71 protein-coding genes and 1 tRNA gene (2 of these 72 only partly in view) are annotated in these 52805 nt (G+C 65.0%); 23 read left to right on the forward strand and 49 right to left on the reverse strand.

Features of this window, described 5'->3' with window-relative positions; genetic code table 11:
* The 14 genes from AC06E9_RS16285 to AC06E9_RS16350 all read right to left on the reverse strand — a co-directional run.
* Positions 1-108: the start of a hypothetical protein gene (locus AC06E9_RS16285; RefSeq protein ID WP_478056415.1), read on the reverse strand. It extends 114 nt beyond the left edge of the window; 108 of the gene's 222 nt are visible here — the first part of the coding sequence; its start codon is at positions 106-108; its stop codon lies beyond the left edge, outside the window.
* Complete coding sequence (locus tag AC06E9_RS16290; protein ID WP_478056416.1) at positions 105-377, reverse strand: hypothetical protein; 273 nt, start codon at positions 375-377, stop codon at positions 105-107. The genes AC06E9_RS16285 and AC06E9_RS16290 overlap by 4 nt, the downstream gene beginning before the upstream one ends.
* Before the next feature lie 211 nt (positions 378-588).
* A complete protein-coding gene (locus AC06E9_RS16295) occupies positions 589-876 on the reverse strand; it encodes a hypothetical protein (protein ID WP_478056417.1) in 288 nt (95 codons plus the stop codon).
* Positions 869-1087 (reverse strand): hypothetical protein, encoded by a 219-nt coding sequence (locus AC06E9_RS16300; protein WP_478056418.1) that lies wholly within the window; start codon positions 1085-1087, stop codon positions 869-871. The genes AC06E9_RS16295 and AC06E9_RS16300 overlap by 8 nt, the downstream gene beginning before the upstream one ends.
* Complete coding sequence (locus AC06E9_RS16305) at positions 1080-1310, reverse strand: hypothetical protein (protein ID WP_478056419.1); 231 nt, start codon at positions 1308-1310, stop codon at positions 1080-1082. The genes AC06E9_RS16300 and AC06E9_RS16305 overlap by 8 nt, the downstream gene beginning before the upstream one ends.
* Entirely contained in the window at positions 1307-1492 is a 186-nt protein-coding gene (locus AC06E9_RS16310) for a hypothetical protein (protein ID WP_478056420.1), read from the reverse strand. Before AC06E9_RS16310 ends, AC06E9_RS16305 begins: the two co-directional genes overlap by 4 nt.
* Positions 1485-1757, reverse strand: coding sequence for a hypothetical protein (locus AC06E9_RS16315; RefSeq protein WP_478056421.1), 273 nt, complete (start codon positions 1755-1757; stop codon positions 1485-1487). The genes AC06E9_RS16310 and AC06E9_RS16315 overlap by 8 nt, the downstream gene beginning before the upstream one ends.
* Positions 1750-2175 carry a hypothetical protein gene (locus tag AC06E9_RS16320; RefSeq protein WP_478056422.1) on the reverse strand — a complete coding sequence of 142 codons (426 nt, stop codon included), beginning with the start codon at positions 2173-2175 and terminating at the stop codon, positions 1750-1752. Before AC06E9_RS16320 ends, AC06E9_RS16315 begins: the two co-directional genes overlap by 8 nt.
* A gap of 85 nt (positions 2176-2260) precedes the next feature.
* Entirely contained in the window at positions 2261-4963 is a 2703-nt protein-coding gene (locus AC06E9_RS16325; protein WP_478056423.1) for a toprim domain-containing protein, read from the reverse strand.
* Positions 4964-5083: 120 nt separating this feature from the next.
* On the reverse strand, positions 5084-5347 hold the full coding sequence (locus AC06E9_RS16330) for a hypothetical protein (protein WP_478056424.1): 264 nt from the start codon (positions 5345-5347) through the stop codon (positions 5084-5086).
* A complete protein-coding gene (locus tag AC06E9_RS16335) occupies positions 5347-5637 on the reverse strand; it encodes a hypothetical protein (RefSeq protein ID WP_478056425.1) in 291 nt (96 codons plus the stop codon). The genes AC06E9_RS16330 and AC06E9_RS16335 overlap by 1 nt, the downstream gene beginning before the upstream one ends.
* Positions 5637-5879, reverse strand: a complete 243-nt coding sequence (locus AC06E9_RS16340; RefSeq protein WP_478056426.1) for a hypothetical protein — start codon at positions 5877-5879, stop codon at positions 5637-5639. The genes AC06E9_RS16335 and AC06E9_RS16340 overlap by 1 nt, the downstream gene beginning before the upstream one ends.
* Before the next feature lie 615 nt (positions 5880-6494).
* The gene (locus AC06E9_RS16345; protein ID WP_478056427.1) at positions 6495-6836 is read right to left on the reverse strand and encodes an ogr/Delta-like zinc finger family protein; all 342 of its coding nucleotides are present in this window, start codon (positions 6834-6836) and stop codon (positions 6495-6497) included.
* Entirely contained in the window at positions 6833-7117 is a 285-nt protein-coding gene (locus AC06E9_RS16350) for a helix-turn-helix domain-containing protein (RefSeq protein ID WP_478056428.1), read from the reverse strand. Before AC06E9_RS16350 ends, AC06E9_RS16345 begins: the two co-directional genes overlap by 4 nt.
* An 84-nt stretch (positions 7118-7201) precedes the next feature.
* On the opposite strand from AC06E9_RS16350, the gene AC06E9_RS16355 reads away from it, so the two are divergent.
* Positions 7202-7639 (forward strand): helix-turn-helix domain-containing protein, encoded by a 438-nt coding sequence (locus tag AC06E9_RS16355; protein WP_478056429.1) that lies wholly within the window; start codon positions 7202-7204, stop codon positions 7637-7639.
* Positions 7640-7842: 203 nt separating this feature from the next.
* A complete protein-coding gene (locus tag AC06E9_RS16360; RefSeq protein ID WP_478056430.1) occupies positions 7843-8103 on the forward strand; it encodes a hypothetical protein in 261 nt (86 codons plus the stop codon).
* Positions 8104-8117: 14 nt separating this feature from the next.
* On the opposite strand, the gene AC06E9_RS16365 is transcribed toward AC06E9_RS16360, so the two are convergent.
* From AC06E9_RS16365 to AC06E9_RS16490, 26 genes are all read right to left on the reverse strand, one after another.
* Positions 8118-9128 (reverse strand): phage late control D family protein, encoded by a 1011-nt coding sequence (locus AC06E9_RS16365; protein WP_478056484.1) that lies wholly within the window; start codon positions 9126-9128, stop codon positions 8118-8120.
* 5 nt (positions 9129-9133) lie between these two features.
* Positions 9134-9532 (reverse strand): phage tail protein, encoded by a 399-nt coding sequence (locus AC06E9_RS16370; protein ID WP_478056431.1) that lies wholly within the window; start codon positions 9530-9532, stop codon positions 9134-9136.
* 11 nt (positions 9533-9543) lie between these two features.
* Entirely contained in the window at positions 9544-12432 is a 2889-nt protein-coding gene (locus tag AC06E9_RS16375; RefSeq protein WP_478056432.1) for a phage tail tape measure protein, read from the reverse strand.
* Positions 12433-12454: 22 nt separating this feature from the next.
* Positions 12455-12592, reverse strand: a complete 138-nt coding sequence (locus AC06E9_RS16380) for a hypothetical protein (RefSeq protein WP_478056433.1) — start codon at positions 12590-12592, stop codon at positions 12455-12457.
* Positions 12593-12604: 12 nt separating this feature from the next.
* Positions 12605-12721: a GpE family phage tail protein gene (locus tag AC06E9_RS16385; RefSeq protein ID WP_478056434.1), complete on the reverse strand. Its 117-nt coding sequence runs from the start codon at positions 12719-12721 to the stop codon at positions 12605-12607.
* An 8-nt stretch (positions 12722-12729) separates the two neighbouring features.
* The gene (locus AC06E9_RS16390; protein WP_478056435.1) at positions 12730-13062 is read right to left on the reverse strand and encodes a phage tail assembly protein; all 333 of its coding nucleotides are present in this window, start codon (positions 13060-13062) and stop codon (positions 12730-12732) included.
* 54 nt (positions 13063-13116) lie between these two features.
* Positions 13117-13626 carry a phage major tail tube protein gene (locus tag AC06E9_RS16395; protein WP_478056436.1) on the reverse strand — a complete coding sequence of 170 codons (510 nt, stop codon included), beginning with the start codon at positions 13624-13626 and terminating at the stop codon, positions 13117-13119.
* Positions 13627-13651: 25 nt separating this feature from the next.
* A complete protein-coding gene (locus AC06E9_RS16400) occupies positions 13652-14815 on the reverse strand; it encodes a phage tail sheath protein (protein ID WP_478056437.1) in 1164 nt (387 codons plus the stop codon).
* 14 nt (positions 14816-14829) lie between these two features.
* Complete coding sequence (locus AC06E9_RS16405) at positions 14830-15189, reverse strand: GPW/gp25 family protein (protein WP_478056438.1); 360 nt, start codon at positions 15187-15189, stop codon at positions 14830-14832.
* Positions 15189-15599: a hypothetical protein gene (locus AC06E9_RS16410; protein WP_478056439.1), complete on the reverse strand. Its 411-nt coding sequence runs from the start codon at positions 15597-15599 to the stop codon at positions 15189-15191. Before AC06E9_RS16410 ends, AC06E9_RS16405 begins: the two co-directional genes overlap by 1 nt.
* A gap of 26 nt (positions 15600-15625) precedes the next feature.
* Positions 15626-16153, reverse strand: coding sequence for a phage baseplate assembly protein V (locus AC06E9_RS16415; RefSeq protein ID WP_478056440.1), 528 nt, complete (start codon positions 16151-16153; stop codon positions 15626-15628).
* Positions 16154-16229: 76 nt separating this feature from the next.
* Positions 16230-16880, reverse strand: a complete 651-nt coding sequence (locus AC06E9_RS16420; RefSeq protein WP_478056441.1) for a hypothetical protein — start codon at positions 16878-16880, stop codon at positions 16230-16232.
* A 1-nt stretch (position 16881) separates the two neighbouring features.
* Positions 16882-18936, reverse strand: coding sequence for a hypothetical protein (locus tag AC06E9_RS16425; protein ID WP_478056442.1), 2055 nt, complete (start codon positions 18934-18936; stop codon positions 16882-16884).
* Between the two features lie 10 nt (positions 18937-18946).
* Positions 18947-19504 (reverse strand): phage tail protein I, encoded by a 558-nt coding sequence (locus AC06E9_RS16430; RefSeq protein ID WP_478056443.1) that lies wholly within the window; start codon positions 19502-19504, stop codon positions 18947-18949.
* Positions 19497-20387: a baseplate assembly protein gene (locus tag AC06E9_RS16435; RefSeq protein WP_478056444.1), complete on the reverse strand. Its 891-nt coding sequence runs from the start codon at positions 20385-20387 to the stop codon at positions 19497-19499. The genes AC06E9_RS16430 and AC06E9_RS16435 overlap by 8 nt, the downstream gene beginning before the upstream one ends.
* A gap of 85 nt (positions 20388-20472) precedes the next feature.
* On the reverse strand, positions 20473-20934 hold the full coding sequence (locus AC06E9_RS16440; protein WP_478056445.1) for a phage virion morphogenesis protein: 462 nt from the start codon (positions 20932-20934) through the stop codon (positions 20473-20475).
* Positions 20931-21416, reverse strand: coding sequence for a phage tail protein (locus AC06E9_RS16445; protein WP_478056446.1), 486 nt, complete (start codon positions 21414-21416; stop codon positions 20931-20933). The genes AC06E9_RS16440 and AC06E9_RS16445 overlap by 4 nt, the downstream gene beginning before the upstream one ends.
* Positions 21413-21919: a hypothetical protein gene (locus tag AC06E9_RS16450; protein WP_478056485.1), complete on the reverse strand. Its 507-nt coding sequence runs from the start codon at positions 21917-21919 to the stop codon at positions 21413-21415. The genes AC06E9_RS16445 and AC06E9_RS16450 overlap by 4 nt, the downstream gene beginning before the upstream one ends.
* Entirely contained in the window at positions 21916-22554 is a 639-nt protein-coding gene (locus AC06E9_RS16455; protein ID WP_478056447.1) for a glycoside hydrolase family 19 protein, read from the reverse strand. Before AC06E9_RS16455 ends, AC06E9_RS16450 begins: the two co-directional genes overlap by 4 nt.
* Positions 22555-22557: 3 nt before the next feature.
* The gene (locus AC06E9_RS16460; protein WP_478056448.1) at positions 22558-22839 is read right to left on the reverse strand and encodes a phage holin family protein; all 282 of its coding nucleotides are present in this window, start codon (positions 22837-22839) and stop codon (positions 22558-22560) included.
* Positions 22832-23185, reverse strand: coding sequence for a putative holin (locus AC06E9_RS16465; protein ID WP_478056449.1), 354 nt, complete (start codon positions 23183-23185; stop codon positions 22832-22834). Before AC06E9_RS16465 ends, AC06E9_RS16460 begins: the two co-directional genes overlap by 8 nt.
* A gap of 2 nt (positions 23186-23187) precedes the next feature.
* Positions 23188-23403: a tail protein X gene (locus AC06E9_RS16470; RefSeq protein WP_478056450.1), complete on the reverse strand. Its 216-nt coding sequence runs from the start codon at positions 23401-23403 to the stop codon at positions 23188-23190.
* Complete coding sequence (locus AC06E9_RS16475; RefSeq protein ID WP_478056451.1) at positions 23403-23870, reverse strand: head completion/stabilization protein; 468 nt, start codon at positions 23868-23870, stop codon at positions 23403-23405. The genes AC06E9_RS16470 and AC06E9_RS16475 overlap by 1 nt, the downstream gene beginning before the upstream one ends.
* 108 nt (positions 23871-23978) lie before the next feature.
* Positions 23979-24686: a phage terminase small subunit gene (gene gpM, locus AC06E9_RS16480; protein ID WP_478056452.1), complete on the reverse strand. Its 708-nt coding sequence runs from the start codon at positions 24684-24686 to the stop codon at positions 23979-23981.
* A 4-nt stretch (positions 24687-24690) separates the two neighbouring features.
* On the reverse strand, positions 24691-25701 hold the full coding sequence (locus tag AC06E9_RS16485; RefSeq protein WP_478056453.1) for a phage major capsid protein, P2 family: 1011 nt from the start codon (positions 25699-25701) through the stop codon (positions 24691-24693).
* A gap of 36 nt (positions 25702-25737) precedes the next feature.
* Entirely contained in the window at positions 25738-26586 is an 849-nt protein-coding gene (locus tag AC06E9_RS16490) for a GPO family capsid scaffolding protein (protein ID WP_478056486.1), read from the reverse strand.
* A 155-nt stretch (positions 26587-26741) separates the two neighbouring features.
* On the opposite strand from AC06E9_RS16490, the gene AC06E9_RS16495 reads away from it, so the two are divergent.
* From AC06E9_RS16495 to AC06E9_RS16510, 4 genes are read left to right on the forward strand one after another with little or no spacing between them, the layout of a single operon-like run.
* Positions 26742-28499, forward strand: a complete 1758-nt coding sequence (locus AC06E9_RS16495) for a terminase ATPase subunit family protein (protein ID WP_478056454.1) — start codon at positions 26742-26744, stop codon at positions 28497-28499.
* A complete protein-coding gene (locus AC06E9_RS16500) occupies positions 28499-29512 on the forward strand; it encodes a phage portal protein (RefSeq protein WP_478056455.1) in 1014 nt (337 codons plus the stop codon). The genes AC06E9_RS16495 and AC06E9_RS16500 overlap by 1 nt, the downstream gene beginning before the upstream one ends.
* On the forward strand, positions 29452-29766 hold the full coding sequence (locus AC06E9_RS16505; RefSeq protein ID WP_478056456.1) for a Com family DNA-binding transcriptional regulator: 315 nt from the start codon (positions 29452-29454) through the stop codon (positions 29764-29766). The genes AC06E9_RS16500 and AC06E9_RS16505 overlap by 61 nt, the downstream gene beginning before the upstream one ends.
* A complete protein-coding gene (locus AC06E9_RS16510; protein WP_478056457.1) occupies positions 29684-30388 on the forward strand; it encodes a DNA-methyltransferase in 705 nt (234 codons plus the stop codon). Before AC06E9_RS16505 ends, AC06E9_RS16510 begins: the two co-directional genes overlap by 83 nt.
* A gap of 51 nt (positions 30389-30439) precedes the next feature.
* Here AC06E9_RS16510 and AC06E9_RS16515 read toward each other — a convergent pair whose 3' ends face one another.
* The 4 genes from AC06E9_RS16515 to AC06E9_RS16530 all read right to left on the reverse strand — a co-directional run bounded on the left by AC06E9_RS16515 (position 30440) and on the right by AC06E9_RS16530 (position 34540).
* A complete protein-coding gene (locus AC06E9_RS16515; protein ID WP_478056458.1) occupies positions 30440-30940 on the reverse strand; it encodes a hypothetical protein in 501 nt (166 codons plus the stop codon).
* Between the two features lie 1110 nt (positions 30941-32050).
* The gene (locus tag AC06E9_RS16520; RefSeq protein WP_478056459.1) at positions 32051-32716 is read right to left on the reverse strand and encodes an SOS response-associated peptidase; all 666 of its coding nucleotides are present in this window, start codon (positions 32714-32716) and stop codon (positions 32051-32053) included.
* A gap of 136 nt (positions 32717-32852) precedes the next feature.
* Complete coding sequence (locus AC06E9_RS16525) at positions 32853-33392, reverse strand: hypothetical protein (RefSeq protein ID WP_478056460.1); 540 nt, start codon at positions 33390-33392, stop codon at positions 32853-32855.
* Positions 33393-33439: 47 nt separating this feature from the next.
* Positions 33440-34540, reverse strand: a complete 1101-nt coding sequence (locus AC06E9_RS16530; protein ID WP_478056461.1) for a site-specific integrase — start codon at positions 34538-34540, stop codon at positions 33440-33442.
* 123 nt (positions 34541-34663) lie between these two features.
* Here AC06E9_RS16530 and dusA point away from each other — a divergent pair, with 123 nt between their 5' ends.
* The 4 genes from dusA (at position 34664) to AC06E9_RS16550 (ending at position 38449) form a co-directional block, all read left to right on the forward strand.
* On the forward strand, positions 34664-35659 hold the full coding sequence (dusA, locus tag AC06E9_RS16535) for a tRNA dihydrouridine(20/20a) synthase DusA (RefSeq protein ID WP_478056462.1): 996 nt from the start codon (positions 34664-34666) through the stop codon (positions 35657-35659).
* Between the two features lie 212 nt (positions 35660-35871).
* Positions 35872-36243 carry a hypothetical protein gene (locus AC06E9_RS16540; RefSeq protein WP_121044243.1) on the forward strand — a complete coding sequence of 124 codons (372 nt, stop codon included), beginning with the start codon at positions 35872-35874 and terminating at the stop codon, positions 36241-36243.
* Between the two features lie 77 nt (positions 36244-36320).
* A complete protein-coding gene (locus AC06E9_RS16545) occupies positions 36321-37004 on the forward strand; it encodes a response regulator transcription factor (RefSeq protein ID WP_019185514.1) in 684 nt (227 codons plus the stop codon).
* A gap of 20 nt (positions 37005-37024) precedes the next feature.
* Positions 37025-38449 carry an ATP-binding protein gene (locus tag AC06E9_RS16550; RefSeq protein ID WP_121044240.1) on the forward strand — a complete coding sequence of 475 codons (1425 nt, stop codon included), beginning with the start codon at positions 37025-37027 and terminating at the stop codon, positions 38447-38449.
* Positions 38450-38453: 4 nt separating this feature from the next.
* Here AC06E9_RS16550 and AC06E9_RS16555 read toward each other — a convergent pair whose 3' ends face one another.
* Positions 38454-39239: a M90 family metallopeptidase gene (locus AC06E9_RS16555; protein WP_478050218.1), complete on the reverse strand. Its 786-nt coding sequence runs from the start codon at positions 39237-39239 to the stop codon at positions 38454-38456.
* Complete coding sequence (locus AC06E9_RS16560) at positions 39206-39481, reverse strand: hypothetical protein (RefSeq protein WP_121044234.1); 276 nt, start codon at positions 39479-39481, stop codon at positions 39206-39208. Before AC06E9_RS16560 ends, AC06E9_RS16555 begins: the two co-directional genes overlap by 34 nt.
* Before the next feature lie 129 nt (positions 39482-39610).
* Here AC06E9_RS16560 and birA point away from each other — a divergent pair, with 129 nt between their 5' ends.
* From birA to AC06E9_RS16595, 7 genes are all read left to right on the forward strand, one after another.
* Positions 39611-40576 (forward strand): bifunctional biotin--[acetyl-CoA-carboxylase] ligase/biotin operon repressor BirA, encoded by a 966-nt coding sequence (gene birA, locus AC06E9_RS16565; RefSeq protein ID WP_282263008.1) that lies wholly within the window; start codon positions 39611-39613, stop codon positions 40574-40576.
* The gene (locus tag AC06E9_RS16570) at positions 40573-41310 is read left to right on the forward strand and encodes a type III pantothenate kinase (RefSeq protein ID WP_121044231.1); all 738 of its coding nucleotides are present in this window, start codon (positions 40573-40575) and stop codon (positions 41308-41310) included. The genes birA and AC06E9_RS16570 overlap by 4 nt, the downstream gene beginning before the upstream one ends.
* A 9-nt stretch (positions 41311-41319) precedes the next feature.
* Complete coding sequence (locus AC06E9_RS16575; protein WP_478056463.1) at positions 41320-42159, forward strand: SPOR domain-containing protein; 840 nt, start codon at positions 41320-41322, stop codon at positions 42157-42159.
* Between the two features lie 41 nt (positions 42160-42200).
* Positions 42201-42276, forward strand: a tRNA-Thr gene (locus AC06E9_RS16580).
* A gap of 93 nt (positions 42277-42369) precedes the next feature.
* On the forward strand, positions 42370-43290 hold the full coding sequence (rocF, locus tag AC06E9_RS16585) for an arginase (RefSeq protein WP_121044225.1): 921 nt from the start codon (positions 42370-42372) through the stop codon (positions 43288-43290).
* Between the two features lie 191 nt (positions 43291-43481).
* The gene (locus AC06E9_RS16590) at positions 43482-43619 is read left to right on the forward strand and encodes an entericidin A/B family lipoprotein (RefSeq protein ID WP_019185522.1); all 138 of its coding nucleotides are present in this window, start codon (positions 43482-43484) and stop codon (positions 43617-43619) included.
* A gap of 200 nt (positions 43620-43819) precedes the next feature.
* Complete coding sequence (locus AC06E9_RS16595) at positions 43820-44041, forward strand: CsbD family protein (RefSeq protein ID WP_019185523.1); 222 nt, start codon at positions 43820-43822, stop codon at positions 44039-44041.
* A gap of 88 nt (positions 44042-44129) precedes the next feature.
* Here the strand turns inward: AC06E9_RS16595 and AC06E9_RS16600 are convergent, their stop codons facing one another.
* A complete protein-coding gene (locus AC06E9_RS16600; RefSeq protein WP_478056464.1) occupies positions 44130-44933 on the reverse strand; it encodes a hypothetical protein in 804 nt (267 codons plus the stop codon).
* Between the two features lie 108 nt (positions 44934-45041).
* Here AC06E9_RS16600 and AC06E9_RS16605 point away from each other — a divergent pair, with 108 nt between their 5' ends.
* From AC06E9_RS16605 to AC06E9_RS16620, 4 genes are all read left to right on the forward strand, one after another.
* Positions 45042-46331, forward strand: coding sequence for a tryptophan--tRNA ligase (locus AC06E9_RS16605; protein WP_478056465.1), 1290 nt, complete (start codon positions 45042-45044; stop codon positions 46329-46331).
* 81 nt (positions 46332-46412) lie between these two features.
* Positions 46413-46742 (forward strand): hypothetical protein, encoded by a 330-nt coding sequence (locus AC06E9_RS16610; RefSeq protein WP_121044217.1) that lies wholly within the window; start codon positions 46413-46415, stop codon positions 46740-46742.
* A 40-nt stretch (positions 46743-46782) separates the two neighbouring features.
* Complete coding sequence (locus AC06E9_RS16615) at positions 46783-47715, forward strand: MBL fold metallo-hydrolase (protein ID WP_121044214.1); 933 nt, start codon at positions 46783-46785, stop codon at positions 47713-47715.
* Between the two features lie 71 nt (positions 47716-47786).
* Positions 47787-49439: a M28 family metallopeptidase gene (locus AC06E9_RS16620; RefSeq protein ID WP_461770938.1), complete on the forward strand. Its 1653-nt coding sequence runs from the start codon at positions 47787-47789 to the stop codon at positions 49437-49439.
* Positions 49440-49457: 18 nt separating this feature from the next.
* On the opposite strand, the gene AC06E9_RS16625 is transcribed toward AC06E9_RS16620, so the two are convergent.
* Together AC06E9_RS16625 and AC06E9_RS16630 are read right to left on the reverse strand one after the other, a co-directional pair.
* On the reverse strand, positions 49458-49841 hold the full coding sequence (locus AC06E9_RS16625; RefSeq protein WP_478050222.1) for a hypothetical protein: 384 nt from the start codon (positions 49839-49841) through the stop codon (positions 49458-49460).
* Positions 49842-49881: 40 nt separating this feature from the next.
* A complete protein-coding gene (locus tag AC06E9_RS16630; RefSeq protein WP_461770751.1) occupies positions 49882-51216 on the reverse strand; it encodes an MFS transporter in 1335 nt (444 codons plus the stop codon).
* Positions 51217-51394: 178 nt separating this feature from the next.
* Here AC06E9_RS16630 and yedA point away from each other — a divergent pair, with 178 nt between their 5' ends.
* Both yedA and rarD read left to right on the forward strand, forming a co-directional pair.
* Complete coding sequence (yedA, locus tag AC06E9_RS16635) at positions 51395-52297, forward strand: drug/metabolite exporter YedA (protein ID WP_478050223.1); 903 nt, start codon at positions 51395-51397, stop codon at positions 52295-52297.
* A protein-coding gene (gene rarD / locus AC06E9_RS16640) for an EamA family transporter RarD (protein ID WP_121044202.1) crosses the window boundary here: on the forward strand, positions 52294-52805 show its 5' portion. It continues 409 nt past the right edge of the window; the window shows 512 of its 921 coding nt (coding positions 1-512); the start codon lies at positions 52294-52296; its stop codon lies off the right edge, out of view. The genes yedA and rarD overlap by 4 nt, the downstream gene beginning before the upstream one ends.

The raw sequence follows: 52805 nt of genomic DNA on the forward strand, positions 1-52805 counted from the left end.
CTTGAGCTTGCTTCCCGGGAAGTAGGCATCCCGCAGCTGCTCGATGGTCATGGTCGGGCCGAATTGACCGAACAACAGCCAGAAGGTGCCAAACCCATGCGGCGTCATGCGTCACCGCCTGCAAGACGCAAGCCCAGCTGCACCACGTTGGCGCCCGAAATTGGCGGGGCGTCGAACCGGGGCTGCAGGCTGTGCATCTTGTGCCAGTGTGCCCAAGCGAGGTCGAAGCTCGGGTACTTCGTGGTGCGGCTGCATCGGCATTCGAGGAAATGGCCACCGCGTGCCTCCAGCCGGCGACCGTCGAGGATGTAACGCGCGGCATGGCCCGCCGGGCACGCTGGCACAGTGCGCGGGGGTGTCATCTGTTGCTGGGTCATGAGCGCGCCTGTCCCTCGGAGCTGGCGGCTCCGCCTGCGGCGAAAGAAGGGTGCAGCGGGAGTGGGCACCAGTCGGGGATGGGCGTGTTTCTGCCGTTCTCGGCGCGCTGCAGGGGCAACTGCTGGAACTCCATCTTGGAGCATTCATGCCGGCCATAGTGATACTGCCGGTAGGGGCATTGAGCGCAGGAGGGGATTGGAACGTGACGGATCATGGCCGCGCTCCCTTGGCGGCGAGGTGACGTTCGATTGCATCGGCGTGAGGCGAACGTTCGGGGTGCGCCGCAAATCGAAGCACTTTCATGATCCGCTCCATATCCTCGACCGGAACCAGCACCTGCCCAGCTGGCACGTCGGCCAGAGCCGCCGCGACGGCAGCAACGTAGGTGCCCTGGCCAAGCGGGGATGTGCCGGCAAGGATGGCGGCTGCGACATGGGGCAGGCCGGCTTGTTGATACTCGCCCGCGAGAAAACGGCGGGCCAATTCGATGTCAGCCATTGCCACGCCCTCCAAAGATGTCGCCGAATATGTCGGTGAAGGCGCCACCGCCCGGGCCGCTCTCACGCGGCTGCAGCCGCACCACCTCATCCCGCAGACGCCGCGCCGCATGGGTGAGCTTCAACACGTCTCGCGCGAAGGCCTCACGATTGATCGTCATCCCATCCAAAACGCGCTGCGCGCGCGCCTCAATGCTTGCCAGATCAGTCATGGTCGAAGCCCTCCGCGACGCTGCGGGCGGCATGAACAAGGTGAGGGACGGTGTCGCAGTCGATACGGTCGAGCGCCTGCGCGATGGTGTAGTCCATCTCGGTGAGCCAGTCGTGTCGGTTAAGTACCAGGGCGGCCGTCAGGGACTCGCCGGTGGAAAGAGCGCCGGTATGGCCCACGCGCTTTGCGGACAGTGCCACCTCAATTACACGGTCGAGATTCACGCAGCACCCCCTGCGCGGCGCACAGCCATCTGCGGGCGGCGGCGCAGCCGCTGGGGTATCTGACCCACGGCGAGGCCGCTGTGGCGACGCTGTGCGGGGCGGGTGACCCACAGGCGGTACATCGCAGCCCCGGCGGCGGGAAGGGCCAAGCACATGAGCACGAGGGCGAGGAAATCAGCCATGGGCCACCTCCGTTGCGCTCACGCCGACGCTGACCAGCGCATCTGCGACGTGAACGATCTCGGTCCCGAGCAGGTCCGCAGCCCGCTGAGCGTAAGACCGGCTGCATGACAGATACAGGAACCCCTGCCGCTGCAGCCGCTCTCCCATCAGCTGGACGTCTTCAAGGTCGATCACCTGTCGCAGGCCATGCTTCGCCGCAATAGCGGCGGCGTGCAGGCTCTTACCGCTGCCCTGAGGGCCATAGACCACGACGGACTTAGCCATGGACCACCTCCTGTGCTGCCTGGGCAACCGCCTCGGCGCACGCCTTTCTGCTGGGGAGCATGTTGGCCAACGCATACGGGAAGGGGAGGCGGTCCCCCAATTCAGCCAGCTCGGCCGAGATCCACTTCGCGTCGGCTTCGAATTTCTCGGTGCCCTTGGTGAGTACCCACCCGGAGGCATGTCCGCGCCGGCGCTCCAGCACGCGCTGCGCCGTCCTCACGCCGCCCATGTTCAGGGTGGCGGTGGCGATAACCTTCCCATGGGTTACGTGGAGCACCACCGTCGCGCTGCAGTCGCCTTGGGCTCCCATCTCAACCCCTCCAATCCCCACACCCGTGATAGCCTCCGCTCCGGGCCCGGTGCTGGATGCCAGCGGGAATGTGGGGGTGTCTACGGCCTCGCCGTTCATCTTTTGCATGGTTCTCTCCTGAACTTCTGTTGGTTGACGGCCTTGGGGTGGTGTTGTCGCACCGCCCGCCGGCCCACTTCTGTTGCGCCTTGCGTTACTGCTTTTTGAACACCCAGCACTTCACCGTGAAGCTGCTGCCGAGCATCGTGTTGCGGATGTTGCTGTTCACTGCCGTGTTGGCGCTGATGAGCTTGTAGCGCCGCGAATCGGTCAGGTGCTTGCGCAGGTCGACCAGGTCCGGAACTGCCTGACCGTGCTTGCTGGCCGTGGCCACGAACTCGTTGAGGTTGATGGCGATCTTGTTGGGGTCGCGCGAGTGGTTGAGCATCGGGCGTTCGCCGTTTGCCAGGCCTTCGAGATACTCGTAGGTTTCCCAGAACTCGTTGACGATCTTGTGGTCTGCGCTGATGGCCATCTGCCGTTCCATCGCTGCAGCTATCAGGGCTTCGCGTGTGGCGATGACCATGTGGTCGGGGATATCGATGACCAACCGCAGGCAATCCAACAGGGACAGCATCTGAGCGTGGTTCTTGATGACGCGCTCAAGTCGCAGTTCGGTCTTCTCGCGAAGCCCAGCTTCGAAGACGGTGACCCGCTCCTTGAACTTATCCAGCACCTTGGACTCAGCGCGCACGGCTTTGATCAAGAAGTGGCTCAGGTCTTCCACCTGCAGCGCATTGAGGTTGTCGGCTGCAATGCGGCTGGCATCGGTGACGTTGGGCTTGCGGAAATGCAGTTTGACGATACGAGTCAGAATCGCTTCGCTGGCATCGACAGGTGCGTTCTGGCTGATGACGATCGTGCCCCTGAAGGGAGGCTCATAGGTGTCGTTGCCGCCGTTGCGAACGCCGCGTGTAGCCAACGTGCCGCCGCCGAAATAGTCCTTCAGCTCATCCCATTCGAACGACTTGGAATGCGACTTGTCGGGCGTGTCGCGGTCAGCTTCCAGGAGAACCACCGGCATGCCCGAACTCTGGCCCATGGCGCGGGCGCGGCCGGCCTTGGATGACTTGGCCGGATCGAAGCCCTCATAGTCGCTGCGGGCAAGCAGCTTCCACAGGAACGTCAGTAGCGTTGTCTTACCCGCGCCTGCTTCACCGGTGGCTTCAAGGAAGGGGAACGACTTGTGTGCACTGCGAATCTGGTTGGCGAAGAGAGAGCCGAACCAGAAGGTCAACGCGATGATGCCGTGGGTGCCAAAGCACAGCCACAGCCACTCCAGCCAATCCGTGCGGAATGCCTCGGCATCGCGCTGAATATCCATGCGGATCGACTTTTGCGTGGTCTTCAGGCGCAGCTTGTTGAACTCGAAATAGTCCTCGGCGTTGGCAAGGCTGATCTCGCCTTTGCGCACGGCGATGTCGCCGAAGATGTATGCGCCGTGGTCCGGGCTGAACCCCACGAAATCGACGGTATCGACGGTTTTGATGTTGAACAGCTGGTCTTTCATCATGCGATCCAGTTGACGGCCCGAGCCGCTGAACACCGCGCCCTGGGCCAGGCTGATGATCCGCTTCTTGAACTCGGTGGCGCTGGCGACCTGGGGGCCGGTGAAGGTGCCCTTCACCGAGGGCGCGTCGTGCGGGAAGTCCACGCGGAAGAAGTACCAACTTTCGTCTGTGGCCTCATGGCGCTGGAAGTACAGGGCTTCCGGGTAGCAGTTGGCGATCTCGCTCACAGACGCAGCTGCGCGCTGGATCTTGGCAATCTCTTCCTCTTCCAACTCTTCATCGTCGGCCAGCTGGCGGGTGTCTGCCCGGTCACGGCACAGCTTTTCGAAGCGGAGCGCGTCGAACTCAAACCAGTAGAGGCGCGAGTGGTGCTCAAGGTGGAAACCAGCCTGCTTGTCGCGCTCGTAGACGATCAGCCCCTTGTCCATGGCAGTACGAGCGGTGAGCAGGTCACCGTGATACCGGGCGTCGACAATGTCGGCATCCCACTGGGCCTGCTGATCCTCAGCGGCCAATGCGCGCAGGTGAAGATCGTTCCAATCGACCTTCTTGCCGTCAGGTTGCTCGATCTGAGCAGCCTTGCAGCGGAAGCCCATCTTCTCGGCCCGGCGAATGTGTTTGAGCGTATACGCCCGCGCCCCCGGCTCGTTGTCCAGTCCCCAAATCAGGGTAGGTAGGTTGCCAGGGCGAGCGGCGGTCAGCTCGCGCAGGGAGGCCTCCGGAAAGGCGTTGCTGGACATGGCCGAGACAGCGCAGTTCCCGCGCTGCAGGTGGGCAATGGAGTCGAAGATGCCCTCCACGATCCAGACCTCGCTGGTCTCACGCATCGCAGTCAACGCGGCAGGCGCGGCCCACCACACGCCGGCATAGCTCTGGCCGGGTGCGAAGCGCGCCTTCTGCTTGCCGAAGCGATGCGGGCGGTCGATCAGTCGTTCCCAATAACCGCCCTTGGCCAGTGCGAAGCGCACGGTTGCGGTGCCAGCGGAAAGCTTGCGGTCGTAGTAGTCGTCCTGCGTGTAGATGTCCTGCAGAGGCTTGATGTCGAAGCCGCGTGCGGTCTGCAGGTAGGCGTCGGCGGCTGCGTTCGGCTTGGCGGGGGTCTTTTCGTACCGCTTGGAGTAGTCGTCGAAGAGGTCGTCGTACAGGTCTTTGACGTACACCTCCTGGCCGCACTTTGCCTGACGCCCGCAGCGCAGCACCCACGGCTTCTTGAAGCTGGTGTACAGCTCCTTCTTGCCGCAGTGAGGACACTTGCCGCCGCGCATGTACTCGGTGCTCGGCCGGTGCTTGAGGCCGTAGTCCTGCTGGATGCGCTGCAGGACTTGGTCGCGAATGTCTTCTTGCATGGCCAGATCAGCCTCTAGCCGCGGATGAGGCGGGGGTGTTGGTGTGGTGCATGGCTCTCTCCTGAGCGGGGTGCCCTTGCCCTGTGGCGTTGTCGCGCCGCAGGGCTGGGTGTTACGGGCTTACTCGTCTGCCGGTTTGGAACGGCTGAGAATCTGATACATGTCGTCGCGGATGTACTCGGAGACAGCAGCGGTGTGTTTCGGGTCGATGCCGTGCTCCTTTGCCACCTCTTCGGTGATGGTGGCCAACAGGTCGCAGGCGTGAGCTGCGCGCCAAAGGCGTTGATAGTCACCGCCGCCGATCAGCTGCGCCCCTCGCTCGTCGTCGCGCTGGGCAGGACCAGGGTTGCGGAGCGGTGGGGTGTGGTCATTGCGGTTGGCCATCAGTGCACTCCCGTTGAGGTATCGCCTTCGCTGCTCAGCCATGCGAAGAAGCGCGCGGCCTCGCCGTGGGCGAGCAGGAAGATGGCTTGACCGATCTGCAGGCTGTGGTCGGCTGCAGGGCGAATCAGATGGGAGTACGCGGCCACCATTGAGACGCAGACGTTCGACTCGGCATGTACGCAGGACACGTACACGCAATTCTTGTCCGTGGAGGCGCGCACGACGATGCCGGGGCTGGCTGATGCCAGATCAATCACGGGGCGCAGGTTCGGGTGCTTGGGAGCGGCCATCAGTGACCTCCCCGCTGCGCGTCAGTGCGGGCATGCACTGCCGGGCTTGATGTGGCGCCATAGGCGTCCAGTACGTCGCCGAGCGTGATCGACAGGGCGGACTTGCCCGTACCGACGAGCCGGGCGATCAGCGCCTGGTAGTCGTCGTGGGACCATTCGAGGGTGTCGGCGATGAAGCCGAAGACGGCGGCGATCTGCCGCGCGGGGGTACTGCGGGACGCAGGTGTGGCGTCATTGCTCATGGTGCGCATACTCCATCGTGTCGAGGAGTCCGCCACCGCCGAGACCAATCGGAGGTGGTGGACGACGCGGAGTTGGTCTACCGGGAATATGCGCAACCCGGCGGGGCCGAGGCCCCCACCGCGCCGCCCACCATAAGAAGGCTGGGGGCACACGCGCCCGGCACTCTGGCCAGGCACAAAAAAAGCGCCTGCAGGTGTCATTGGCGCTTTCGCGCGCATTTCATTCAGGAGACCAATCCCGGTCGCCGAATTGGCGGCGACGTGTGAATGTTTGCTCCGTCCATGGGCATGTGTCAAGGGGAAATGATGGGATTTGCGGGGGATGTTCAGAACGTGCACAGCGGTCATGCCTTTGCCGGAGCAGAGTTGGGTGCAGTCAGCACCTGATAGGCGCCGCCAGCCGCGATATGCGCTGTGACAGCGGCGCGTAACGCGATTGCGTCGCGCTGTTTCTCAGCGAACGACACGTGCTTATCGCGGGGGGGAGATGTGACCAGGGCGGGTTCCATGGCCGTGGCCCAACCGTCTCGATGTGTCTTTTGGCGAATCATGGGCAGCACTCCATCGCTGGCGACAGAGTCGCCAGTTCGTTTTCGTAGTTCATGAGCGCCTTACTCAGGCGGTGGGGTGTTCGGTGCAGCCGCGAGCAGCGTCAATCGCGTCGAGCAGGTCCAGCTGGATGTATCCCTTGCCCGCCTTCCATGCCAGCTGCATCTGAGCGCGAAGGAAACTGGGCGTCGGAGGCAGCTCGCTCGGCAGCGCCGTCGGCACGCCGCTGGGGCTGGCAATGCCGGTCAGCTCGGAATGTCCGCTGTAACTTGCGCCACACAGCGGGTTTTCGCACATGTAGACATCGTTCCGAAGGTACTTGTGCACGAGCGTGCTGGTGCGTTTGATGAGGCGCGAATCGCACGACTCACAAGAGAAGATCACTCGCCCGCCAGCGACCGCACTCATGCCTTCTTACCCTTCGCTGACTTCGCTGTGGACTTCCGCGCGGGTTTGCTGGGTTTCGTGCAAGAATTGGGAACGTGCTTGATGCCGAGTGCGACGGCGGCAGCGTGAGAGTTCCCGTAGGTTCCCTTGCCCACCCCGCGCAACGCATCATTCACAGCATGGCGGCAGAGGTCGTTTTGCTCGGCGAATGCAGTGACGGTGACGCCGTTGTCGCGCAGCCACTGGCGGGCCTCTTCGGGTGTTCGCAGCTTCTGCCGAGTGGTGCGTCGTGTGGCGGCCATTCCGTTTCCCCGTGTTGAGCAAAGAGTGAAAGATGTTTCACTATGGTAGGTGAAAGATATTTCACCAGTCAAGGAGGTTTGAGCGTGAGTGTGGGTCTTAGGCTGAAGGAAGAAAGGAAGCGACTGGGCCTGACGCAGGAGGCCATGGGCATTGCCTGTGGCGTCAGCAAGCGCACACAGATTTTTTACGAGACAGACAGCGTCGGGGCGAGCGCGGCATACCTCGCTGCGGCTCATGATCTCGGCGCGGACGTGACCTACCTGCTGACCGGCAAGCGCGAGCGGCTCTCGCCGGAAGACAGCGAACTGCTCGCAACGTGGCGCGCCGCCCAGCCGGCCGCGCGAGCTGCGGCGATTGCGACGCTCACCGGCGATGTAGCGCACAGTTCCGCCGCTGCGGCCGCGCCCAGGACGCAATTCAACGATGTCACCATCGCCCAGCAAATCAGCGGAGATGTGGACCTGAGCGGTCAGAAACTGGTGATCAAAGCACCGCGCGGTGGGAAGAAGCCCGCCCACTGACACAGTTCGGTTTTTGAGATTCGTGTCCGCTAACACAGGGGGCGTCTAGGAAGGCGCGATTCTCAATGTGAAGGGCTATGCGCAGTTGTGGTTGCAGTTGTGGTGGTGAAGAACGGTCGGTGTGCAAATGTGGTGGCAGCACCATTTTTGAAGGGGCCGTAATCGGTCAGGTGTTCACAGGACATGTCGAGATTCGATGTCCTTTGGCGCACCACGATCCTGACGCAGCTGCCACACCGGTCAAAGCGGAGCATGCCCCCAGTACACCGCTGGCCACCGCACTGCTGACCATTGCCATCTGGCAGGCATGGATGGCGCTGCCGACCAGCGGCTTGGACCCGAGCGCGCACGCCGCCCATGCCGGGTTCTTCCTGATAGCCGGTGTTGCCGCCAAGTACGCCACAGGTGCGCGCCTGCGCACCGCGATGCGGCACGCGGTGCGCTGGCTGCGCCGGATCGACTAAAAAGCCGGAAGCGTCTACTGCTGCGATGAACTGGCTGCACCGGCGGCCGTTTCCATTTCAAGACTGGTCGTGAAGCCGCCGTCACCGGTGATGGTGTGCGTCGCCTTGGATACCAGCCAGTCGTCACCGTCGATCTCGGGCTTGAACCCGCTCACGCTGATCGATTGCTCCGGGTATACGTCTGGCCGGCCGAGGGCGAGTGAGATGCTCAGGGTGGCGGTGCCACGGTCAGAGCGCTGCAGCTCGGCCGTGGCGCGTTGACGTGCCTCGGCCTCGGTCGCGTAGGTGGGCTGCATCTTCTTCTCATTGGTGCTCTTGCCGACCAGCACCGATTTGCGCCGCGCTGCTTTGTGATCGTTCCAGTACGCGCGCACGCCGGTGTATTTCTCGCGGTCGGCGACGCTGTAGCGGTGCTGGTCGCCTGAGGCACGCGAAATGGTGGCGGCCGGCAGCTGGATGCCGCTCGGAGTAGTCCCGCTGCCGATGGGTGAGAACACCAGGGTACCGGCCTTGATGGTGGCCACCGCATCAAATCGTTTGCCCAGCCGCGTGAGCAGATTCACGTCGCTCTCGTTGGCCTGATCGAGGTGCGGCACGGCAATGCTGGCCAGTGCGGGTGAGATGGCAGTCTTCAGCGAGTGCTCGCCGGCGATGGCGTCGAGAATCTCGCCCACGCTGGTGCCGTGCCAGCTGCGTTCACGACGGTTGCGCATTGCACCGGTGAGGTCTGCGCTGCGTGCGCGAACGCTGATGGTGTCGGGCGAGCCGCTGTGCTCCACCTCATCCACGATGAAATCTCCCTTATTGACCAGGCCGGTGCTGCGCCAGCCTAGCGCCACCTGCAGGATGACGCCCCGGCGCGGGAGCGCCATGCGGCCGTCATGGTCGTGGATGCGCAGGTCGAGCTGGTCGGCATCGTCGCTGCGACTCTCGGTCAGGCTCAGATCGAGCAGGCGCGGTGAGATGCGGTCCGTGAGGTCTTTACCATCGAGCACGATGCGCCATGCAGGGATCGGATAGGACAGGGCCATTACTGCTGACCCTCCGCCGTGGCGTCATCCACACGCACGAGCTGCAGTTGAAAGTCGATCAGCCGCGGAGTGCCATCGCTGAACAGCTCTTTGCGTGTCTCGTTGATCGACACGATGACGTAGCCCCCGTAAACGCGCCCGGTACCCTCCACCAGCGCCTGTGGAACGCCCTCTGAGGCGAGGTCGCGCAGTTCGTCCAGGCCCTGCAGGTCGTTGGCCAGCTCGGCGCTGATCGTTCCCTGTAGGTCAATGGTTTCATCGCCCGGTCCCACGTACTGCCGGGCCGGGCGAGCGCCTACGCGCTTGCTGCTGCTGTGCTCCCACGTCATCTGGCGCTGCAGCTGATCGTAGGCGACGGTCGAGAGGGAGAACACGAAGGTCCCGTAGCTCATCATCATGGTGCTGGATCTCAATCAGTCAGCCGCGAACCACGGCGGGCGTTCTTCTCGCGCTCATGGGCATCGAGTTGGCGGCGCACCTCGACAGCGATGGCTTGGGCATCCATGCCGGCTGCGGCATGGATGTGGATGGTGTAGCTGGAAGGCGCTGATTGGGCCGTGGTGGCGTTTCGAGCGCCCACCGCCTGCACCGGTGTCTGAATCACCTTGGCGGCCAGTGCGGGGGCGGCAGCGGCCGGCAGGGCGGCCGCCGTGAAGGCTAGGCCTGTACCGATCTGCTTCATTCGGTCGGCCAGGCCCATGACCTGCTGTAGGGGCTCGCTTTGGTTGCGATCCAGCCCGCCGGCCAGGCCCTGCATAGTGAAATGACCGAATTGTGCGAAGACGCGCGACGGACTGTGGATGCCCAGCATCCCCTTGAAGCGATCCATCACCCCGGTGGCTACGCCCGCCACTGCATCAACGGCAGCACCGCCCATGGATTTGATGCCGTTGACCAGGCCGGTAACCATGTCCACGCCGGCCTGCGCCATCCGCTGGGGCCAGCCCATCAGGACGGTGTTCACGCCATCCCACATCAGCTGCATACCGGCCCGCAGCTTGTCGCCGTTGAGCGTGAAGACCCCGACAATCAGCGACCACATGCCCTGCAGGTAGGACCAGGCACCGCCCATCACACGCTGGATGATGGGCATCAACGTGGTGAACGCGCTCACCAGCAAGGTGATGCCGTTGACCGCACCACGCAGGCTGACACTCAACAGGCCGCCGAACACCCTGCCAAAGCCACGTCCGGCCTCGGTCGCGCCTGCCAGTTCTTCGCTGGTGGAGGACACCGGCTGCAGCAGCTGTTTCACCCATGCCCAGGCCTTGCCCATGGCTTCGGAGATCATGTCCCACACCGGTGCCAGCGGTTCCAGCGCGGCACCCAGCTCCGCCATCAGCGGTGACACCACGTCGACGATGCCCGCCCACACGCCGACCATGAAGGCCTTGATCGGCTGCCAGTACTTCCACACCAGCAGGGCCACGGCTGCCACGGCCACGCCGATGGCCAGCACGGGCGCGCTGATGCCGCCCAGCAGCGGCAGCAGCATGCGGCCGACGTTGAGCAGCATGGGGAAGGCGCGGCCACCCAGCGAGACCACATTGCGGATCAGAGACCCGAACCCGCCGCCGCCGCTGAGCAGCAGCACGGCCTTGTGAATCTGCGTGAGCGCCATGGCACCGATGCCGCCGGCGACCAGCAGGCCACCCAGGACGGTGACCAGGGCGGTACCGGCGATGGTCAACTTGGCGATGGTGGCCACCAGCTGGGGATTGGCGCGGACCCAATCGATCAGCTTGCCGACGACGGCGGCGGTGCGCTCAACCAGCTTCTTGAACTCCGGCAGCAAGGTCTGGCCGATGGCCTGCGAGGTGACCAGGGCGGTGTTCTTGAGCAGCTGCAGCGCGTTCTCGGAGGTGGCGACGCGGGCGGCGTACTCGGCCCCCATGGAGCCGCCGTACTCCTGCGCATCGGACACCTTCTTGAAGTTGCCCTGGAGCAGTTCGAGGTTGGTGAGCAGCGGCGCGATCGCGCCCACGGATTCGCGGCCGAACAGCCGTGTCATCGTGGCGGCCTGTTCGGCCTTTGGCAGCTGCTTGAGCTTCTCCAGCACCTGCACGATGGCCCCGCCGGCGTCACGCTGCATGGCCTGCGACATCTCGCTCGCGCTAAGACCCAGCTGTTTGAACGCTGCGACCTGACGCGAGGTGGCGGCATCACCTGAGGACAGCGTCAGCAGCATGTTCTTGATGCCGGTGGCTGACACTTCGGATTCGATGCCCATGCCCGCCACGGTGGCACCCAGCGCGGCCAGCGGGCCGCTGCCAAGGCCTGCGACTTCACCCAGCGCGCCAATGCGGTTCACTACCTCGCTGATCTTCTGGACGCTGGCGGGGCCGGTGTTGCCGAGGTGGTTGATCTTGTCGGCCAGCACGACAACGTCGCTCTGGCTCATGCGGAAAGCGGTACGCCACGTGGCCATGGTCTGGCCTGCGTCCTGGGCGGTTGTATCGAACGCCACGCCCATCTGCGCGGCGTCTTTGGCGAACAGCAGTAGCTCTTGACGCGGGATCGCGGCCTGTCCGGCCGCCGCTACGATCTGGGCGATTTCCGCCGGCACCATTGGCAGCTTGCGCGACAGGTCCTCAACATCGCGACTCATCTGCGCGAACTGCTGCGGCGTGTCGAAGTCCACGACCTTCTTCACGTCGGCCATGGCCGATTCAAAGGTCATAGCGTGGGAGATGGGCAGGATTTCGGCCCGCAGCGCGCTTGCGCCGGCGAAGGCCATGCCAGCCCCGTGCGCGGCAGCGTTCATGCCGGCGGTGTGGATTTTCTTGCTACGTGCCATCGCGGCATCCAGCGCGGCCAGGCGCTGGCGCTGGATGGTCATCTGCTGGGTGGTGGCCGCGATGTCAGCGCGCAGGCGGCGCTCATGGGTGCCGAGCTGCCGCGTGCTGATGCCCGCGCGCTCGAGGCCGCCTCGCAGGCGCTGCAGCTCTGCGCCCTGTTGCTGGTGCTGGGCCTTTAGCTGGCCAGCGGCGATCTTGGCTTGCTTGAACTCGTTGTTGAGCTTGCGGGTGGGGTTGCCGGTGGCCGCGATCTGCGCCGCGAGTTGCTTCACCCGATCTTGGGCTTCGCGGTGCGCCTGCGATACGCCGCGCGTGGCTTCCATCTGCTGACGGAACGCGCCGATATCGCGCTGTGCGGCGTTGAGGCGGCGAAGGGTGCCCTGCTGAGCCTGCAGCGTGGCGGCAACGCCCTTGCTGCCAGCCATGATCTTGCGGAAGGGGGCCGTGGCCTGATCGATGGCTTGCAAGATCACCTGCAGGCGAAGGTTGCCGCCGCTCATGCGACGACACCCTGGCGGCCGGTTACGGCAGGTGCTGCTCGGTGCTGTCCGGCGCGAACGCGCTCAGGAAGCGAAAGACCGCCGTCAGTGCCCACACCAGCCCGGCGCCGACCGCAGCCAGCAGGAACAGTGAGAGCAGAAGGGCGATCAGGGTTGCCATGGGCGGACTGTATCACTGGTTGGCTCCGCTTCGAAGTACAGCGCGCTCGCGCCATTCCATTAGTTCAGTCAGGGAAAGTGAGGAAAGCTCGGTGAGGGTGAATCCGAAGATCACCCCCACATCCGCCATCGCATCCTCTACGCAGGCAGGGATTCCCGCGTCGCCTTGCTCAAGAAAAAAGTCAGCACTTCTTGACCGACCGCGACCAGATCGGCTGGGTCCAGCTTGGCAACGTCGGCTGCGGTGAGGGTCGGGGTCGTAATGCGCGGCAGCAGCGTGGTGAGTGAGCCCACGTCCATCTGCAGCAGGTCCGTCAGCTTGATGCCGCGCAGTGAGCCTGCATCCGGCTTGCGCAGTTGTACGGATTCGATGACCTGTTCGCCGCGCTGGATCGGCACATCAAGCGGGATGGGCGGAGACTGCCCGGGCGCGGCGGAGTTGTCGGGGATGGGCTGGGTGTTCTTGGTCATGGGTATCTCTCACGGAAGGAGTGGCCCGGCAGCAGGTGCTCCCGGGCAGGTGGCTCAGTAGCCGATGGCGCGGCGCTGGTCGGCGAGCAAGTCTGTGCCGTCGACGATGAAGACCATGCCGACCATATCGATCTCAATCTCAACGCGGCCGTTGATGCTCAGCTTGTAGTAGCTGACGCTGGTTTTCACCGAGAACTCGGTGTCGTCGCCCGGCTTACCAGTGCCGGAATCGATCTCACTATGGCGACCACGGACGACGATCTCGACAGCATCCACCTCGCCGGTGTCCTCACGCTGGTAGGCAGCTGCCATACGCAGCGGAACGCCGCTGTGGGACACCATGCCGTATTGGCGCAGCACCTGCTTCATCAAGCCGCCACACTTCCACTCGAGCTCGATCTTTTCCTGGCCAAGGTCGATATCGATGGAGCCGGCCATGCCGCCGGCGCGGTATTCCTCCATCTTGCGGGTAAGGGTCGGGAGCTTGACCTCGGTAACCTGGCCGATGTAGCTCAGACCGTCGTTGAAGAGGTTGAGGTTCTTGAGTTTGGTGGGAAGGGACATTGCAGAGGTTCCTCAGTGCGGCAGGTCAGGCGCCGATGCGTCGTGCGAAATCGGCGAAGTAGCGGTCGGTGATGCGCTGGTTGAGCAACAGGTTCTCCAACGGCGGCACCGGGGTGTAGTCGTAGTCGATGACCAGCTGGCCCGACGACAGCGAGGCGGTGGAATTGGCCGCCTCGTCGTACCAAGCGCTGGCGTCGATCACGTAGCCGAAGTTCTTCAGCTCGCGGAACTTGGCGTTGATCGCCTCGACCAGGTCGCGGACCAGCGAGGGATGGAGCGGCTTGTCCACGTAGACCTGCTGCGCCTCCGCGATGGTGTCAGCGAGAATCTGGGCAGTGCGGGTCGACGTTTCGAACGCGAAGTTCGGTTCGTCGCTACAGGTACGCGACCCCCAGAACTTGTAGCCGCCAGAATTGATCAGCGTCGTGATGTCGGCCGCGTTGAGCTGCCCCGCATCGGTGGCCGGGTCCTGCAGGTCCCAGTGCACGTCGCGGCTGATGCCCGTGACGCCGGCGACGCCAACGTTGGAGATGGACTTATGCCAGCCTTGCTCCTGATCGATGCGGGCGCGCAGTCCGACAGCGCGAGCAGTGGCGAACGCCATCGAGCTGGCGGAGGCTGCGGTATCGAATGCGACGAAGTCGGGATAAATCAGCATCAGCTCCCGTTCGCTGAACTGCTCGCGGTAAGCGATGGCTTCGACTACGGATGCGCTCGCTGCGCAACTGACATAGGCCATTGCGCGCAGCTTCCGCGCGATGATTGCCAGCGCTGCGGAAACCGGCTGGGTGTCCAAGCCAGGGCACGCCAGGATGCGTGGACGGACGCCGACCAGTGATTCTGCGACCAGCAGCGCCTGCATGCCCGTATAGCTGGAACCATTCTTCAGGCCGATGACGGCACTGCTGGTGTCCACGTCGGTCGCACCGGGGGCGACCCGCACCACGACCGTAACCGGGTTGGCCTGGTCGGCGATGGCCTGAAGGGTCGCCCGGAGGGTGCCGGACTTGCCAGCCTTGCTGATCGAGCCGAGCACATCGGTGATCAGGACCGGGCGGTCCAGCGGGAAGACGGTCGCGTCGGCATCGGGTGCGGTGCCGACCACGCCGACGATGGCCGTGGCCACGGTGCGGATCGGACGCGAGCCGCCGTTGATCTCGATGACGCGTACGCCGTGATGGTAGTCCATGGATACTCCAGTGGTTATGGGTTGCGGAAGCGGATGGGTACCGTCAGACCGGTGGGTGTGCCGGTACCGAAGGCACTGGCCAGCTGACAGGTCAGGTCGAGCACAAATGCGCCATCGGCAGCTGGGCGGCTGATGGTGATCCGGGTCACACGGATGCGAGGCTCCCAGCGCATCAGTGCTGTCGCGGTTGCGCCATACAGTTGCAGCCGGGTTTTGTCGTTGAAGGGCTGATCGATCAGCTCAGGCAGCAGCGAGCCGTAGTCTCGGCGTTCGATTCGCGAGCCTATCGGTGTGGTGAGAATGTCTGCGATGGACTGGCTCAGATGCGCATTGGCATCGAGCGGCTTGCCAGAGCGGGTATCCATGCCCCGCATCATTGGCCCTCGGGCAGGGGCGGCAGTGCCGGCGGCGGGGTGATAGACGGGACGCTCAGCGAGCAGCTATCGATAGAGCTTGCCTTCGCCTGCAACGTGGCCGTCAGCTGTGCGATGGCTGCTGTCATGGCGGTCAGCTGTGCCGCATAGGTCGCATAGGGCTTCACGTAGGGGGTCAGGAAGGCCGTGACGAAGTCGGTGATCCACGTGACGATCTGAGCCGGGTTGGCGCTCGGTGGCTGCAGCAGGGACAGGATCGGGGCGAGCATCGCCATCTGGGCGGTGATGGCGGCCAGCGAGGCATTGAGCGATTCGATGGTCTCCGTGGTGAATGCTTGAAGTTCGCCACACGTCTGGATTGAGTCGGCGCGGCGGTGGAGCTCTTCGAAGAACTTGGTGTTGACCAGCATGGAACCTTGGGGAATCACGGCAGGCCTCAGAAAATGTTGGTGATCACGCCGCCCTGAACCATCACGGTCAGGCCGGTGCTGGTGGTGAACGAGCCGCTGGCGCCGGTACCGGCACTTACGTTGCCCGCCGCATTCACGCTGCCCGAGGTCTCGATGCCGCCAGGAGAGGTGACAACGAACTTGCTCTGCGCGGGCAGGCTGACCTCGTAGCGATGCAGGGCATGGTTGTAGGTGAGCGTCGCCCCGTCTCTGTGCCGGCGCATCCAGACGTCATCGCTGCTGCTGGGCGCGGGGAATGCGTCGCTGTATAGGCCGCGAAGCGCTACGGCATTGCCAAGGTCACCATCGGCGCAGATGAGCAGAACCTGCTCGCCGGGGGTTGGGGGATTCCACTCGCTGACATCCCCAGCGGCTGCGCTGAACACCGGCACGAAGTCAGAGACAAGTTCCCCGGAGGCCACGCGGCACTTGAGCGGCTTCAGCTGCACTTCGGCAATGACGCCGAAGCGCAACAGGTTGCTGATTCGCTGTGAGGTGGGCGGTGCGCTATCCATGTGTCCATGTTCGGGTGCGCGTCTCGCGCGCGCACGGCCATTCACACGTAAGCCGCGCCGCTACAGTGCGGGACTGTCAGTACCAGCCAGTGGCACTGACGTGCGCGTTAATCGACGACACCTGCACCAGGCCGGATCTGCGCACGTGGCAATGAATGTCGACGGCGGCCTGCGCGTAGTCGGACGATGCGGACTGGACGCTGATGCTGATCGTGGCGGATTGCGCCGAGGCCATCGACACGAAGCCGGTGGCCGAGGTCGAGAACGATGCCCGCCCAATGCTGTCGGCCGTGATGTAGATCTCATACTCGGCAGCGCTCTGACCGGTTGGGAGCCATCGTCCAGAATCGACAGTGCTACTGCTGTCGTTGCCACCACCGGTGCTTGCCTTGGTGATCGTATAGGTGCCATCCGGCATCAAGTTCAGCCTCACGTTCGCGCTACAGGTGCCGCCTGAGTTGGACTTAGCCTGGTTGCCTGAGGTAAACCCTTTACCGTGGAAGGGAAGCGTGTACGTGGCGGTGCCCTTGGCGGCCCAGAGGCTGGCGACGTCCTGCCCCCCTATCCGATAACCGACATCGGCGCGCCGGGTGCCGTACCTGACATGCGCATATCGCAAGCCCACGTGCTTCGCGGCATAACCGTTGGCCACAGGACCATCCCCGATGATATCGGGGTCGAATAGGTCATCGAAGTCCACCTGTCCGTTGCGGTGGCCGCTGGCCATATCAGCGCCCCTCCCGAAGTTCAACGACCTCTCGCTCCAGGCGCTCAAGCCAGTCTGCGATCTGCGCAATGGCGCGGTAGGCGGGCGGTATGGTCTGGTCGAGCTTCATCGCCGGCACCAGCTCGCCGTTGAAGCTGACGCCCTCGCTGTCCACGGCCTCGGGCATCACTTCCATGAACTGCTCAGCATCAAAGAACAGCCGCGTGCGCCCATCCGCGTTGTAGTCCGGCTTGTACTTGCCAATCATTGTGCTGATACGACGAACCTCTTCCAAGCCGTAAGGCATCGGCCCGTCGATATCCTTCAGCTTGCGCGAGGAGCCAAAATTGAAGCCGCCATCTGCCTCGATCACGCCACCTGCCGACACGTTCCCCTGGATGCGACCACCGGCCTTGTCGAACTTGGAGGCCGGGTCGAAGTTCCCGCTCGTCCAGGTTTCGCCGCCGCCGCGGATCACCGTGCCTTCGCCTGTGGCCTCGTTGTACAGAAGCCAAGTCCCGTTTCTGACTTCCATGTAAGAGCTGCCGCCACCGAGATAGACAACACCGTGGCGCGGATCGCCTGCGAAACCGGAGATTCGCACCGGACCAGAGATCTCGCCACCAGATTTGTCGAACTTGCTGCTCAATGCAGCGTCGAGGCCATCAATCTGGGCAGTGGTGTGGTTGTGCGCCTGATCGGCCTTGGTCGCCGGGTTGAAGTTACCGTCATGCCAGAGGCGTCGCCAAGGCTGCCAGACGCTTGTCTGAACTTTGCGCATGAACAGGTCCTCGCCGAACCACGGCCCCGAAATCTGGAACCCGTAGTCCCTCCCCGTGGTGACATTCGACAGAATCTGGTTCCAGCTTCCGTTGGTCGTGTTGACGCTGGGATGTGCCATCGACCCCATCGAGTACGACAGAACACTGTTGGCATCTGCATCGAGGTACCCGCCATAGGCACAGCGGACACGGTCGTTGAGCGCATCGTTCAAGCCTTGAACCTCGCCAATGGCGTGGCCATGGCCGACGTTCGACTTCGCGCCGGGATTGAAATTGCCGCTCGTCCAGATGGTGCCGCCCGAATCCAGTGTCGCGTTGAATGCTCCCTCCGCAGTGAAGTCGAACACGTCTCCATGCTTGAAGATACTGGAGTTGCCGCTTCCGAGGAGAATGACGCCCTGATCCGCTTTTCCGCCCCAGTTGTAGGATCGCAGCGCATTGCCGTTCACCGAAACAGGGCCGTTTACCGTGCCGCCGTTGGTGCTGAACTTGCCCGCCAGAGCGTCGACCAGGCCAGTTACCTGGGTCATCGGATGTTCGTGTGGCGCGGCGGGGTAGCTGCTCGGCTTGTTCGTGTGATTTCGAGCGTCGAGGTAATAGGCGCCGTGAGAGCCGTCAAGCATGTCTGCGTCCAAGGCATTGCCGTGACCTTCATCGCGCAAAGCGGCCGACTTGACACCGATTGCCACGCGCAGCATCGCTGCAGTGGCAGCCGTCATGAGACCCTTGAAGAAGTCACTCGGCGCGCCCTTGCCAAGTCGGGCATCGAGCATCTGCACGCCGCCGCGAGGTGTAAGCGCCGTTTCGCGGCTGCTCCCGAGAATCGATTCCTGCTCGCTGGCCAAGCGAACCACGCCCACCTGGGATTCAGTCGCCGGCGGGTTGATGAAGTCGATGGGGCCAGCTTCGATGCTGGTCGCATTGATGTTGGCAAAGCGAATGTCCGTCGCAAGCAGCAGCGTGGCGGCGGCAGCTTTCTCCATGATCGGTGACGTCTGGGAATAGGCTGCAAAAAGCGTTCCATCTGCGAGGAAGAGGGCCAGGCCGCGGACGGTGTAGGTGTCCTGGCCGTCATCACGCACGTTGATGTGCAGCGTGTCCTTGGCCACCGCCTTGCCCCCGAACGTAGCCAGCCGCTTGATCTGGCCAGGCAATGACGTACCAACAGAGCTGGCGTCGAAGGCGGTAGAGGACAACCCAACCTGCGTGATCTTGACCGGAGCGGTGCCCGTGTTCTCTGCGTTGACGATGGCGGCGAAGCCGGCTGGGGTGACCGTGATCTGGGGAATGCCCATCATCTGTTTCCTATGGTTCGCTTGAACCCAGCTGCAGCCGGGCTGAGGTGATCGTGCGGGCCGTGCCCAAGGTGCAGATCGCGCCCTCGACATTGATGCCCTGCGTGAACGTGAAGTGGGATCGCACGGGCTTGGCGCGATTCACAGCGGAGATCACCTGGTTGATGAAGTCGGCCGTGGCCTCTGCGCCGTTCTGCCCGGTGAGCGTGAGCAGCAATGAGAAGGTGTGCGGCGGGCCAGGAGGCTGCTGCTGCCACCATTCCACGATGTCCACCTGGCCGCCAAAGCTGGCAACGACATCGGCGATGCTTTTCGCAGTGCCTTTATGTCGTTGGATGTTGAACGAGGCAGCGATGCGTGCCCGTTTGATGTGTACCGGCCATTCGCTACTCCACGTGTCAACAGAGACAGTCCACGCCAGATACGGCAGAAACTCAGCGGGGCATGTCCACGGGTTCCAGAGGGTGTGGTGAACCATGGGCATCGACGCCACGACCGCGTCAGCAGCTTCTGCCGCGCGCTCCAGCTGCGACGCATTCGGCGGCAGCAGTGTCTGCAGATCAGTCATTTGTGCCGGCGTGTTCGATCACAACCGCCGTGCAGTAGGCGGCAGACTGCGCATTGACGATGATGTCAGCAGCAGGGCTCTCCAGCTGCACGCGCTGTACGCCCTCGGCGTGAAGCGCGGAGTAAAGCGCCGACATCGGCACGTCCCGGCCAAGCCGCTGCGACTGGCTCAGGTACTCATCGACCCGGCGCCGCGACTCAGCGATGACCAGGGCACCATCGGGGCCATCGAACGTGGTGATCTTTGCCCGGATCTCATAAGGCTGAATTTGTGCTGCCACCACGGACACGTAGTCGGTGAGAGGCCGGACGTTGCCGTTGAGGAGCGCTGCCTCCACGGCGGTCAGAAGTTCCGGTGCAGGCGCGCCGTCACCGATGCGAGACAGGACGGTGACCACTACCTCCCCAGGGCTGGGGCTGGTTACGCTGGCGTCCAGCACAGACACGTGGGCCGAGAGCGAATGGAAGATGTACGCACCTTCTGGACCGGCGACCGATAGGCCTTCGGGGGCTAGCTGAACCCTGCGGCGGAAGTCGGCGTCGCTCTCGTACACAGCCTCGGTGCCGGCATCTGGATTTGCTGGCGTGATCAGCTTGCGCTCCACGCCGAACGGAACGGCCAGATTGTCCAGGTCACCGCCTTGGGAGTAAGGCAGCAGAAGCCCCCGCGCACGTTGGTTGAACTGCTCCCGCAGCAGCAGCTCGCGGTAGGCGCTGGCCTGCAACAGTTTGATCACCGGGTCGGATTCGACCACGGCCGTGTACTCGGGCATCAGCCGCTTGAACTCGGCCAGCCGCGCAGCGTAGAGCGATTCAAAAGGGATTTGCTCGAAGACGTCTGGCGCAGGCAGCTTGTCGACTTCGATGGCGGTAAACGTGGACATGGCGGCACCAGATAGAACTCTGATACAGCGTCCCATCGCGCGCGCGAGCCACGCTCTTGCGTCACTTGTAGCGCTGGGTAATACGTCAAAGGGCGGTCAGGTGATCCATCAGTAGATCGCGCACAAGCTGCTCATCGGCAGGCGTGAAGCCGAGTAGCTCACGGCGCGGGTAGGTCACGCGCGGGCCGTCCGGGCTGACACGGTCGCTGCGCCCTTCCTGATGGACGCGAGCAATGCGGGAGACCCGGCCGAGGAAGCCCACCGTTGCCTCTTGGGCCGTCCCGCGCGCACGCAAGTGCTTGGCCTGCCGGATGCGGGCAAACATCGCCTTGCGCTTGATGCGGCCTGCCTTGGCGCGTGCCGCTGTGGGGGCGCGGCGCGGCGCGAAGCCGCTACCGTCTGGATTCTGTTGGGCGGCAATCCGTCGCTGCTGGGAACGCCGCAGGGCGGTGCCGACCGCGCGGCTCAGCTTGTTGCGCTGGGCCGGTTGCAGCTTACGCAGCAGCGGTGCCGCCCAGGCCTCCAGTTGCTGCAGGTTCTCGCTCAACCCAGGATCTCCGGCAGGCGCGCCACCAGCGTGCCGTCAGCGAACACGTCACCGCCGGCCAAGGTGCCCCGGTGCTCGTACTCGGTGGGCGGCTCAGCGGCGTGCGTGAGCTGCAGGCTGCCGTCGTCGTCGCGCTGGATCACCACCCGCTCGGTCAGTGGGAGCTTGATGGACAGGTCGACCAGGTCGCCGGCCAGAACATCCACTTCAAAATGCAGGTCATCGCGCTTGGTCGGATTGCTCAGCAGCTCGGGCTGGTGTCGGGTGAGCCATTGCAGCAGCGGGACCATGATCGACTCAGGCGACCCAGCGTAGTCGGTGACGACTAGGTGCAACGTGTAGCGGTACTCGAAAGACAGTCCCGCCCCATAGCCTGCGGCAATTCCCCCACCGTCCACGAAGATCAGCAGGCGCTCAGGGTCTTTGTCCAGCGCGGGCACGGCCGTGACCAGATGCTGGCGGAGCGCCTGCGGCTTGATCACTGTTGCGCCTCCAACTGCCCGCGAATGAATTCCTGAAGCCCGATCACCTGGGCAGCGGTTTCGTGGCAGGTGCCGTAGTTGGTGGCGGCGACTTCGGCGACGGCAGAGAGCGCAACGCCGCTGGCTGCCGCATCAAAATCTCCGGTGGCTCCGTCCAGCGGCTTGCCTTCGGCGGCGGCGTCGTGGACGCGCACGAAGCCAGCAGGCACAACACAGGCAGCATCAGCGATCGGTGTGACATAGACGGGGATTTCCTTGATGAGGGTCGCGCCGCGCTCGCGCACTACCTGCACGCGGTCGACGTACTTGGTGATGACGGTGGTGGCCGAGAGCGCGGTGAGAAGCTCCTGCCGGGTTTCGCTGTGCGCCTCGAGGGCCGCATTGAGCGCGCTCTTTGCGCTGACTTCTCCAGCGCGGGCGCTGCTGATGCGCTGTTGCTGGCAGGTCGCCAGCCCAGCGCTGGCCAGCAGCAGTGCGAGCATGATCAGAGCGCGGTTCATCAGCCACGTACCCCCAGAGCTTCTAGAGCCCGCCGCGTGCGGGCGATGCGGTCGGCCATGCCGTTTGGCGTGCGGCGCGATGTGGCACTGCCCAGGTTGATGATCCGACTGATGCCCAGCACGTCCCGCGCGTCGGCGTAGCTGTTGAGGCCAGCATCCTTCCAGTAGGCGGCCGCGGCGAGCGCACCGGTTTCCGGTTCAATCAGCAGGCCCGGCTGCTCTTCCAGCGACTGGCCGATCAGCTGGCCGACGTGGCGGTAATTGCGACGGCCTGTGTGCTGCATCGGGCCGCGCCCACGGTAGAGGTAGCCGTCGCCACTGGCCTCGCTGCCATTGCCGTTACGGCCAGCGTAGACGCGATTGCCCAGCTTCACCGGCTGATGGACGAAGCCAGCAGCCTCGGCTTGGGTGACGTAGTTGCCGAAGACCTCCAGCAACCGCTCGCGGCTGTAGCTCAGGCTCTCTTCGACGCGCGACAGGCTCAGGCTTTCGTGGCCGACCTGCGCGAGGAAGTGGGCGATTCGCAGCGAGGAGGTGATCGCAAATCGCTTCATCGCTGCGTTGAGCGGACCGACCCAGCGCTGCGCGCGGGTCAGGGGGCACTGCATGATCTGTGCGAGTTGGGCGGCAGTGAGCATGGTTCAGTCCTCGGGCAGCAGCCGCGCGGCATTGCCGCGCGCACGGTAGATCACAACGGCCAGCACAACGAGCAGGCCCAGCTGGCAAACGTTGGCGACGCCGGAGGCGCCGTTGCCGAACAGGAGCATCGCCAGCGCCAAGCCGCCCGAGCAAGCAATCAGCGCCCACGCCAGCCATGCGGCGGCGGGGCGGTGGCGTGCCGTCGGGGACGGGCGATAAGTGAGCAGGCGGACACAGATTGCCATCGAGAGCATCACCGTTGCGGTATTGATCAGCTCAGCCATCGGAGCCTCCACGGGGCAGGCGGGTCACATCAGCCGTGCGGCTGCGCTCAATCATGCTCAGAGTCAACGTGACGATGACCGCTGCGCAGATGAACGCGGCCAGCCCAGCTGACACCACGCCGAAGCGCTGCATGACTTCAGTGCCGCCCAAGTAGCCGACCACAACGCTGATGGCCAGATAGACCAGGCGTTTCCAGATCGGCAGGTCTTTGGCGGACACGACAAACAAGGTTGCGCCGGCGAAGGCACCAATGAGGGCATCGCCGTCGATGCCGGGCAGCAGCGAGGCGAGGCCGACGCTGGTGGCTAGCGTCATCAGGCTGCCGGTGGAGGTTGGTTCGGTCATGGTCAGTCCCAAAGCTGGATAAGGGGACGCTCTGCAGCGCCGGTGGTTGGTGCGGGTAGGTCGGGTAGTTCCACCAAGGTGCCCATCGGCAGGACGGGGCCGTGCAGGCTGATGCCGTAATTCAGGGCGAGGACCTGCTCGACAAGGCCGGCGGTGCTGCCCAGGTGGCGGTGGCACAAGGCGTCGATGGTGTCGCCCTGCAGCGCCACGACGCGCATCAGATCAGCTCCACGGTCACGCGCCGGGTGCCCAGCAGGTCGCTGATCGCATAGCGCAGGTCGCGCCGCAGTTCGTCGATGGTCGGGGTCAGATCGTCGGCGCGCTGGTTTCCCTGCGCGGTGGCGTCATACGAGCGGAACCGCTCGTTGACCTTGATGGCCGTGGCGTAGTGCACCGCGCTCAGGTACAGCTGGACGCGCTGGGACTTGCCGTCGATGACCGGTGCCGGGGCATCGGCCAGGTTGGTGTGGCCATCGGCCTGCAGGCGCTGCTGCAGGTCGACCAGCTCGCCGTTGACATCCATCAGTGCGGCAACCACGGCAGCACGTAGGCGGTCGGGCGTTACGTCACCCGTGAGTCGGATGGCACCACGCAGGGCGGCCATGTCGATCACCGGCCAGAACGCTCCGGAGGACACGTCCTGCTCTTTCGTGCTCTGCGATGCGTTGGCGGTAAACGCGCTCATGATGATCTCGAGTAAGTCGCCGGTGGTCGGGGCGTCACGTCAGGGGGAGAGAAGCCCTTCAGATCAGCCCCGAGCCGGCGGGGTCGCGGGGTACGCTCGGGTAACGGCTCAGTCGGTTGGCTGGCTGGCCGTGTGTTTCTTCAGGAACCGCTCGGCGTGTTCCAAATCTTTCTTGCCGCCGCAGGCTTCATGCAGCGTGAGGGCGCGTTTGAGCGACTCCACGGCAAGGACCAGCTGCTGCTCGGTCGGCGGGTTGTCATCGTTGGCCGAGCGCAGCACCCACCGACCACGGGCGAGCAGCAGCTTGGCGCGCACCTGATCCGGCATGTCCTGGCCATCGGTCAAGGTGATGGCCTGATCGATCACCTCCGGAGCGAAGTCGGTCCGAGTCCGCAGTGCAATCAGAGCGGCCTCGGCGACCTCTTCGGCTACCAGGCAACCGGTCGTCCGCTCGAAACGGTCCGGCATCGGAAGATCGTGCTGCAGGGCATAGGCGGCCACGCGCAGTGCCTCGGGATAGCGCCCAGCGTCGATGTTCCACAGCATCACCGTGGTCATCACCTCATCCGCTGCGCCCTGCCCAGCCGACAGCACGCCTTCGATGTAGCTGTCGTAGGCGGGCAACAGATCGGCCTTCAGTTTGGCCTTGCCCTCAGTCGACTGGATTTGCTTCAGCCGGCCACGGTCATTGGCCAGCTGCAGCAGCATCTGCTCATAGATGCCGGTGCCGTCCATCAGCTGATCCGGGGCGGTTCTGGCGGCCGCCTTGGCCGCCAGAGCGCGTTGCATGTGTCGTCGGGCCGGGCTGCTGATCACAGGCTCAGTCCCCGACCTTGATGTTCTCGATGACGCAGCCCAGGCCGTAGTCTTCGATCACGTAGGCGTCGTTGGACGACTCGAAGTTCGCCACGCGGTTTTTCTGCGGCTGCTCCTGCAGGTAGCGGCGGCGAGCATCGATCTGCCAGTAGATCGAGAGGTTCGACAGGGTAGTGATCATGATCGCGTTGGCCGGAATGAACGGCACGTCGACCGGCTGCAACCCGCCGATGCGTTTGGCGCCCAGCACCAGATCAGCGGCCAGCTGCTCGGTGGGGGCGTTCTCTTTGTTGATGATCGGGAAGTACTTGTCGTGAATCAGGTCGCGGCCAATGATCACGCGCAGGCCCGGATCATGGCGATGCCAGGGATCGATCATGCTGGCCACGGCATCCATCACCAGAGCGTCGAGGTTCTCGTAGTCTTTGTCCTTGCCGATGTTGATGACGTTGTCCGTGGTGCCGCCGGTCATCACGCGCTCGGCTGCGTGCTCGCGGTACTGCTGCAGCCAACCCTTGTTCACGTCCTGCAGGAGCGGATTGGCGGTGCGGTTGGTGTTCTTGGCCGCGCTGGTGCCATTGAAGCCGATCATGATCCGATCCAACGCCTGGCGATGGATGATGGCGTCGCGGAGCAGGCTCTGGAAGTTCTTCTGTCGTGCCCAGGCATCCAGCCGCGAATACGGGATGGCCGTATCAAAGTCGGTCTTCTCGCAGACGTACATGTTGCTGTCCAGCGCAGTCACATCGCGCGGATTACGCTCGGCGTCGCCGCTGGTGTCGGTGCGGCCGGCGATGGTGCCGGAAACGCCAACGCCGATTTTCTCGCCCTGCAGGTCAGTGACGCCAACCATGTTGATCGATTGCAGGAAAGCGCTGCTCTCCTGAATGCGACGTTCCATCGTCTGCTGTACAGAGGCTTCGATGGCGAACATGTTCGCCGGGTTGCTCACGCCATTGAGCTGCGCAACGCGCTGGGTGTACTCATCGTACTGGCGACGGGTTTCGGGACGCATGGGTGCTCCAGATGCTTGTGTAGGTGGGGGCGGGGATCAGCAGTCGGTGACGTCGGCGCCGGCTGGGCCGGTGACGTCCGGGCGGCGGTTGAACTGTTCCGGGGTGGTGTCCAGCTTCTTGGTCAGCGCGGAGAGCTGGTTGCTCAGGTTGCGGACGGTTTCGTCGCTCTTGACCACGCGCTCGCGCAGCTTGCCGGTCTCTTCTTCCTGCTCGGCGAACTGCTCCAGAATCTGCGTGCAGAACTGACCCATGTCCGCCGGCTGCCGCTCTTCCTTGGCCTCAGGCTTCGGGGCGATACCGAGAGTCTGGAAGAAGGTGGCCAGCTTGTTGGCGCGCGGCGCGGCCGGCTCTACCTCGGCGAACTCGATCAGCGTCTCTTCGGCGGCAGTGAACAGGTTCTCGGGAGACTGCTTGCGCGCGGTGAGCGGGTTGGCATCCGGGTGCTGTGCGGCGAAGGCCAACATCTCCGTGCCCAAGCTCGCCGGCGAATCGGTCACGGCCAGACCCTGCAGATAGGCCTTGCCGGTGCTGGCGAACTTGGGCGCGATCTCGATGCTGGTGAACAGCTTCTGCTTGAGCACGTTGACCATGTTGACCAGGTCATCGGTCGGCTCGACCTGGGCGAACAGCGCGAGCTTCTTCTCGCCGCCGATATCGACCTCTTCGGCTTCCACCGACAGCACGGTGCCATAGGCGCGGAACGGGCTGTCCGGCAGCAGGCTGCGCATGTGCTCCACCCAGATGCGGGCGGTGTACACGTCGGTGTTGTAGCCAGCGGCCATCTCTTCGATGTGCTGACGCTCGATGGTGCGGCCATCGGAAGTTGCGCCCTCGACCGCGACGCGGAAGCGCTTGGAACGGTACTTCTTGGATTTTTCGGCCATGTCGCCCTCTGCATGTGTCGTGGCGCATCGGGTGTCGATGCGATGACTCATGTTCGGCACAGCGGGAAATTGCAGCAACGCAGCCGACTTGTAACCGACTGATCTACCGGGGCTTTTGGTGTCGCGCGAGGCGTGGCAACTTCAATCTTGCTGCAGTGAATACCGCCGCCGCGCTACCGCAGACCGATCCACGTCGCCAAGCCAAATTCCTGTACTGGATGGGCTGGCGCGTGTGTGACATCGCCGAGGCGACCGGCGAGAAGGAAAAGACGATACACAGCTGGAAGGCGCGTGACGAGTGGGACCGCGCTGACAACGTTGAACGCATCGGCGGCGCACTCGAGGCCCGTCTGGTGATGCTGATCATGAAGCCGGAAAAGACCGGCGGCGACTTTAAAGAGATCGACCTGCTGCACCGCCAGCTGGAGCGGCAGGCGCGCATCCAACGTTACCAGGGCGGTGGCAATGAGGCCGACCTGAACACTGCAGTCGCCAATCGCAACAGCGGGCCCAAGAAGAAGGTCCGCAAGAACGAGTTCAGCGAGGGAGAGATCGAGCGCCTGCAGCAGGCGTTCCTCGACGGCTGCTTTGACTACCAGCGCGACTGGTACCGCGCCGGCAATCAGCGCACCCGCATCATCCTCAAATCCCGTCAGATCGGCGCCACCTACTACTTCGCCCGCGAAGCGCTGATCGATGCGCTGACCACGGGCCGCAATCAGATCTTCCTGAGCGCCTCCAAGAGCCAGGCGCATATCTTCCTCGGCTACATGCGCGGCTTCGTGCGCGAGGTGCTCGACCGCGATCTGACCGGCGACCCGATCACGCTCGCCAACGGCGCTGAGTTGTTCTTCCTCGGTACCAACGCCCGCACCGCGCAGGGCTACCACGGTAATTTCTATTTCGATGAGTTCTTCTGGACCTACGGCTTCAACCAGCTGAACAAGGTCGCCAGCGGCATGGCGATGCACAAGAAGTGGCGCAAGACCTACTTCAGCACGCCCTCGACCATGGCGCACGAGGCCTTCGATTTCTGGACCGGCGAGCGGCACAACAAGGGCCGCCCGGTATCCCAGCACATCAACATCGAAGTGACCCACGACCGCCTGCAGGGCGGCAAGCTGTGTGAGGACGCGATCTGGCGCCAGATCGTCACAGTGCTGGATGCCAACGGCCGCGGCTGTGATCTGTTCGACATCGAGGAGCTTCGCCGCGACTACGGCGCCGAGGAATTCGCCAACCTGCTGATGTGCGAGTTCGTGGACGACAGCGCCAGCGTCTTCCCGCTGACCATGCTGCAGCCGTGCATGGTCGACAGCTGGGTGACCTGGGCGGAGGATTACAAGCCCCTGGCGAACCGCCCCTATGGTGATCGGCCGGTGTGGGTCGGCTATGACCCGGCCGAGAGCGGCGACAGCGCCGGCCTCGTCGTCCTGGCCCCGCCGCAGGAACCGGGCGGCAAGTTCCGGGTGCTGGAGCGCCATCAGTTCCGAGGGATGGACTTCGCCGGGCAGGCCGAATTCATCCGCAAGATCACGCAGCGGTACTGGGTGACGTATATCGGCATCGACACCACGGGCATGGGCACCGGCGTGGCGCAGCTGGTGCGCCAGTTCTTTCCCGGCGTGGTCACCTTCAGCTACTCGCCCGAGGTCAAGACGCGGCTGGTGCTCAAGGCATTCGACGTGATCAAGAACGAACGTCTGGAATACGACGCCGGCTGGACTGACTTCACGCAATCGCTGATGGCCATCCAGAAAACGATGACCGCCAGCGGCCGTCAGATCACCTACACCGCAGGGCGCTCGCGCGTGACCGGCCACGCCGACCTGGCGTGGGCGGTGATGCACGCCCTGCAGAACGAACCCCTTGAGGGCGGCATGGCCGCCAGCAGCACCATGGAGATTTACTGATGAACGACAGTGGAGAGACGCTGCCGCAGGCCCCGGCCGGCCGGATGGAGGCCTTCACCTTTGGCGATCCAACGCCCGTGTTGGAGTCGCGCGGCATCCTCGACTACATGGACTGCTACCGGAATGGCCGCTACTACGAGCCGCCGGTTGATCTAAATGGCCTGTCCCGCACCACCAAGGCGAACCCCTACCTTCAGAGCGGGCTGACGTTGAAGCGCAACATGCTGGTGCGCCAGTTCATGCCGCATCCGCTGCTCACGCGCTCGCAGTTCGCCCAGCTGGCGTTGGACTTCACCACGTTCGGCATGGCCTACGTCGAGCGGCGCGAGGCACTGTCTGGCGCGACGCACAGCCTCTCGGTGCCGATGGCTCAGTATGTTCGGCGCGGCGTCGTCGATGGTGAGTTCTTTCAAGTCACAGCAGGGCGCACGGAGCATGAGTTCAAGCCCGGCTCCGTCTACCAGCTCCGCGAGGTGGATGTTGACCAGGAGATTTACGGGATCCCCGAGTGGATTCCTGCGGTGCAGGCTGCGCTGCTCAATGAATCGGCGACGCTGTTCCGCCGCAAGTATTACAACAACGGCTCCCATGCCGGTTTCATTCTGTACCTCAACGACGCCCAGGTCGCCGATGCCGACGTGGCCGCGCTACGCGAGGCGTTGAAGTCTGCGCGCGGTCCCGGCAATTTCCGCAACCTGTTCCTGCACTCGCCCAACGGCAAGAAAGACGGCCTGCAGCTGATCCCCGTAAGTGAGGTAGCGGCCAAGGATGAGTTCACCGGCATTAAGAGCGTCACCCGCGACGACATGCTAGCCGCGCTGCGCGTGCCACCCCAGCTGCTGGGCATCGTGCCGCAGAACAGTGGCGGCTTCGGTTCGATCCGGGATGCTGCGACGGTATGGGCCGCGCTGGAGCTGGAGCCGCTGCAGACGCGCATGTTGGCCATCAACGAATGGCTCGGCGTCGAGGTGATCCGCTTCAGCACGTTCGACTTGGGCGGGGTGTCGAAGTGACCGCCGTGCTCACGAACCTGCGCTGCGGCGACTGTGCCCGCCTGCTAGCCCGCGCGGCGGGCAGTTATGACCTGCAAATCAAGTGCACCCGCTGCGGTGTGCTCAACCACATGAAGGCCGAGAGCCTCCCCTCGGATCGCCGCGAGCGACACGACGACGAAGGCTCTACCCATGAAGAACGAACTGATCCACGGCGATGCCCTGACCATCCTGCCGACCCTGCCCGGCGCCAGCTTCGACGCCCTCATCACTGACCCGCCATATGCCAGCGGCGGCACTCACGCCTCCGCGCGTAAGGCCTCGCCGACCGCCAAGTACGGTTGCCACGCGCACGAGGATTTCGCCGGCGACGAACGCGACCAGCGCTCCCATCTGGCATGGATGCGGCTGTGGCTGGCTGAATGCTCACGCGTGCTGAAGGAGGGCGCGCCGGTGCTGTTGTTCACCGACTGGCGTCAGCTGCCGCTCACCACTGACGCCCTGCAGTGCGCCGGTTTCACGTGGCGCGGTATCGCCGTCTGGGACAAGACCGAGGGCGTGCGGCCGCAGCTGGGGCGCTTCCGAAACCAAGCCGAGTACGTGGTGTGGGGCAGCAAGGGCAACATGCCGGTGAAGCGCCGAGCACCAGTTCTGCCGGGCGTGATGCGGGAGAGCGTGCGCAAGGCGGACAAGCACCACCTGACCGGCAAGCCGACCGACCTAATGCGGCAGTTGGTGCGGATCTGCGAAGAGGGCGGGCGAATCCTCGACCCTTTTGCTGGTTCCGGTACCACGCTGGTGGCCGCGGATCTTGAGGGCTACGGCTGGACGGGGATCGAGATGACCGGGCACTACCATGACGTTGCCCGCTCGCGTTTGTTGCGTCACGCCGGTTGACTGATGCGGTTCCGCATCCCAGAAGGCCGCCCTCGGGGCGGCCTTCTTTCGTTATGCAGTGGGTGAGTGATCAGCGACGTCGTATTCGACTTCGACATTCACGGATGTCACCGCCGTCCAGACTCTAGCGTCGGGCCACTCCAGCGCGATCTTTTTCGGATCATGGTTCACGCCGTTGACGCGGAAGACTAGTCGAATGCCTGGTGTGCCATCGGCAAGCATTGCGGCAAGGCGATCAAAGGCCTGTGCCGAAGCAGCGTATGTCACAGCCACGTACTCCGGTTTCCCTGCATGCGGATTGCTGCCCGCCGAGCCACGGTGTTCTGGAGGGTTAGCGATCTGTTTGCGACTTTCATCCTCATCCAGACGCTCGATGGTGATATCCCATGGCAGCTGGGTCAGATCCTCGCCCGATTCACCAGTCAGGGTACGGCCGTTATCGAGACAGCCTTTGAGATCCAACTGGGGTTGGTCGCCCGGTTCCAAAGGCATCAGAAGAGAAGCGGCGCTGATCCTTACGGCGAGTGGGTAGTCCAAATGTTGGTTGTTCATGCGGCTCCTTGCCCTGTGTGAGCGTCCATCGTACGACGTGGTAACCGCTGTTGGCGTGGACAGTACGAAAGTCAGCGCGAGCGTATGTCTATCACGGCCAGCACCCTGCGCGCGCACTCGTCTCCCCGCCACGCCTGCGCTCTTCTTACCCCTCTTTTTCTGCACTCCTGCATGACCCCGACAGAGGCCGCCGCTGCGGCTGCTCATGGCTGTTGGGAGAGATCCCCCATCCCTGCGGAACCCTGCGTCGAAGGGGCCGTTTGTGAGTTCGCCCAGGCGCTTCTAGCAGGCGGGCGCCGAAGGCAAATTATTTGGAGACCCACGGGAACCGGGTAACCCGGTAATCCTCCGCTCGGAAACCGTCTTGATCCCTAGTGCCACAAGGCGCTCCGGATGTTACCTCTGTAGGTGATTTGAGGTAACGCATTGGTTGCAAGCAAGTAATGTCATTGATTTATAAGAAGATTTTCTAAGCGCGGCATTACCTGGCCTGAAGGTAATCTGATTACCTCGACGTTACTCTAAAATTACCTTTGATATATGTTTATAACCTATTGATTTAACTGGTTATAGTCTTGGATTTGTGCGCGGATTACCTAAGTTACCTGTTTCCGGTGGCCGTCCAAAAATTTGCAGCTAAGGGGGATGAGGTACCCCCTCAACACTGCCGCCGCGCGGTCTCGCACTAAACGCAGGTGCCGAAGAGCAACGTGCCCCCTCCTCGGTTGAGTCGCACCCGCTGAGATGGCCAGCCGTATCCTGCCGGCATGCCTCTCCCCGACGACTTCGAATGGAAGACCCCCCACGGCCAACCCGAGCCGCCCACCGTCATCGAGCACCGTGGGGTGTGGGTTGCGCAGTTGCACCCCGGCGTCGATGGCGTGTGGCGAGCAACCTTGGGGCGCTACAGGTTTCCACCTGCAGGCTTTCGCGTTTGCACCGACTACGAAAAGGGCAAGGCCGGTGCAGGGCTCTGGGTGGAGCGGCACCAGGCGCAGTTGCGGACGGACGTGGACAAGATCGTCCGTTGGCGTGAAGCCGTCCGGGGCAACCGCATGTTGAAGGAAACCCTACCCCCACCCTTCCCCTAGACGTGCGCCGCGCCCCTGGTCACTTCACGGCCTGCAGGAGCCGCCTGTCGTTGTTGATGGGCTTGTTAACGGCCCGGCTGACGCGATAGGCCTCCATACCTGGTGGCTCGCTGGCCAGGAGCATCGCCATCGCATCATCCGCATCCACCGTCAGCCACTCATCGGCTTGGCCAGCCGTCAGCCACACCGGCATGCGGTCGTGGATATCGGCCGACACGCCACTGCTGTCCCCGGTGATCACGGTGAAGGTGCCCAGGTTGTCCGGGTCGAGCAGGGGGCTGGTGTCTTCCCATAGGCCGGCCGCGAGCAGCGGTCCGGCTGCATGGATGAACCACGGGTCTTTCATGCCGTCCTCCTCGTTGACCGACCACTCGTAGTACCCGGCCATGGGGATCAGGCAGCGGCGCTTCTTGAACGCGGAACGGAATGCGGGCTTGGTCGCCACTGTCTCGATGCGGGCATTGATCGTGGAGCCCTGCAGCTTCTTGGCCTTGGCCCAGAAGGGGAGCAGGCCCCACGAAAGCCGTGTGACCTGCAGGCCGGTGCCGCGATCGAGGATCACGGAAGCGCGCTGCGTCGGAGCCAGGTTGTAGCTCTCCGGGATCGACATCAGGTCGCCCACCAGTTGGGGAAAGCCCAGCGTGTCAGCGTTTCGGACCGGGGTTTGGACGAATCGGCCGCACATGGTGAGCTCTGCTATTGGATAGGGCACCACAGTCAAGCAACTGGCGTAAGCGCAGAGTGCCGAACAGGTGAAGACGCACAAGGCTCCATGTCCAGCAGAGGGCGTTGGCGTGGCCAGCTCTTCCACGCCACAACTGCTACAGCGCCCTGCCCATGGCCGCTCTGACGAGATGGATCGAAGAATTGCCGATATCGGAAAGCAGCTGGTGGGCAGTCGCAACGTCTGCTAAGCAGGCAGACCCGACGATTGCCAAGAACGACCCGATCACCATCGTTCTTGCACTCGTTGCGAAGGACTTCGGCAGCACCACTTCTTGGTGATATTTGATCAGTGCCAACAGCTGCGAGAAGCGTCCGTCATTCCACTGCTGCCTGTCACGAGAATCCTTGTGTAGCAACAAAAGCTCGTTCTGGAGAGACTGCAGGTGGCGCTCGACTTCATCGATCCTGTCCGACTTTCTACCCATGAGGCCATAGGTGCTATCGAAAGTGTGCGACACAGGTGGTGCGGGTGATACGAAATCCCCAACAGTCAAATGCGCGACCTTCTTCGCTGCGCCTATCCCTCGGAGCGCGGCGATCATCGAGATCAACGCCGATCCGATCACCGTGATGAGGCCCCAAAAAGTAATGGCGCCCGGGGGATAGCTGACGGCAAGTAGGACCGGAATAGCCATGAAAACGGTGATACCAACTGTCCAAGATAGGACGGACGTTCCGCGTTTCATGCCTCGACCTTCATGCTAGTTGGCTGTTGCTCTTGATGGGGTGCGACTCGGTGCAATGACTCCGGCCGAAGCTGGGTATAGCGCTTAAGTTCGTTCCAAGATTCGTGCAGGGTGACTGCCGCCACCTCAGGGATGTCGTATCCCTGTTCGAACAGTCGCGACGTGGCCTCGTGGCGAAGGTCATGGAAGCATAGGTCTTCGATCCCCAGCTTCGCGCAAGCGCGGGTGAATGCTGTTCCCACGGAATTGGAGTTGTAGGGGAAGATCGGGCCGTCTGCAGGCGGCCTTGCCTGGCGCTGGACGATGTCCCACGCTTCGCCCAGGAGCGGGAAGCGCTTGTGGTTGCCTACCTTCTTGCGGGGGTGCTTGGCGTCGCGCAGCAGGGCGGTGCGGTTTGTCTGGTCCACATCGGACCACAGTAGCCGCGTGATCTCGCTCTCGCGCTTTGCTGTCAGGACGGCGAAGTCGATGATGTCCACCATCGGGATGGTTGACCGCCACGCCGCCGCGCGGAAATGCTCCCGTAGCCGCTGCAGCTCTTCGTCCGTGGGCCGCCTGTCCCGGCGCTTGGACTTTCCGACCAGCCGCAGCAGTCGGAGCACCGGCCGTGCCTCGGCCACAGGATCGCTGGCGAGCTTCACGCCCTTCATCGGGCCGGCCAGCTTCAGCAGCTCTGAGAGGAACCCCAGCTCTACGTTCATGGTTGCCGGCGCGCAGGCTGGGATAATCATGCCGTTGGCCATCATGTGATCGCCGCGGATTCGCCGGCGGGTGTGCTCGATCACATCGTTGGCCGTGAGTTTCCTGGCCACTATGCCGCCCAGGCCCTCGCGGATTCTGGTCATGTTGCCGGAGTGGGTCTTGGAGATGGCCCTGATACTGGCCAGCTCGTTGATCCGCCAGTCGATCAGTTCGCCGATGGTGATCTCTTCACCGGGTGTACCGCCTCGGGCCTCGTGATCGGCCAGCTCGCGGTCCATGCGGTCCCCCCAGGCCTTCGCAGCCGTCTTGGTGGGAAAGGTCCGGGTTTGGGTGGGGTGGCCTTTGCGGCGCACAATAGCGCGCCAGCGACCGTCCCGATTTTGCAGGGTTGCCATGGTGTACCAGCTCGGATGTACCACGCCCTCCGTGGTACGCCAATGGTACAGCTGGTTGGGAAAATGCGGGAAAAGTGGTGCAAATTCGGGAAATAGAGAGATGCCTATATGCTTGATAAGTCAATGAAAACTAAAGAAATCAAGGGTATTCGGCTCTGCGTTGCCCCGATGATGGACTGGACGGACCGCCATTGCCGGTACTTCCACCGGTTGCTGGCACCGGGCGCGCGGCTGTACACCGAGATGGTGCACGCCAACGCGGTGATCCACGGCGACCGTGAGCGCCTGCTCGGCTTCGACGGCAGCGAGCACCCGCTTGCCCTGCAGCTCGGTGGCAGCGATCCGGCCCTGCTGGCCCATGCCGCGCGCATCGCGCAGGAGTGGGGCTACGACGAGGTCAACCTCAACTGTGGCTGCCCGTCCGACCGCGTGCAGGCCGGGCGCTTCGGCGCCTGCCTGATGCGCGAGCCGGCGCTGGTGGCCGAGTGCGTGGGCGCGATGGTCGCTGCGGTGGACATCCCGGTCACGGTGAAGTGCCGCTTGGGCGTGGATGACGACAACGACTACGAAAACTTCGTCAACTTCGTCGATCAATCGACCAACGCCGGTAGCGCGATGTTCGTGGTGCATGCCCGCAACGCGTGGCTGAAGGGCCTTTCGCCGAAGGAAAACCGCGAAGTGCCGCCGCTGCGCTACGACTGGGCGCACCGTCTCAAGGCAGACCGCCCGCAGCTGCAGATCGTCCTCAACGGTGGCCTGGCCACGGTCGAGGCTGCGCAGGCCCAGTTGCCGGCGCTGGATGGGGTGATGCTGGGCCGTGCGGCCTACCACGACCCCTACGTGCTGCATCAGCTGGAGGCCGCCCAGACCGGTGCACCGCTGCAGTCCCGCGAGGCGCTGCTGCGCGCCATGCAGCCCTATATCGAAGCCCAGCTGGCTCGTGGGCTGGCGCTCAAGCACATCACCCGCCACCTGCTGGGCCTGTTCCACGGCCAGCCGGGTGGGCGTGCCTTCCGCCAGATCCTGAGCGAAGGCTCGCACCGCGTCGGTGCCCACTGGAGCCTGATCGAGCAGGCGTTGGCGGTCACCCGCGCCCAGGCCGAGCGCGTCGCGGCGTGAGCCGCGTCACCTTGTCAGCTTGACAACGACCCCGGTTTAGCCGCCAATGTTCACTTAGATGAACAAAGCGGGGAGGCAGGCGGAAAAGTTCAGACCGGATTCACTGGCTAAAACCAAGAATTCGCTAAAGATTCGTAAAGCGCCGGCCCAGGCTGGCGGTTGCCGATTCACAACTTTTGAACGTTTAGCCGCGCTCCGCTAGGATCAGACCGATGTTCTCCGTGACCCGCCACCGCCGCATTGCCGCCTTCGCCCTTCTGGCGACGGGCGCCGCTGCCTCCACCGGCAGTGCGTGGGCACAGATGCCGCCGCCGGAAGCGGCCCGTGCCGAGATGATGCGCACGGCCGAACGCGGTGGCCCGCAGGAGCGCTCGCTGTCCGATGCGGTGCGCCGTGTGCAGCGGACTACCGGTGGACACATCCTCGGCGCCGAGCGCGTGCCCTTCGATGGGCGCGATATCAACCGGGTGAAGTACATGGATGACCGCGGTCGCGTCCGCTATATGGACGATCCCGCGACATCCCGTTCACAGCCCCGCACGCCGCGCTCGGATATGTCATCACTACGCGGCGATAACCCCTGAACAGGGATAGTTGTCCGCAGTCATCTGCATTACCCACTGGCCCCATGGGGCCATACCCAGGACACTAGGGAGAGTTCATGCGTATCCTTCTGGTCGAAGACGAAGCCCCGCTGCGGGAAACACTGGCAGCCCGGCTCAAGCGCGAAGGCTTTGCCGTCGATGCTGCGCAGGACGGTGAGGAAGGTCTGTACATGGGCCGCGAAGTTCCGTTCGACGTCGGCATCATCGATCTGGGCCTGCCCAAGATGTCGGGCATGGAACTGATCAAGGCGCTGCGCGACGAGGGCAAGAAGTTCCCGGTGCTCATCCTGACCGCGCGTTCGAGCTGGCAGGACAAGGTCGAGGGCCTCAAGCAGGGCGCCGACGATTACCTCGTCAAGCCGTTCCACGTGGAAGAGCTGCTGGCCCGCGTCAATGCGCTGCTGCGCCGTGCCGCCGGCTGGAGCAAGCCGACGCTGGAGTGCGGCCCGGTCGCGCTGGATCTTGCCGCGCAGACGGTCAGCGTCAACGGCAGCAACGTGGATCTCACCAGCTACGAGTACAAAGTGCTCGAGTACCTGATGATGCATGCCGGTGAACTGGTCTCCAAGGCCGACCTCACCGAGCACATCTATCAGCAGGACTTCGACCGCGACTCGAACGTGCTGGAGGTCTTTATCGGCCGCCTGCGCAAGAAGCTCGATGCCGACGGCGAACTCAAGCCGATCGAAACCGTGCGCGGCCGCGGTTACCGCTTCGCCATTCCGCGCAACGAAGGCTGAGCTGCGGCTGGCGATAGATGATGTCCGGCCGTCTGTGGTTCTTTAAACGCTGGCGGCCGCGCTCACTGCAGGCGCGCCAGCTGTTGGCCGCCTCGGTGGGCCTGGTGGCCTTCCTGGCCCTGGCCGGCTACGCGCTGGACGCGGCCTTCGCCGATACCGCGAAGGCCAACCTGCGCGAGCGGCTGAAGAACTACGCCACGGCCTACGCGGCCGGCATCGACTTCACCCGCGACCGCTCGCTGTACATCCGCGAGCAGCCACCGGATCCGCGCTTTGACGTCCCGGGCAGCGGCCTTTATCTGCAGGTCGTGATGCCGGACGGCAAGGGCAACTCCATGTCTGCCGAAGGCCCGATGCTGCCCACCGTGGGCGGCGGCATGCTGGCCCCGCGCCAGGAAGTCTTCGAAGGCCCGTTGCCGATGATCCAGATCGATGGCAGCGAGGGCTCGGCCTACCGCTATGGCATGGGCCTGGTCTGGGATGCCGACGCCGACCCGGCCACCGAATTCCCGTACACGATCTACGTGCTGGAAGACTCGCGCGCGCTCGGCGCACAGCTGCGCGTGTTCCGCGGGCGCGTGTGGTTCTACCTCGGCGGCATCGGCCTGATCCTGCTGCTGCTGCAGACGGTCATTCTGCAGTGGAGCCTGCGCCCGATGCGGCGCGTGATCAACGAACTGACCAAGGTGCAGCGCGGTGAAACCGAGCGCATGAGCGAACGCCATCCGCGCGAGCTGGAGCCGCTGACCGACAGCATCAACGCCTTCATCGAAAGCGAGCGCGAGAACCTCGAACGCCAGCGCAACACCCTGGCCGATCTCGCGCACAGCCTGAAAACGCCGCTGGCGGTGCTGCGCACGCAGCTCGACAGCGGCGCGCGCGATGAGGATCTGCGCGAAGAATTCGACGTGCAGCTGCGGCGCATGAACAACCTGGTGTCCTACCAGCTGGCGCGCGCGGCTTCGTCCGGTCACAAGCTGTTCTCCGCCCCGTTGCCGATCGAGTCCAACGCCGAGGAAATCGTGCGGGGCCTGGAGAAGGTCTACGCCTCCAAGGGTGTGCTGTGCGAATTCGACATCGACCCGGCCGCGCGTTTCCACGGCGAGCCTGGCGATCTGCAGGAACTGCTCGGCAACCTGCTGGAGAACGCCTTCAAGTGGGCCAAGCGCCGTGTGCTGCTGACCGCGCATCCGTTGCCGGCCCCCGGTGCGCGACGCGCGGGGCTGGTGCTGTCGGTGGATGACGATGGCCCGGGCATCGCACCGGAAGACGTCGCCAAGGTGCTGCAGCGTGGTGTGCGTGGCGATGAGCGCGTGCAGGGCCACGGCATCGGCCTGTCGATCGTGCAGGACCTGATCAAGGATTACCGCGGCGAACTGCAGGTGAAGCGTTCGCCGGAATTGGGTGGCGCACGCTTTGAAGTGAAGTTGCCGCCGGGGCCGTAATGCGTCACCGCATCAGCGGTGACGGACCATAGAACCGCTGCAGATGCCCGGCGACCGCCGGCATCTCGCGCGCCAGCAGCGCCGGTGCGGAGAAGTGGTACTCGCTGACCACCGCGAAGAATTCTTCCGGCGCCTCGGACGCATACGGATCGATCAGCGTCTCGCGGCCCTGGTCCACCTCGGCGCAGAACGCATCATAGGCCTGCTGGAAATCCGCCGCCCACTGTTTCTGCCACGCCCGCGGCAACGGCGGCGTGCCGTCGATCGCCCCGTCCAGCGCATCGATCTTGTGCGCCATCTCATGCACCGCCACGCAGAACCCGGCTTCGGGGTCGGCGATGTCGGCCTGGATGTCGGCCCACGACAGAATCAGTGGACCGCTGTCCCACGATTCGCCGATCAACGCATCGTCCCATTCGTGCAGCACGCCGGCCGCATCCACCTGGCTGCGGTGCACGCGGAACGCGTTGGGATAGACGATCAGCTGCGACCAGCCACGCAGGCCGATCTCGCCCAGTTCCAGCAGCGGCAGGCAGCAGAGCGCGGCCAGCAACACGCCATCGGCGTTCTCCAGCTGCAGTTCGGCGGCGGGGCTGATGGTTTTCTCGTGCAGGAAGCGGGCAGCGAGGGCGCGCAGGCGTTCGCGGCGGGCAGCATCCAGATGCTGCAGCCAGGCGGCGCGGCGGCAGGTGGTGTCCCAAAGGGTAGGGTCGATCTCGCGTGGCGTGCGGCGCAGCCAGCCCAACAGTCGTTCGATCAGCGGAACATACCCGGCAGGAAGCTGTGCCACTTCGGTGCGCGCAGGCGCGGCAGCACGTCGTCATCGCCGCCGCCACCCGTGCTGGTACCGCTGCTGGCGCTGGGTTTGACCGTGGCCGGTGCCGCGGCGGCCGAGGCCGAGGCCGGCGCGCTGCGCTCGTTCTCCCCTGCCGAATAGACACACGCGCCGCGACCCGCCGTGGTGAGCGCATCGGAAGCATGCGCGGCCAGCGGGGCCATCAGGAGGAGCAGGCAATGGGCGAACGGGCGCATCGTCAACATCCAGCGGCGGGTCAAGTTCTCGATTCTAGCCCGATTCGGCCGGGGGATTGGAAGGCCCCCGGGCGGGCGCTGGCGGCGGCTTTCCCGCATACTTTTCCCGTTTACCCGATGGAAGCTGCCGTGGACGACCGCCAACTGCTGGCCAAACTGGGCGCCGGGCGCCTGTCCGGCGACGCGCTGGCGCGCGAACTGGGCCAGACCCGCGCCGCGATTTGGAAGCGGATTCAAGGACTTAGAGCCGCCGGGGTCGATATCGACGGCCGCGCCGGTGACGGTTACCAGTTGCAGCAGCCGCTGGATCTGCTGGACGCCGAGGCCATCCAGGCCGCGCTGCCGGCCGCCACCGGCGACCTGCTGACCTCCCTGCAGGTGGCGTGGTCGGTCGCGTCAACGAACAGTGAATTGCTGCGCTGCAGCGCGCCGGAGCGCGGGGCGATGGCCCTGCTTGCCGAGCGCCAGACCCGCGGCCGTGGCCGCCGTGGGCGGGCCTGGGCCTCGCCGCTGGCGGCGCATATCTACCTCTCGGTGCTGCGCGGGTTTGCCGGTGGCCTGTCGCGGCTGGGCGGGCTGAGCCTGGTCGCCGGGGTCGCCGTGGCCGAAGCACTGCGTGAGGCCGGCTATGCGGGCGTCGCCCTGAAATGGCCCAATGACCTTGTCGTCGACGGGCATAAGCTCGGCGGCCTGCTGATCGAAGGCGGCGGTGAATTCGCCGGCCCCGCACGCGCGGTGATCGGCCTGGGCGTCAACGTGCGCATGCCCGCTGCGTTCGCGGCGGAGATCACCCAGCCCTGGACCGATCTGGACACGTTGTCCGGCGCACAGACGTCGCGCAATGCGGTGGTCGCGCGCATCCTGGCCAGCCTGCTGCCGGCGCTGGATGCCTTCGAGCAGGACGGCCTGGGACCGTTCCTCGCGCGCTATGCCGCGCTGGACAGCCTGGCCGGGCGCGAGGTGCAGGTGGAAGAAGGCGGCGTGCTGTTTGCCGGCACGGCGCTGGGTCTGGCCGACGATGGGGCGCTGCGTGTGCGCATCGACGGCAGTGAACGGGTTTTCCATGCGGGCGAAGTCAGCGTGAGGGCGCAATGAGCGACTGGTTGTTTGATCTGGGCAATTCGCGCTTCAAGTTCGCGCCGCTGCAGGGCGTGCGCGCGGGCGACGTGCAGGCGTGGCCGCATGGTGCTGAAGCGATGCCGGCCGCGGCACTGGATGCGCTGCCGTCAGGCGACACCGCCTACGTTGCCAGCGTCGCCGCACCCTCGTTGACCGCCGCCATGCTGGATGTATTGCAGGCGCGCTTCCGCCAGGTCCGCGTGGCGCGTACTGAAGGCGAGTACGCCGGTGTGCGGATCGCCTATGCCGACCCCGCCCGCTTCGGCGTGGACCGTTATCTGGCGCTGTTGGCGGTGGCTGCACGTGGCCAGGCGGTGCTGATCGCCGGCGTCGGCACCGCGCTCACCATCGATCTGCTCGACGCCGAGGGCCAGCACCACGGCGGGCGCATCTCGGCCTCGCCGACCACCATGCGCGAAGCGCTGCACGCGCGTGCCGTGCAGTTGCCGGCGGCGGGCGGTGAGTACAGTGAGTTCGCCAACGACACCGCCGATGCGCTGGCCTCCGGCTGCGACGGGGCCGCGGTGGCGCTGATCGAACGCAGCCGCGTGCAGGGCGGCGAACGGCTCGGCGCGTTGCCACATCTGCTGGTGCACGGCGGCGGTGCGCCCGCGTTGCTGCCGCTGCTCGGCGATGCCGAATTCCAGCCGTCGCTGGTGCTGGATGGGCTGGCACGCTGGGCCGTGCATCAACCGCCATCGGCAGGCTAGGATCAGCCGATGCTTACCCGTGCCCTGATCGTCGTCCTGGTCATTCTCAACCTCGGTGTCGCGCTGTGGTGGCTGTTGCGTGGCGAACCGGCCAGCGCACCGCCGGCCTCGCCGGCCGGTGTGGCGCAGCTGGAAGTGCTGCCGAGCACGCAGGCGCCGACGACGTCTGTGGCTCCCCCGGATGCCACGCCAGCCCTGCAGGACGTGACGCCCGCCTCCGCGCCAGTGGCCCAGCCGCCGGTGCCCGTCTCCGTGCCGGCGACCGTCGTGGCTGACACGCCCGCGCCAAGGCCCGCCGCCAGCGTGCCGGCGCCCGCTCCGGTGGCCGATGCACCCGCACCGGCCGTCGCACCCGCACCCGTACCTGTCACCGCGACGCCCGCACCCGCACAGTGCGTGAGCCTGGGGCCGTTCGCCGACCGCGCTGCCGCCCAGGCCGCCCAGTCGCGCGCCGCCGGTGCCCTGCGTGGGGCCAAGCTGCGTGAGGTGGCCGATGCCGGTGCCACCCGTTACCGCGTGCTGCTGCCGCCTGCCGCCAGCCGGGAGGCGGCGCAGGCCATGGTCAAGCGCATCGTCGCAGCGGGCGTGAGCGACTACTACATCATTGCCCAGGGCGAGGACACCAACGCCATCGCGCTGGGCCAGTACCGCAATCGCGAAGGCGCGGATCGCCGCCTGGCGGCCCTGAGTGCGGCTGGTTTCAAGGCGACCATGGTCGCCAGCGGGGGCGATGGCAGCGCGCAGTGGTGGCTGGATGCGACCCTGGCCGAGGGCACCGACCCCGCCGTGGCCCGCCAGCGCAGCGGCGCGGCCCAGCACCGCTCGCTGGAATGCGCACGCTTGCGCTAGAATCCCGGCTCCGCGACGGGTCGTCCCGCTGCGATGCCCATGCCGGCATAGCTCAGTTGGTAGAGCAACCGCCTTGTAAGCGGTAGGTCCCCAGTTCGAATCCGGGTGCCGGCACCATTGATACCAGGTCGGTAACGACTGCTGCAGCGCCGCGAGTCGTATCACGCCGCGCTGGCTATGCTGGTCCTCTTTGCAACGGAGGCAACAGCGATGGCGATGTATTCCCCGGTTTCCCTGATTGGCGTGCCCACCGATATCGGGGCGGGTCACCGTGGCGCGGGTCTGGGACCGGACGCCCTGCGCATCGCCGGGCTGGGTGACGCGCTCACCGCGCGTGGCGTGGAGGTACGCGATCTTGGCAACCTGGCCGGTCCGCGCAATCCGTGGACGGCACCGGTGCAGGGCTACCGCCATCTTGACGAAGTCGTGGCCTGGAACCGCGCGCTGATGGACGCGACCTACGGCGAACTCCAGGCCGGGCGTATGCCGATCATGCTCGGCGGCGACCACTGCCTGGGCATCGGCTCGATCACCGCGGTCGCGCGCTGGTGCCGCGAGCAGGGCAAGGACCTGCGCGTGCTCTGGCTGGATGCGCATTCGGATTTCAACACCAGCGAGGTTACCCCGTCGGGCAACGTGCACGGCATGCCGGTGGCCTGCCTGTGCGGGCTCGGCCCGGACGCGCTGACCCGACTCGGCGGTGACGCACCGGCGATTCGCCCGCAGCAGGTGCACCAGATCGGCATCCGCTCGGTGGACCAGGAAGAGAAGCGCCTGATCAAGCAGCACCAGGTGGATGTCTATGACATGCGCTACATCGACGAAGCCGGCATGAAGCGCACGATGGAGGCTGCGCTGGCCGGCATCGATGCCAACACGCACCTGCACGTCAGCTTCGACGTGGATTTCCTGGACCCCAGCATTGCACCCGGCGTCGGCACCACGGTGCCTGGCGGGGTGAACTACCGCGAAGCGCAGCTGGTGATGGAGATGATCGCCGACACCGGACGCATGGGCTCGCTGGACATCGTCGAGCTGAATCCGCTGCTGGACAACCGCAATGCCACCGCGGAACTGGCGGTGGATCTGGTCGAAAGCCTGTTCGGAAAATCGACGCTGATGCGCGATTGAGAACTTCTGGCTGAACAGCGTTTTCCTGCATTCACATCCGCTGCACGCCTCTCCCGCCAGATTGCACGTCACGCGGCGCCGTGTGTTTCGACCCACGGCGCGGCAGGTCAGGAAGAGGAGTTGCGCTGGCGTGCTCATCTGACAGGCGGGACCGGATTCCGGTATTGAATTTGATCAACCAGGAGAACCCTATGAAGCGTGTTATCGCACTGATGCTGTTGTCGATGTTCTCGGTCGCCATGCTGTCCGGCTGCAACACCGTTGCTGGTGCTGGCAAGGACGTGCAGAAGGCCGGTGAAACGGTCGAAGGCGCTGCCAAGGGCAACTGATCCACGGATCAGGCGTCAACGGAAAAGGCCGGGGATTCCCGGCCTTTTTCATGTCCAACAATGACTGTGCAACGTGCGCGGTGGTGAATCCATTCAAGCTCGTGAGTGTGCGCTTCATCGCCGCTTGACCGCACGCCAACGCGGGCGGGCGCATTCTGATCCCACGGCGAGATGGCCGTTGCAATCGAGGAAGCGAACCCATGAACAAAGACATCATTTCCGGCAAGTGGACGCAGCTCAAGGGCAAGGCGCAGGCCAAGTGGGGCGACCTGACCGACGACGATTTCAAGGTGGCCGAAGGCAACGCCGAGTACCTCGCAGGCCGCCTGCAGGAACGTTATGGCTGGGCACGCGACCGTGCTGAAACCGAAGTCCGCGACTTCGAAGCGGCCATGCGCAAGGATTATCCGGATTACCACTGAGGGTGATCCGTGACGACGGCGCCGCCGTCGGGGTTGAAACCGGAACGGGCCGCGAGAGCGGCCCGTTCTTGTTGGGGTGCGTTGGCGATCAGCGGCGGCGATACAGCGGCGGATCGGGCACGTATTGGCCGGGGAAGGCCTGTGGCTCGTCACGCACTGGCGCGTTCACCCGCGCAATGATGCCGCGTGCCACCAGATTGCGTTCGCTGTCGTAGCGCACCTGCACCTGTTGCGCCGGATAAGCGGTATCGCGCTCGAACGCGGTGTTGCGCACCCGCGACTGCTCGCGCTGTCCATGCCCGGTGCCCAGTTGCGGTGCCGGCGCGGTGGTGGAACCGGTCACGCGGGCGCTCTCAATGGTAGACGACCGCGCCTGGGGGCGCGCCTTGGCATCGGCCGGGCCCGCCACGGCGGGGGCGGCTTCCCAGGACACGCTTCCGGCTTCGTGGAAGACCGCCACGCCGATCACGCCGATGTTGGCCGGGCGCCCGGTGCGGCCGGCGTAGCTGCGGTCCGGATCGGTGAACACGAACTGCGCGACTTCGTCGGCGGATTTGCGCCAGCCGTGGATATCGGTGGTCTGCCACGGGTTGAGCACGTAACCGGTCTGGTGGGGCGCGGCCACCTCGCCGCTGATGGCATTCAGACCATCCACCGAGAGCACCACCAGCACGCGCTCGGCGCTGCCGTTGCGCAGGCGCACGCTGTAACGGTGGCCCTGCTGCCCCGCGATCCAGCGCTGGCCGTCCTGGCGGTACTGGGTCAGGGCCTGGCCGCTGTCGCGGTCTATCACCGTCAGGTGGACCGGACCGGTGTCATGACGCAGCGGGAGCGCCGGTTTGAAGCCGCACAGGGCCAACACGGCAAGCATGGGCAGGATCAGGTCTTTCATGGGAAGGCTCCGCAGGGCAGGTGCAGGATCAAACGGACGGCGTCGGCCAACGGGGTCGAGCGCAGGCAGGTAAACTGGGGCGGTTCACTTGTCAGCACTGATTCCCCCATGACGACCCGCGTTCTTACCGGCATCACCCCCTCCGGCACGCCCCACCTGGGCAACTATGTCGGCGCCATCCGCCCGGCGATCACCGCCAGCCAGGCCTCGGATATCGAGAGCTTCTTCTTCCTGGCCGACCTGCACAGCCTGATCAAGGCGCAGGAGCCCGAGCGCACCCAGCGCTCCACGCTGGAGATCGCGGCAAGCTGGCTGGCGTGCGGGCTGGATCCGGACAAGGTGTGGTTCTACCGGCAGAGCGACATCCCGGAAACCACCGAGCTGATGTGGTTCCTGACCGTCATCGCCAGCAAGGGCATCCTCAACCGCGCGCACGCCTACAAGGCCGCCGTGGACAAGAACCGCGAGGAGCAGCTGGATGACGACGCCGGGGTCAGCGCGGGGTTGTTCATGTACCCGGTGCTGATGGCCGCCGACATCCTGATCTTCAAGGCCAACCGGGTGCCGGTCGGCCGCGACCAGATCCAGCACATCGAGATGGCGCGCGATTTCGCGCAGCGCTTCAACCATGTCTACGGCCAGGCGTTCTTCCCGCTGCCGGAGGTGGTGATCGATGAGCAGGTCGCCACGCTGGCGGGCCTTGACGGCCGCAAGATGAGCAAGAGCTACCACAACACCATTCCGCTGTTCGCCCCGCGCGCGGAGCTGAAGAAGCTGGTGTCCTCGATCCTCACCGATTCGCGCGCACCCGGCGAGCCCAAGAGCACCGAAGGCTCGGCGCTGTTCCAGATGTACCAGGCGTTCGCCACCCCGGAGCAGACCGCGGCGTTCGCGCAGGCCTTCGCCGAGGGCATCAGCTGGGGCGATGCCAAACAGCAGCTGTTCGAGCGCATCGACAGCGAGATCGCCCCGCTGCGCGAGCGCTATGACGCGCTGATGGCCGAGCCGGAAAAAATCGAGGCGCTGCTGCGTCGTCGTGGCCAGCAGCTGCGCGAGCAGTTCGCCGTGCCGTTGCTCAAGGAGCTGCGTCATGCGGTCGGCCTGCGCGATCTCTCCAACGCCGGTGACGTGCCCAGTGAAGAAAGCGGAGCCGCACGCGCTGCACCGCCGCTGTTCAAGCAGTACCGCGAACAGGATGGCCGTTTTTACTTCAAGCTGCAGGCCAGTGATGGCACGCTGCTGATCCAGAGCGAGGGCTTCGATTCGCCGCGTGACGCCGGCCAGCTGATCGGCGTGCTCAAGCAGACCGAACATGGCGACGGCCTGCAGAGTGAGCTGTTCAAGCTCGAGGCCGAAGTGGACGTGGTGCTGGCCGCCTTGCAGGCGCTGCGCGAGTAACGCCAGCGGCGGGCCGGCAACCGGGCTGTGGCATGATGCCCCTGCACGCCGCAGGGGCGTGTTCCTGCACGGGAGACTGCGATGGCCTGGTTGTCGTTGTTGTTGTTCCTGCCCTGGTTCGTGTTGTTGGGCACGCTGTACTGGCTGTTTCCGCGCCAGCCGCGTGGCACCGCGCGCCGCCTGTTCGATGGTGCCGCGCTGGTGCTGGCCTTCGTGCTGAGCATCCTGGCGATGCTGTGGGGCCATCACATCGGCGTGGTCCAGAACGATGCCGGACCGATCTGGCGACAGGTGCTGGCGGTGCTCTATGCCTACGGTGCGTTCCTGGCGGTGATGGTGGCCGCGGTGCTGCTGCGTGGGCCACTGCTGAGCGCGACTGCGACCAAAGCCGCATCGAAGCCGCTGCACTGATGGACGTAAGATGGAGGCGTTTCGTGCCAGGGATGTGTTGATGCACTCCGAGCCCAGCATTCATACGATCGACACCGCGTTCCAGCGCGATGATTTCGACGCCGCCTACCTGATCGTCGAGAATGGCCGGGCGGCCTTCATCGATTGCGGTACCGGCCTGGCCGTGCCGGCGATGCTCGCCGCGTTGGCGCGCGCCGGCTGCACGCCCGAGCAGGTCGAGTGGCTGATCCTCACCCACGTGCACCTGGATCATGCCGGCGGCGCAGGCCTGCTGATGCAGCAGCTGCCCAACGCCACACTGGTGGTGCATCCGCGCGGTGCGCCGCACATGATCGACCCGGCCCGCCTGATCGCCGGTGCCACCGAGGTCTATGGCGAAGCGGAGATCGCGCGCAGCTATGGGCCGATCCTGGCGGTGGCTGCCGACCGGGTGGTGATTGCCGAGGATGGCCACACCGTGGATCTGGCCGGCCGCCCGCTGCTGTGCGTGGATACGCCCGGGCACGCGCGTCATCACCTGTGCGTGTGGGATGTGCGCAGCCGCAGCTGGTTCACCGGCGATACCTTCGGGCTGTCCTACCGCGAGCTGGACAGCGTGCAGGGAGCCTTCATCGTGCCGACATCATCGCCGGTGCAGTTCGATCCCGAGCCGCTGAAGCAGTCGATCGCGAAGATGCTGGCCTACGACCCACAGGCCATGTACCTGACCCACTACGGGCGCGTGGCGCCGCCCCGGAAACTGGCGGCGGATCTTGTCGAGCAGATCGATGCGATGGTCGAGATCGGTCGCCAATGCGATGGTCGGCCGGATCGGCATCGCTGCCTGGTCGCGGCGCTGACCGCGCTGTACCTGGAACGCGCGCAGGCGCATGGCTGCCCGCTCGATGATGAGGCGGTGACCCGGGTGCTGGCTATGGACATCGAACTCAACGCGCAGGGCCTGGCCTGCTGGCTGGATCGCGATCGGCGCTAGTGCACGGTCACGGAGGTGTCACGTTACACTCCGGTGTCCTGTTTTCCGTCCTGGTGTCTGCCGTGAATCCGATGCGCATGCTGCTGCTGTCGTCCTGCCTGTTCGTGGGCGGCCTGGCCCACGCCGCCAATGACCTGCCTGGTGGCGGTATCGATCCACAGGCCCTGTCGCGGCATGTCCGCATCCTGGCCTCGGACGCGTTCGAAGGCCGCGCGCCGGCCACGCCGGGGGAAGAGCGCACGGTCCAGTACCTGATCGAGGAATTCAAGACGTACGGCCTGCAGCCCGGCGGCGTCGATGGCAGCTGGGTGCAGCCGGTGCCGATGGTGCGTGCGCAGGTCGATGGCCCGGTGCGCGCGCAGCTGCGCCAGAAGGGCAAGCAGCGCGCCCTGGCCAATGGCGAGGACGTGACCCTGCAGAGCCTGCGTCCGCAGGATGCGGTGGCGATCAAGAACGCCCCGCTGGTGTTCGTGGGCTACGGCATCGATGCACCCGAACGCCACTGGAACGATTACAAGGACGTCGATCTGCACGGCAAGATCGCCGTGGTGCTGATCAATGACGCCGATTTCGAGGCCGACCAGCCGGGCGCGTTCGATGGCAAGGCCGTGACCTACTACGGCCGCTGGACGTACAAATTCGAAGAAGCCGCCCGCCGCGGTGCGCAGGGCGTGCTGATCGTGCACGAGACCGCGCCGGCCGCGTATGGCTGGGCCACGGTGAAGAGCTCGGGCACCTCGCCGCTGTTCGATATCGAACGCACCCGCGAGCAGGCGCTGGCCCAGCACGTGCCGGTGCGCGGCTGGATGCAGCGCAGCCTGGCCGAGCAGTTGTTCCGCGACGCGGGCCTGGATTTCGAGGCCGAGAAGCGCCGCGCGATGACCCCGGCCTTCAAGCCGGTTGCGCTGGGCGATGCGCAGCTCTCGGTGGACTTCAAGCTCAAGCGCGAGCAGGTGATCACCCGCAACGTGGTGGCCAAGCTGCCGGGCGGCGCACATGCCGATGAAGCGGTGATCTTCTCCGCGCATTGGGATGCCTTCGGTATCGGCCAGCCCGATGCCAAGGGTGACCGCATCCGTCGCGGTGCGATCGACAACGCCACCGGCGTGGCCACCGTGCTGGAGCTGGGCCGTGTCTTCGCCGCCGGCCCGCAGCCGCAGCGCACGCTGTACTTCGTGGCGCTGACCGCCGAAGAGAAAGGCCTGCTTGGCGCCAGCTACTACGCCGCGCACCCGCTGGCCCCGCTGGACAAGACCGCCGCCGTGTTGAACATCGAGATGTTCAGCCCGGATGGCCCGACCCGCGACATCGCCTCATGGGGCAAGGGCCGGGTCTCGCTGGAAGGGGACCTGGAGCGTGTGGCCAAGGCCCGTGGCCGGACCTATTCGCCGGATCCGAACCTGGAAGCGGGCTTCTTCTACCGCGCCGACCACTTCGCCTTCGCCCGCCTCGGCGTGCCGGCGATCACCATCGGCCCGGGGCTGGACATGCGTGAGGGCGGGATCGAGAAGGGCCGTGAACTGCGTGATGCCTACTTCGCTGCCTGCTATCACCAGGCCTGCGATGCATGGACCCCGAGCTGGGATCCGAGCGGCCACGCCGCCGATACCCTGCTGGTCTACGACCTGGGCGCAGAGCTGGCCAACAGCCGTCGCTGGCCGCAGTGGGAAGAAGGGTCCGAGTTCCGCGCCGAGCGCGAGAAGAGTGAATCGGCGCGCCGTTGAGGCGACCGTCGGCGGCGCTCAGCGCCGCCGCAACAGGCGCCAGGCGCCCCAGCCGCTGGCCGCGAGCGCGGCCAGGTAACAGGCGATCATCCAGCCGAACTGCGTCGGCTGGGTGTCGGCACTGGCGGCATGCCGGCCGAAACGCAGCTGCAGCGCGCTGTGACCGCTGCCGAGGTCGGCCGCCAGCTGCAGTGCCAGGGCGCCCATCACCGCCAGCAGCGCCAGGCCGAAACCGATCCGCGGCCAGCGGGCCTGCGCCGATGGCCGCCCCAGCACCCACGCCACGGTCGTGCCGGCGGCGAGCAGGGCAGCCCCCCATAACAATGCAGCGCCCGCAGGGGCGCTGATTGCATGAGCCGCGGTGCTGGCCTGGGCGAACCCCGGGACCAGCATCGCGAGCATCCCCCCACCCCGCGCGATCGCGGGGTGGGGGGTGCGGCGGTTACTTGCGCGTGCCATCAAGCCAGTTCGGGCCCTTGTTGGTCAGGAAGAACATATAGACCACCAGCGATACGGCGATGATCGCCGTGACGTACACCGCGAACATGCCGACCTGGCCGGTTTTCAGCGCGCCCTGGTACAGCAGCGGCGCGGTACCACCGAACAGCGAGTTGGCCATCGCATACCCAAAGCCCACGCCCAGTGCGCGCACATGGGTCGGGAACAGTTCGGCTTTGACCACTGCGTTGATGGAGGTGTAACCGGTCAGGATCACGAAGCCGATGCCCAGCACCAGGAAAGCCATGAACGGATCGTGCTGGTTGGGCAGTTCAGTGATCAGGTACCAGCTGTACAGCACACCGCCGATGCCGAAGAACACCAGCAGGCTCTTGCGCCCGACCATGTCCGACAGCCAGCCGCCGATCGGCTGCAGCACCATCAGGAAGGTCAGCACGCCCAGGTTGATCATCGTCCCGGTCATGACGTCATCGCCCGCGAATGCGCTCTGGATCATCTTCGGCCCATTGACCGAATAGGTATAGAACGCGACGGTGCCGCCGGCGGTGATCAGGAAGCACAGCAGCAGCGGACGCCACTGGTTGACGAACAGCTCACGCATCGAGCCGGAGGCCTTGGCGCGGCCATCGCGTGCGGCCTCGATGGAATCGGATTGCAGCGATTCGTCCATGCTGCGGCGCAGCCAGAACACCACGATCGCCGCGACACCGCCGATGCCGAACGCCACGCGCCAGCCCCAGGCGGAGATCTCCGGCTTGTCCCAGAAGGTCAGCATGCCCAGCAGGGTCAGCTGCGCCAGCACGTGGCCACCGACCAGCGTGACGTAGTGGAACGAGGACAGGAAGCCGCGGCGGCCGGGAAGGGCGGCCTCGGACATGTACGTCGCACTGGTGCCGTATTCACCCCCGGTCGCGAAGCCCTGCAGCAGGCGCGCGAACAGCAGGATGACTGCCGCCCAGATCCCGATCTGCGAGGCGGTCGGGGTGATCGCGATCAGGAACGAACAGGCGGCCATCATCGTGACCGACACCGTCAGCGCCAGCCTGCGGCCGTAGCGGTCGGCGAAGCGGCCGAAGTACCACGCGCCGATCGGGCGCATCAGGAAGGTGGCGGCGAAGATCGCCCACACGTACATCGTGGAGTTCTTGTCGGCGGCCGAGAAGAACTGGGATTCGAAGTAGACCGCGAAGACCGAGTAGACGTAGACGTCATACCACTCGACCAGATTGCCGGCCGAGCCTTTGAGGGTATTGGAGATGGAACGCCGCAGGGCGGCCCGGTCAGAAGGTGCCGCGGTGGCGGGGACGGATGTACTCATACAGGGTAGGGGGTCCTGGCGGGGAAGCGTTGATTGCTCTTGTTACCTTACCGCACGTCAAAAACGGGTGCGTGTCAGGCATCACGATGCGGCCCGGTGAAATCAGCGTGCCAGCACAATGGGTGCCGCGCCATCGGCAACGGCCTAGAATTCGTGTTCCCCCGCACCGTGGTGGCCCATGGCCGTCCTACCCGAATCCCCGTCGGCCGCTCCCCGCAGCGGCCTGGTCGTCCTGGCGCTGCTGCTGGTGTACGTGGTCTGGGGGTCCACCTATCTCGGGATCCGGCTGGCGCTGGAGGGCGGCGCGCTGCCGCTGACGATGGTTTCCGGGGGCCGGTTCATCATCGCCGGTTCGCTGATGTACGTCGTGCTGCGGTGGCGTGGCTCGCCTGCCCCGACCAAGCGCCAGTGGCGCAACCTGGCGATCATGGGCCTGACCATGCTGGTGCTGGGCAATGGCATGGTGGTACTGGCCGAGCGCACGGTGTCCTCGGGCCTGGCCGCGACCGCGGTGGCCTCGGTGCCGCTGTGGATGGCCCTGTTCGGCGCGATGCGCGGGCAGAACGCCAGCCGTGGCGAGTGGCTGGGCATCGCGATCGGCTTCCTCGGCGTCGTCTGGCTCAACGCCGGCAGCAGCCTGACCGCTACGCCGCAGGGCCTGATCCTGCTGCTGATCGCCCCGATCGGCTGGGCCTTCGGCTCGATCTGGGCGCGCGGCCTGGATCTGCCCAGCCCGTTCATGACCGCCGCCGGGCAGATGCTCTGCGGTGGCGCGATGCTGATCGTGCTCGGCCTGCTCAGTGGCGAACGTCCGACTACCTTGCCCAGCATGAATGGGCTGCTGGCGGTGGCCTACCTGTGCATGTTCGGTTCGATCGTCGCCTTCACCGCCTACGTGTGGCTGCTGCACAACGTGCGCCCGGCGCTGGTGGCCAGCTACGCCTACGTCAATCCGGTGATCGCGGTGATCCTGGGCGTGATCATCGGCAACGAGCATTTTGGCGGCCGCGACTTCCTCGCGATGGCGGTGATCCTGGCCGGCGTGGTGGTGCTGACCCTGGCCCGGACGCGCGCGAAGTGAGCCTGCCCGCCCACCACAGCCTGCAGGAACAACGCCGCGGGCTCGCGATCACTGCCTTCACCTTCACCCTGTGGGGCCTGGTGCCGGTCTACTGGCACCTGCTCAAGGCCGTGCCGTCGCAGCAGATCATCGCGCACCGCATCATCTGGAGCACGGTGCTGGTGGTGGCCTGGCTGCTGCTGAGCAACGGATTGGGCTGGTGGAAGGCCATTGCCGCGCAGCCGCGCGCGCTGCCGACGCTGGCACTGAGCAGCGTGGCGATCGCGTTCAACTGGGGCCTGTACATCTGGGCGATCAACGCCGGGCACGTGATCGAGACCAGCCTGGGATATTTCATCAACCCGCTGGTCAGCGTGGTGCTCGGCGTCGTGGTGCTGAAAGAGCGCCTGCGCCGCCTGCAGTGGCTCGCGGTGGGCTGCGCGGCCCTCGGGGTGGCATGGCTGACCCTCGATGCGGGAACGCCGCCCTGGATCGCGCTGGGGCTGGCCTGTTCGTTCGGCCTGTACGG

It is taken from the genome of Stenotrophomonas sp. Steno-Z10-BAI (genome assembly GCF_056393115.1).

What these genes read in the sequence shown, in the direction of transcription:
- AC06E9_RS16290 (WP_478056416.1), bottom strand. Translation starts at nt 377, where the DNA reads ATGACCCAGCAACAGATGACACCCCCGCGCACTGTGCCAGCGTGCCCG.
- AC06E9_RS16295 (WP_478056417.1), bottom strand. Translation starts at nt 876, where the DNA reads ATGGCTGACATCGAATTGGCCCGCCGTTTTCTCGCGGGCGAGTATCAA.
- AC06E9_RS16300 (WP_478056418.1), bottom strand. Translation starts at nt 1,087, where the DNA reads ATGACTGATCTGGCAAGCATTGAGGCGCGCGCGCAGCGCGTTTTGGAT.
- AC06E9_RS16310 (WP_478056420.1), bottom strand. Translation starts at nt 1,492, where the DNA reads ATGGCTGATTTCCTCGCCCTCGTGCTCATGTGCTTGGCCCTTCCCGCC.
- AC06E9_RS16315 (WP_478056421.1), bottom strand. Translation starts at nt 1,757, where the DNA reads ATGGCTAAGTCCGTCGTGGTCTATGGCCCTCAGGGCAGCGGTAAGAGC.
- AC06E9_RS16320 (WP_478056422.1), bottom strand. Translation starts at nt 2,175, where the DNA reads ATGCAAAAGATGAACGGCGAGGCCGTAGACACCCCCACATTCCCGCTG.
- AC06E9_RS16325 (WP_478056423.1), bottom strand. Translation starts at nt 4,963, where the DNA reads ATGCAAGAAGACATTCGCGACCAAGTCCTGCAGCGCATCCAGCAGGAC.
- AC06E9_RS16330 (WP_478056424.1), bottom strand. Translation starts at nt 5,347, where the DNA reads ATGGCCAACCGCAATGACCACACCCCACCGCTCCGCAACCCTGGTCCT.
- AC06E9_RS16335 (WP_478056425.1), bottom strand. Translation starts at nt 5,637, where the DNA reads ATGGCCGCTCCCAAGCACCCGAACCTGCGCCCCGTGATTGATCTGGCA.
- AC06E9_RS16340 (WP_478056426.1), bottom strand. Translation starts at nt 5,879, where the DNA reads ATGAGCAATGACGCCACACCTGCGTCCCGCAGTACCCCCGCGCGGCAG.
- AC06E9_RS16345 (WP_478056427.1), bottom strand. Translation starts at nt 6,836, where the DNA reads ATGAGTGCGGTCGCTGGCGGGCGAGTGATCTTCTCTTGTGAGTCGTGC.
- AC06E9_RS16350 (WP_478056428.1), bottom strand. Translation starts at nt 7,117, where the DNA reads ATGGCCGCCACACGACGCACCACTCGGCAGAAGCTGCGAACACCCGAA.
- AC06E9_RS16370 (WP_478056431.1), bottom strand. Translation starts at nt 9,532, where the DNA reads ATGATGATGAGCTACGGGACCTTCGTGTTCTCCCTCTCGACCGTCGCC.
- AC06E9_RS16375 (WP_478056432.1), bottom strand. Translation starts at nt 12,432, where the DNA reads ATGAGCGGCGGCAACCTTCGCCTGCAGGTGATCTTGCAAGCCATCGAT.
- AC06E9_RS16380 (WP_478056433.1), bottom strand. Translation starts at nt 12,592, where the DNA reads ATGGCAACCCTGATCGCCCTTCTGCTCTCACTGTTCCTGCTGGCTGCG.
- AC06E9_RS16385 (WP_478056434.1), bottom strand. Translation starts at nt 12,721, where the DNA reads ATGGCGGATGTGGGGGTGATCTTCGGATTCACCCTCACCGAGCTTTCC.
- AC06E9_RS16390 (WP_478056435.1), bottom strand. Translation starts at nt 13,062, where the DNA reads ATGACCAAGAACACCCAGCCCATCCCCGACAACTCCGCCGCGCCCGGG.
- AC06E9_RS16395 (WP_478056436.1), bottom strand. Translation starts at nt 13,626, where the DNA reads ATGTCCCTTCCCACCAAACTCAAGAACCTCAACCTCTTCAACGACGGT.
- AC06E9_RS16400 (WP_478056437.1), bottom strand. Translation starts at nt 14,815, where the DNA reads ATGGACTACCATCACGGCGTACGCGTCATCGAGATCAACGGCGGCTCG.
- AC06E9_RS16405 (WP_478056438.1), bottom strand. Translation starts at nt 15,189, where the DNA reads ATGCGGGGCATGGATACCCGCTCTGGCAAGCCGCTCGATGCCAATGCG.
- AC06E9_RS16410 (WP_478056439.1), bottom strand. Translation starts at nt 15,599, where the DNA reads ATGCTGGTCAACACCAAGTTCTTCGAAGAGCTCCACCGCCGCGCCGAC.
- AC06E9_RS16415 (WP_478056440.1), bottom strand. Translation starts at nt 16,153, where the DNA reads ATGGATAGCGCACCGCCCACCTCACAGCGAATCAGCAACCTGTTGCGC.
- AC06E9_RS16420 (WP_478056441.1), bottom strand. Translation starts at nt 16,880, where the DNA reads ATGGCCAGCGGCCACCGCAACGGACAGGTGGACTTCGATGACCTATTC.
- AC06E9_RS16425 (WP_478056442.1), bottom strand. Translation starts at nt 18,936, where the DNA reads ATGGGCATTCCCCAGATCACGGTCACCCCAGCCGGCTTCGCCGCCATC.
- AC06E9_RS16430 (WP_478056443.1), bottom strand. Translation starts at nt 19,504, where the DNA reads ATGACTGATCTGCAGACACTGCTGCCGCCGAATGCGTCGCAGCTGGAG.
- AC06E9_RS16435 (WP_478056444.1), bottom strand. Translation starts at nt 20,387, where the DNA reads ATGTCCACGTTTACCGCCATCGAAGTCGACAAGCTGCCTGCGCCAGAC.
- AC06E9_RS16455 (WP_478056447.1), bottom strand. Translation starts at nt 22,554, where the DNA reads ATGCTCACTGCCGCCCAACTCGCACAGATCATGCAGTGCCCCCTGACC.
- AC06E9_RS16460 (WP_478056448.1), bottom strand. Translation starts at nt 22,839, where the DNA reads ATGGCTGAGCTGATCAATACCGCAACGGTGATGCTCTCGATGGCAATC.
- AC06E9_RS16465 (WP_478056449.1), bottom strand. Translation starts at nt 23,185, where the DNA reads ATGACCGAACCAACCTCCACCGGCAGCCTGATGACGCTAGCCACCAGC.
- AC06E9_RS16470 (WP_478056450.1), bottom strand. Translation starts at nt 23,403, where the DNA reads ATGCGCGTCGTGGCGCTGCAGGGCGACACCATCGACGCCTTGTGCCAC.
- AC06E9_RS16475 (WP_478056451.1), bottom strand. Translation starts at nt 23,870, where the DNA reads ATGAGCGCGTTTACCGCCAACGCATCGCAGAGCACGAAAGAGCAGGAC.
- AC06E9_RS16485 (WP_478056453.1), bottom strand. Translation starts at nt 25,701, where the DNA reads ATGCGTCCCGAAACCCGTCGCCAGTACGATGAGTACACCCAGCGCGTT.
- AC06E9_RS16490 (WP_478056486.1), bottom strand. Translation starts at nt 26,586, where the DNA reads ATGGCCGAAAAATCCAAGAAGTACCGTTCCAAGCGCTTCCGCGTCGCG.
- AC06E9_RS16500 (WP_478056455.1), top strand. Translation starts at nt 28,499, where the DNA reads ATGAACGACAGTGGAGAGACGCTGCCGCAGGCCCCGGCCGGCCGGATG.
- AC06E9_RS16505 (WP_478056456.1), top strand. Translation starts at nt 29,452, where the DNA reads ATGGCTCGGCGTCGAGGTGATCCGCTTCAGCACGTTCGACTTGGGCGG.
- AC06E9_RS16510 (WP_478056457.1), top strand. Translation starts at nt 29,684, where the DNA reads ATGAAGAACGAACTGATCCACGGCGATGCCCTGACCATCCTGCCGACC.
- AC06E9_RS16515 (WP_478056458.1), bottom strand. Translation starts at nt 30,940, where the DNA reads ATGAACAACCAACATTTGGACTACCCACTCGCCGTAAGGATCAGCGCC.
- AC06E9_RS16520 (WP_478056459.1), bottom strand. Translation starts at nt 32,716, where the DNA reads ATGTGCGGCCGATTCGTCCAAACCCCGGTCCGAAACGCTGACACGCTG.
- AC06E9_RS16525 (WP_478056460.1), bottom strand. Translation starts at nt 33,392, where the DNA reads ATGGCTATTCCGGTCCTACTTGCCGTCAGCTATCCCCCGGGCGCCATT.
- AC06E9_RS16530 (WP_478056461.1), bottom strand. Translation starts at nt 34,540, where the DNA reads ATGGCAACCCTGCAAAATCGGGACGGTCGCTGGCGCGCTATTGTGCGC.
- dusA (WP_478056462.1), top strand. Translation starts at nt 34,664, where the DNA reads ATGAAAACTAAAGAAATCAAGGGTATTCGGCTCTGCGTTGCCCCGATG.
- AC06E9_RS16540 (WP_121044243.1), top strand. Translation starts at nt 35,872, where the DNA reads ATGTTCTCCGTGACCCGCCACCGCCGCATTGCCGCCTTCGCCCTTCTG.
- AC06E9_RS16545 (WP_019185514.1), top strand. Translation starts at nt 36,321, where the DNA reads ATGCGTATCCTTCTGGTCGAAGACGAAGCCCCGCTGCGGGAAACACTG.
- AC06E9_RS16550 (WP_121044240.1), top strand. Translation starts at nt 37,025, where the DNA reads ATGTCCGGCCGTCTGTGGTTCTTTAAACGCTGGCGGCCGCGCTCACTG.
- AC06E9_RS16560 (WP_121044234.1), bottom strand. Translation starts at nt 39,481, where the DNA reads ATGCGCCCGTTCGCCCATTGCCTGCTCCTCCTGATGGCCCCGCTGGCC.
- AC06E9_RS16570 (WP_121044231.1), top strand. Translation starts at nt 40,573, where the DNA reads ATGAGCGACTGGTTGTTTGATCTGGGCAATTCGCGCTTCAAGTTCGCG.
- AC06E9_RS16575 (WP_478056463.1), top strand. Translation starts at nt 41,320, where the DNA reads ATGCTTACCCGTGCCCTGATCGTCGTCCTGGTCATTCTCAACCTCGGT.
- rocF (WP_121044225.1), top strand. Translation starts at nt 42,370, where the DNA reads ATGGCGATGTATTCCCCGGTTTCCCTGATTGGCGTGCCCACCGATATC.
- AC06E9_RS16590 (WP_019185522.1), top strand. Translation starts at nt 43,482, where the DNA reads ATGAAGCGTGTTATCGCACTGATGCTGTTGTCGATGTTCTCGGTCGCC.
- AC06E9_RS16595 (WP_019185523.1), top strand. Translation starts at nt 43,820, where the DNA reads ATGAACAAAGACATCATTTCCGGCAAGTGGACGCAGCTCAAGGGCAAG.
- AC06E9_RS16600 (WP_478056464.1), bottom strand. Translation starts at nt 44,933, where the DNA reads ATGAAAGACCTGATCCTGCCCATGCTTGCCGTGTTGGCCCTGTGCGGC.
- AC06E9_RS16605 (WP_478056465.1), top strand. Translation starts at nt 45,042, where the DNA reads ATGACGACCCGCGTTCTTACCGGCATCACCCCCTCCGGCACGCCCCAC.
- AC06E9_RS16610 (WP_121044217.1), top strand. Translation starts at nt 46,413, where the DNA reads ATGGCCTGGTTGTCGTTGTTGTTGTTCCTGCCCTGGTTCGTGTTGTTG.
- AC06E9_RS16615 (WP_121044214.1), top strand. Translation starts at nt 46,783, where the DNA reads ATGCACTCCGAGCCCAGCATTCATACGATCGACACCGCGTTCCAGCGC.
- AC06E9_RS16620 (WP_461770938.1), top strand. Translation starts at nt 47,787, where the DNA reads ATGCGCATGCTGCTGCTGTCGTCCTGCCTGTTCGTGGGCGGCCTGGCC.
- AC06E9_RS16625 (WP_478050222.1), bottom strand. Translation starts at nt 49,841, where the DNA reads ATGCTCGCGATGCTGGTCCCGGGGTTCGCCCAGGCCAGCACCGCGGCT.
- AC06E9_RS16630 (WP_461770751.1), bottom strand. Translation starts at nt 51,216, where the DNA reads ATGAGTACATCCGTCCCCGCCACCGCGGCACCTTCTGACCGGGCCGCC.
- yedA (WP_478050223.1), top strand. Translation starts at nt 51,395, where the DNA reads ATGGCCGTCCTACCCGAATCCCCGTCGGCCGCTCCCCGCAGCGGCCTG.